This window comes from Ectopseudomonas guguanensis (genome assembly GCF_900104265.1).
GTDB lineage: Bacteria > Pseudomonadota > Gammaproteobacteria > Pseudomonadales > Pseudomonadaceae > Aquipseudomonas > Aquipseudomonas guguanensis.
Window position 1 is genome coordinate 1 of the sequence record NZ_FNJJ01000013.1, and the last position, 56,981, is coordinate 56,981.

Genomic DNA, 56,981 nt, shown 5'->3' on the forward strand with positions numbered 1-56,981 from the left:
AGACTACGACGTTGATAGGTGGGGTGTGTAAGCGCTGTGAGGCGTTGAGCTAACCCATACTAATTGCCCGTGAGGCTTGACCATATAACACCCAAACAATCTGCCCTCACAGCAGAGGGTGTCGATGGTGAAGTCGACAGAAAGCCGAAAATTTGCAAGAACTACAAAGCCTCTATCACGTATCCAAGGGATAGCGCCTAACCGCGACATCCCAACCGAATTGCTTGACGACCATAGAGCGTTGGAACCACCTGATCCCATCCCGAACTCAGAAGTGAAACGACGCATCGCCGATGGTAGTGTGGTGCTTCACCATGTGAGAGTAGGTCATCGTCAAGCTCCTATACGAGCGCCCTGATCAGGTAACTGGTCAGGGCGTTCTTCTATGTGCGAAAAGTGTGGCGGTGAGAGTCCCGGGGCGCCGGCCACCGGAATGCCGGCCGGATCATCGTCAAGCTCCTATACGAAACCCCAGATCTCGAAAGAGGTCTGGGGTTTCTTCTTTGCGCGCGGGAAAATAGTGCGCGTAGGGTGCGCTGCGCGCACCGCTGATGATGCAGACATGCTGGTGCGCACGGCGCACCCTACGGTGATCGCTGACGCTTCGCGAGCAGAGCTCGCTCCTGCCCGTTCAGCGTCGATCGCTGGCGGCGGCCCCGCCGCGAAACTGGTCGGTGCGGTTAGGGGACAGGCATCAACAAAAAGGCCACCTTGAAGGTGGCCTTGGATGTTTCTGGGGCTGATCAATCACCGCGGTATTCGCAACCGCTGGTGCAGGTTTCATGGATGCGTACGCGTGACAGTTCCGGCAGCAAGGGTTTGACCTGTTGCCAGATCCACTTGGCCAGTACTTCGCTGGTTGGGTTTTCCAGGCCGGGGATGTCGTTCAGGTAGTTGTGGTCGAGCTGCTCGTAGATCGGTTTGAAGATCGCCTTGATCTCGGAGAAGTCGCGAATCCAGCCGGTATAGGGGTCGACTTCACCTTCGATATAGATGGCAACTCGGAAGGAATGCCCATGCAGGCGGCCGCATTTGTGGCCTTCCGGTACATGAGGCAGGCGGTGGGCCGCCTCGAAGATGAACTCTTTGAACAATTCCACTGAACAGCGCTCGCGTAGAAGATTGCGCCTGACTGGCGTGAGTTGCGCAGTTTATCAGGTCTGGCGTCAATAGCCGCCTTATCACCCGCTCTGAGCCCATCAAAGGGGTTGCAGGCGCTCGACCAGGCGGCCGCTTTCGACCAGCTCGAGAAACTCGTCGCCTAGTCGTGCACTCTCGGCCATGGCCTGACGCCAATAACGCTCGCGCCCCTCATCATTGCCCAGATAACGCTTGAAGTCGGTGCGATCCGGCAGTTTTCCGTGTGGCAGGCGCGCTAGATACTCCCGCGACGGCGCAACCAGCAGCGCATTTTGCAGACGCGTACGGTCGCCACGGCGCCAGGGCATGCTCTTGTCGAACCAGCCCGGTATCACTCGATCGGTGAAGTGCGGGTAGAGGACGATATCGTCGCCGTCGTAGGGCAGGTCGAGGTGGTAGTCGAGCAGGCCGCCATCACGATAGGCGCCTGGCTCCAGCCCCGGGATTTCGCGAATCGCTTCCATCACCATGGGAATCGAGCCTGATGCCAGCAGCGCGTGGCGCAGGTTTTCCGCGGTCAGGGAGTGAAAATGCGAGCGAAAGTCGCTGAGCTGCGCCAAAGGTGGCGTCTGCCGCGCATCATGCAGAATGACGCGGTCGAAGTGACGCCCCAGGCGTTGGCGTGCGAGCAAGTTGTTGCCGATCACCGACGACAGGCCAAGGCTCAGTTTGCCGCGATGATCGTGCTGCAGCAGGCCATGGCTTTTGACCACGACGATATGCAGGCGATAGTGCGGGTTGGCGATGATGGCGGCGTCCTGATCGGCGAGCAGCTCGTTGAGCATCATTCGGCAACTGCTCGATACCTCGGCCATGCTTACGCCCTTGGCGAAGCGCTGAGAAGTGTACAACTCGCCGAGTCGCCTGATGCCGGCAGCCGGATCGGGCAGACAGGCGCTGGCGAAGCGCCAGGAGCCGATGGAGGCGCCAATCAGCGCGCGTTCACGCGGAGCACGCGGTAGCCAGTCGCCAAACAGCGCCAGATCCAGTCCCTGGATGCCGATGCCCTTGGGCCCACCAGCCGCGCCGGGCAGGATGCCGACATCTGCCGGGCTCAGGCCGTTCTGGCGGATGCGCGCCAAGGCCCTGGGGCCGGCCTTCAGGGTAAGGGCAGGGGATTTGATATGGATCGCGCTCATCGATGCCTCCTTTCGAACAGGCGATTATAGAGCGCCGACTGAGCAGGCCAAGCCACTTCATGCGGTGAATGACTCAGGTGAATTCAGCTTGAGTTAAGTGCCTGGCCCTAGAGTGGCAGTCACTGATCCATTGCGGGAGAACCCCATGAAACGATTGCTCAGCCTCGCGACACTTGCCACCCTGATCAGCGCCGCTACCATTGCCCAGGCCCGTGATCTCGGCCCGGACGAGGCTCTGCGTCTGCGCGATGCCGGGACCATCAAATCCTTCGAGCAACTCAATGACGCGGCGCTGGCTCAACACCCGGGCGGACGCATCGAGGAGACCGAGCTGGAAGACGAATACGGCCGCTATATCTATAAGATCGAGCTGCGCGACGCCCAAAACGTGCAGTGGGACCTGGAGCTGGACGCCAGCACCGGGGAAATTCTCAAGAACCACCAGGACGATTGATGAAGTTTCGACGTATCACCGCGCTGTTGCTGGTTCTGGTCTGCGGTATCGCCAGCGCGCCGGGTATTGCGCGCGATCTTGATCAGGACGAAGCCCTGCGTCTGCGTCGCGAGGGTGTCATCATGCCGTTCGAGCAACTGATGCAGCACGTCGGCAAGGCTTATCCCGGCTCCACGCTGCTCGAGGCAGAGCTGGAAGAAGAGGATGGCGTGCTGGTCTATGAGGTGGAGATCCTGACCACCTCGGGCGTGGTACGTGAGCTCGAACTGGATGCCCGTAACGGCAATATTCTGAAGGATGAGGAAGACGACTGATGCGCCTGTTGCTGGTGGAGGATCATGTACCCCTGGCCGATGAGCTGATCGCCAGTCTGACCCGCCAAGGGTACGCCGTGGACTGGCTGGCCGATGGTCGCGATGCAGCCTATCAGGGGGCTAGCGAGCCTTATGACCTGATCATTCTCGACCTCGGTCTGCCGGGCAAGCCGGGGCTGGAAGTGCTGCAGGAGTGGCGCGCAGGCGGCCTGGTGACGCCGGTGCTGGTGCTGACCGCACGTGGCTCTTGGGCCGAGCGCATCGAAGGTCTCAAGGCCGGCGCCGACGACTACCTGACCAAACCCTTCCACCCCGAAGAACTGGCGCTGCGCATCCAGGCGCTGTTGCGTCGTGCCCATGGCCTGGCCAATCAGCCGCAACTGGAGGCGGCCGGCCTGCAACTGGACGAGAGCCGTCAGTGCGTGACCTCAGGCGGCGAGGCCGTTGACCTGACCGCCGCCGAATTTCGCCTGCTGCGTTATTTCATGCTGCATCCGGGGCAGATTCTGTCCAAGAGTCATCTCGCTGACCACCTCTACGACGGCGAAACCGAGCGTGACTCCAATGTCATCGAAGTGCATGTCAACCGCCTGCGTGGCAAGCTCGGGCGCAACGTGATCGAGACGCGGCGCGGGCAGGGTTATCGCTTCACCGGAGAGCAGGGTTGAGGTCCATTCAGCGTCGGCTCGGTATCGGGCTGGCTGCGACGCTTTTGCTGGTCGGACTGGTTCTGGCGCAGGCCAGCCTCTGGGTATTCGACCGTGGCCTGCGCGCATACCTGGAGGAGGACCTGCGCGACGAGGCCCAGGGCTTGCTGGCTGCACTGGTACGGGGACCGTCCGGTCTGCAGCTGGACGAGCGACGTCTCGATCCCTCGTTTCAGCGGCAATTCTCCGGGCATTATTTTCGTATCGATTTTTCCGACCGCAGCTGGCGTTCGCGCTCACTGTGGGACCGCGAGCTGCTCAAGCCCGAGGGCACCGGCATGCAGGCCGAGCTGGGCGATGGCCCGCAAGGCCAGCGCCTGCTGGTCTACCGCGCCGATTACCGCCGCTATGGGGAGAACCTGTCGATCAGCGTGGCGCAGGATTATCAGCCAATCCTGCAGAGCTTCCGCCGCATGCAGTGGGTCGGCCTGGGCCTGGGCGGTGCTGCGCTGCTGCTGATCCTGATTGCCCAGCGCTATACCGTGCGCCGCGCGTTGCGCCCACTGGAGCAGGTGCGCCAGCAGATCGCACAGTTGCAGCAGGGGCGACGCAGCGACCTGGATGCCGAGGTGCCCGAGGAGCTGGAATCGCTGGTGGCGCAGATCAACCACCTGTTGGCACATACTGAAGACACGCTCAAGCGCTCGCGCAATGCCCTGGGTAACCTCGGGCATGCGCTCAAGACTCCATTGGCCGTGCTGATCAGCCTGGCCGGCCGTGAGGAGCTGGCTGCCCACCCGGCGTTGCGCGCGAGCATGCGCGAGCAGCTGGAGCAGATCGAGCAGCGCCTCAGTCGCGAGCTGGGCCGTGCGCGCCTGGCCGGCGAAGTGCTGCCGGGCGCGCGCTTCGATTGCGCGCAGGAGTTGCCGGGGCTGTTCGAAACCCTGTCGATGATTCATGACCGCGGTCTGAGCCTGGACTGGCAGGCGCCTGCCGGCCTGGTCCTGCCGCGTGACCGCGAGGATTTGCTGGAGCTGCTCGGCAATCTGCTGGACAACGCCTGCAAGTGGGCGCAGCAGCGCGTGCAACTGACGGTGGAGGAGAGCGCCGAGGGTTATCGCCTATGTGTCGATGATGACGGCCCCGGCATCGACGCCGAGCGCCGGGAAGCCGTGCTCGGCCGCGGCACCCGCCTGGACGAACAGGTGGCGGGCCACGGCCTGGGGCTGGGTATCGTGCGCGATATCATCGAGGCCTGGAACGGCCGTATCGAACTGCAGGACAGTCCGCTGGGCGGGTTGCGAGTGCTGGTCAGCCTGCCACGGCGCTGAGCTGAGGCCGAGTTCATGGCCTTGTGCCGGGCGAGCCATCGCTGGTGGGTTACGCGGCGCGATAAGTCCGCTGGCGTCTGCAAGCGCAGTGTTCAGCGCCGCTAACCCACCCTACGGGACGTGCAAGACGATCCCTTACATACCGTTGGCGAAAGCCGGATTGTCGAAACTGATCGCTGCGCGTACCGGCTGCAGGGCGTGGGCATAACGCACCAGCACGTCGAGTGCATAGTCGATGCGCGCGCGGATGCGCTCGTCGGCTTCGTCCACGGGTTGCGGACCGTTCAGAACCTTCTCGACCTGCCGCACGATCAGGTGCTCCGGGAGGTAGCAGAGGCGGCAGTTCTTGTAGCTGGAGGCGCGCAGCTCTCCGATGGGATAGGCGCCGCCGATGCCGGAGGAAACGCCCACCAGCAGACCCGGCTTGTGCGCGAGCTCGGCCTTGCTGGCGTAGATGAAGAAATTCTTGATCGCCGGACAGGCCATGCCGTTCCACTCCGGTGCGATGATCACCACCGCATCGGCAGCCGCCAGTTGCTGCTGATACAGGGCCCAGGGGCCGGCATCTTCGGCCGGCCAGAGCGGCAGCGGGGCCAGGCCCAGATCGATGATGCTGCTGGCGTCCTGAGTGGTTTGCCCCATCTCGATCAGGCGCTGGCGCAATACACGAGCGACCTTTCCCGATTGGCTGTTGTTGCGGCTGGAGCCGGCGACCAAGGCGATATTGAGCATGCTGCTTCCCCGAAAAAGAACGCAGGCTAGGCGATTGCCTGCCTGCACTGCAAGGGAGGCGCCGCCAGATCAAGGATGATTTGGCGTCATGCGCGAGGCTGACCAATCGGTGGTGCGCACGGCGCACCCTGCTGGTTTCAGACGCGGAACTGGTCCATCAGGCTCTGCTGGTGATTGGCCAGGCGATTAAGGTTCTGGCTCACCTGCGCCGACTCGTCGGCCTGCGCTGTGATGGCTTCGGTGACGTCGCGGATCGAGGCGACGTTGCGGTTGATCTCCTCGGCCACCGAACTCTGCTCCTCCGCGGCGCTGGCGATCTGCAGGTTCATGTCGGTAATGGTGCTGACTGCCTGGCTGATGCGTTGCAGGGCGGCCACGGCCTGCTGCACCTGTTCGACACTGCCCTGGGCCTGGCGATGGCTGCTGTGCATGGTGCTGACCACCTCGCGGGTGCCGCTCTGCAGGCCCTCGATCACCTGGCGAATTTCCTCGACCGAATCCTGGGTGCGTTTGGCCAGGTTGCGTACCTCGTCGGCGACCACGGCAAAACCGCGACCGGCTTCCCCCGCACGTGCCGCCTCGATGGCTGCGTTGAGGGCCAGCAGGTTGGTCTGCTCGGCGATCGAGCGAATCACCTCGAGCACCGAGCCGATCTGCTCGCTGCTGCTGGCAAGGCCTTCGACTTCCTGCATGGCCACGTTCATCTCATTGGCCAGCAAGTCGATGGTGCTGGTGGTGCGGTCTATCACCTGCAGACCTTCGCGGCTGGCCAGGTCGGCGTTGCGTGCCGCCTCTGCCGCCTGCGCCGCGTTGTGCGCGACATCCTGTGCAGTGGCGCTCATTTCCTGGAAGGCGGTGGCGACCTGATCGACCTCGCGGTATTGCTGCTGCATGCCGGCACTGGTCTGGCTGGCGATGGCCGCGGATTTGTCGGCGGTGCCGCGCGCATCGATCACGCTGCTTTTCACGTCGGCGATGATCGGCTGCAGCTTGTCGAGGAAGCGGTTGAACCAGCCGGCCAGCTCGCCCAGCTCGTCCTGCCTGGCGTACTGCAGGCGGCGGGTCAGGTCGCCTTCGCCACTGGCGATGTCCTTGAGCATGGCGGCCACACCAAGAATCGGTCGCGTCACGCCACGTGCGGTCAGCCACATCAGCAGCAGGCCCGCAATCACCGCGACGAGGCCCACCAGCAGGGCGAACAGGCTGTCACTGGCACGATTGGCGTCGAGCTGTGCGCCCAGTGCGATGGCGCGCTCGAGCAGCACCTGTTGGGGCACTTCGAGCAGCACCGACCAGGGCTTGGCCTCGGGAATGGGCGTGAAGGGGCTGACCTCGCGCAGCATGTCGCCGTGATTCAGCTCGGCATCGCTGCCCGCCTGGATCAGGCGGCGCAGCTCGCCTGCGTGATCGCCGTAGGCGCGCTCCACGGGTTGCGCGAGCAGGTTGCCGTCGCGGCTGTGGCCGGCAAGCAAGGCGCCGGGGCTGAAGATACTGATGTGCCCCTGGCCGCCATACAGCTCGCGATTGGCCTCCTGGCTGATCTGTTGCAGGCTGGCCAGGCTGATATCCACGCCCATCACGCCAATGATCTTGCCGTCGAGCTCCAGCGGGAAGGCGATGCTGGTCATCAGTGTCTTTTCACCGCCGACTTCGTCGTAGTAGGGCTCCAGCACGCAGGCGCGACGCGTTTCACGCGGGCAGGTGTACCAGGCGTTGTAGGCGACGCCGTTGGCCCCGGGCGTGGTGTCGCCGAGCAGCTCCTCGGTCATCGATTCGGATTCGAGCTGGCCCGGAGTGGGCTGCGCCCAGTACAGCGAGAAGCGCCCGGCATCGTTGCTGCCCAGCTCGGCCTGGTCGGCGAACAGTTCGTCCTTGCCGTCCAGCGCATTGGGTTCGAAGACCAGGTACAAGCCAAGCAGGGTAGGGTTGGCTTCCAGGCTGCTGCGCACCTGGCGGGTCAGGTCTTCGCGCAGGTCGAAGGCATCGAGAAAGCGTTTCTCCGCTTGATCGCGCAGAAAGAGAATCTGCCGGGAAAATCCCTTGCCGTACTGGTAGGCATCCATGAAGTAGCGCTGGATACGGATCGCCTGCAGTTCGCCGCGTGCCTTCAGTCGCAGCTTGGCGCTTTCCTCCAGCATGCCGGAGCTGGCCTCGCGTACCATGCTGGCGCTGCGGCTGGCCTGATACTGCGAGGCGCTCACCAGCAGGGTGACGATGGCCAGCAGGCAAAGTCCGGCGAGCAGGGTGATCTTCCATTGAATCGAAAGACGGCTGAACAGCATGGTGCGTTCCTTTCTACATGGATCAATACGGTTATCGGTACGCGGCGCGCATTCTTGATCGCGAGTTTTATGCTCGGGATTATGCACGTTTAGCTTGAAATTCTGAACATTTGCCCGTTTTGACAGGATAGTCCGCATGCGGCAGAGTACGCGGCTTTTTGCGTTGTGCAGGTGGAGTGCTTATGAACGCTGTAATCGCTGCGGTCGGCATCATGCTGGTCCTCAGTCTCTGTCGCGTACACGTGGTCGTGGCACTGATCATCGGTGCGCTGGCCGGTGGTCTGCTGGGTGGGCTGGGCGTTGAGGGCACGCTGAAGGCCTTCAACCAGGGGCTGGGGGGCGGGGCGACCGTCGCGCTGTCCTACGCGCTGCTCGGCGCCTTCGCCGTGGCCATCGCCAAGTCCGGCCTGGCGCATGCCCTGGCGGACCGCGCCCTGGCGCTGGTCGACAGGCAGCAGGCAGATGCGGGCGGCGCGCTGAAATGGCTGCTGATCGCCTTGCTGCTGGCAGTGGCGATCTCCTCGCAGAACCTGCTGCCGATTCATATCGCCTTCATTCCGTTGCTGGTGCCGCCGCTGCTCTACGTGCTGAGCAAGCTGCAGCTCGATCGCCGGCTGATCGCCTGCGTACTGACCTTCGGCCTGATCACGCCGTACATGTTCCTGCCGGTTGGTTTTGGCGGCATCTTCCTCAACGAGATCCTGCTGGCCAACGTGGCCAAGTCCGGTGTCGACGTCACGGGTATTAGCATCACCCAGGCCATGGCCATCCCGGCGCTGGGCATGCTGGTCGGCCTGCTGGTGGCGGTACTGTTCAGTTATCGCGGCAAGCGCGTGTATGACCTGGAAAAGGTCGCGCAAGCCGAGCGCGTGGACGTGCAGTACAACCCGTTGAGCCTGCTGGTGGCGGGGCTGGCGATCGCTGCGGCGTTCGTCGTGCAGTTGTGGCTGGACTCGATGATCATCGGCGCGCTGGTCGGTTTCGTGATCTTCTCGGTGTCCGGCGTGGTGCGCTGGAAAGAGGCGGACGGGCTGTTCACCGAAGGCATGAAGATGATGGCCATGATCGGCTTCATCATGATCGCTGCCGCCGGCTTCGCCGAAGTGATGAAGACCACCGGCGAGGTGAAGACGCTGGTCGACAGCTCGGCCGCGCTGATCGGTCACAACAAGGCGGTCGGTGCACTGCTGATGCTGCTGGTCGGCTTGCTGGTGACCATGGGCATCGGTTCTTCCTTTTCCACCATCCCGATCATCGCGGCGATCTTCGTGCCGCTCGGTGTGCAGCTGGGCTTCAGCCCGCTGGCGATCGTCTGCATCGTCGGTACCGCGGGCGCGCTGGGCGATGCCGGTTCACCGGCATCGGACTCCACCCTCGGGCCGACTTCCGGGCTCAACGCCGATGGGCAGCACAACCACATCTGGGACAGCGTGGTGCCCACCTTCCTGCACTACAACCTGCCGCTGCTGGCGTTCGGTTGGGCGGCCGCTATGCTGCTGTAAGGGCACATGCATGCGCCCAGCTGAGTCTCGGCGCCTTGGTTCGCTCAATTCCTTAACGGGGCTGCCGACATATCGGTAGCCCCGTATAACAAGGACAACAAGAATGCGCCTCACATTGAAAGCCAAGGTCATCCTGCTTGCGCTGGTTCCCGTCATCCTCTTCGCACTGGTGCTCAGCGGCACTGCGGCGCGGGTGTTGCAAAGTCTGGCAGCCGAAGAGGTGGCCGAGACGCGCGAACGCCTGCTGCAGGAAAAGCGCAGCGAGCTCGAGCACTACATTCAGATCGCTCTGGGTTCCGTGAAAGGGCTTTATGACGGCGCCGCGCAAGGTGACATGGCCAGCCGCGAGCAGGCCATCGCCATCCTTTCCAAGATCAAGTACGGCGCCGACGGCTATTTCTTCGGCCACGATTCCAACGTGGTGCGCCTGTTCCGCGGCGACAGCCCGGTCGACGTCGGCAAGAGCCTGGCCGACCGCCGCGACCCGAATGGCGTGTACATCAACCGCGAGCTGGTCAACGTGGCGAAGAACAACACCTACTTCGTCAACTATTCCTCGCCGCTGCCGGGCAACGAGTCGGTGCTGGTACCCAAGCTCGCCTACAGCTATTACCTGCCCAAGTGGGACATGGCGCTTGGCACGGCGCTGAACCTCGACGGCATCGAGGCGCGCATCGCTGAAGTGCAGGCGGAGATCGACCGGCGCATCGGCACCATCATCACCAGCATCGTGGTGGTCGCTGCAGTGCTGCTACTGGTATTCGGCGTGATCGGCGTGTGGCTGGGCAACGCCTTCCTGCGGCCGCTGCAGCAGATCAAGGCCAACCTCGATGACATCGCCGCAGGCGAGGGCGACCTGACCCGCCGCTTGCCGGTCACCAGCAATGACGAGCTGGGCCAGTTGGCCGGCTCGTTCAACCGCTTCGTCGAGAAGGTGCATGGTCTGGTGCGGCAGATCGTCGAGATGACCGGGCAACTCACCGAGCTGGTCAACCAGGTTTCCGACCAGGCGCAGCGTTCGGAGCAGGCCATGGCGCAGCAACGTCACGAAACCGACCAGGTGGCCACGGCGATCAACCAAATGTCGGCCGCCGCTCATGAGGTGGCCAAGAGCGCGCAGAACGCCGCCGAAGCCGCGCAGCAGACCGACCGCGAAGGGCAGGCGGCGAAGACTGTGGTGGACGGCAGCATCCAGCGTATCCACTCGCTGGTCGAGGACATCCGCAGCAGCGGCGTATCGCTCGACAGCCTGCAGCAGGACGTACAGTCCATCGTCAGCGTGCTCGACGTGATCCGCTCCATCGCCGAGCAGACCAACCTGCTGGCGCTCAACGCGGCCATCGAGGCGGCACGTGCCGGTGAGGCAGGGCGTGGGTTCGCCGTGGTCGCCGACGAGGTGCGGGCCCTGGCCAGCCGGACCCAGCAGAGCACCCAGGAAATCCAGGGCATGATCGACCGCCTGCAGCAGGGCACGCAGCAGTCGGTGACTTCGATGCGCCGCTCCAGCGATGCCGGCGAGCTGACCAGCGAGCAGGCCAACAAGGCCGGCGAGTCGCTCGATGCCATTGCCCAGCTGATCGCAACCATCAATGCCATGAACGCGCAGATCGCCAGTGCCGCCGAGGAGCAGACGGCTGTGGCCGAAGAGATCAACCGCAGCGTGCACCAGATCGCGGTGGCCGTTGACAGCGTCGCCGACGAAACCGAGCGCGGCGCACAGACGGCTCGCAGCCTGGCCGGCCTCGGCGAACGCCTGGGGGCGTTGGTGCGTCAGTTCCGCATCTGACGATTGTCCAGTGGTGCGCTGCTCTTGGCAGCAAAACAAAGCCCGCTTTCGCGTAATGCTGTTCACATAAGAAACGGTCGAACGCGATCAGTCCCCTCGCCCCTCCGGGGAGAGGGTTAGGGCGGGCCGCGTTCGGAGAGGGGGAAACTGGCAGTTTTGCAGTGTTTTCAGCCCTCTCCCCCAGCCCCTCTCCCATAAACGGGAGAGGGGAGCCAAGCGCGAGTACCTTAAGTGAACAGCCTTCCCGCTTTCGCGGGCTTTGTCATGTCAACGGCAGGCCTCAGACGATGATGCCCTGGCTGCGCAGGTAATCGTCGTAGGTGCCGGAGAAGTCGGTCACGCCGTTGTCCGACAGCTCGATGATGCGCGTGGCCAGGGAGCTGACGAACTCGCGGTCGTGGCTGACGAAGATCAGCGTGCCCGGGTAGTTCTCCAGCGCCAGGTTGAGCGCCTCGATCGATTCCATGTCCAGGTGGTTGGTCGGTTCGTCCATCACCAGCACGTTGGGCTTCTGGCAGGCCAGCTTGCCGAACAGCATGCGGCCCTGCTCACCACCGGAGAGCACCTTCACCGATTTCTGGATTTCGTCGGAGGAGAACAGCATGCGCCCCAGCGCGGCGCGGATGTTCTGCTCGCCGCTGGTCCACTGGCCCATCCACTCGAACAGGGTTTCGTCGGCTTCGAAGTCGTGGGCGTGGTCCTGGGCGTAGTAGCCCACCTCGGCGCTGTCGGTCCACTTCACGCTGCCGGCGTCCGGCTGCATTTCCCCGACCAGGGTGCGCAGCAGGGTGGTCTTGCCGATGCCGTTGGGGCCGATGATGGCCACGCGCTCACCGGCCTCGACGGTGAAGCTGAAGTTCTTGAACAGCACCTTGTCGTCGAAGGCCTTGGACAGCTTCTCGATGGTTACTGCCTGGCGGTGCAGCTTCTTGTTCTGGTCGAAGCGGATGAACGGGCTGACGCGGCTCGACGGCTTGACCTCGGCCAACTGGATCTTGTCGATCTGCTTGGCGCGGCTGGTGGCCTGTTTGGCCTTGGAGGCGTTGGCCGAGAAACGGCTGACGAAGGTCTGCAGCTCGGCGATCTGCGCCTTCTTCTTGGCGTTGTCGGCCAACAGTTGCTCACGGGCCTGGGTGGAGGCCGTCATGTACTCATCGTAGTTGCCGGGGAACAGGCGCAGCTCGCCGTAATCCAGGTCGGCCATGTGGGTGCAGACCGCATTGAGAAAGTGACGGTCGTGGGAAATGATGATCATGGTGCTGTTACGCGCCGTGAGAATCGATTCCAGCCAGCGGATGGTGTTGATGTCCAGGTGGTTGGTCGGCTCGTCGAGCAGCAGCACGTCCGGGTCGGCGAACAGCGCCTGGGCCAGCAGCACACGCAGCTTCCAGCCGGGGGCGACTTCGCTCATCGGGCCGAAGTGCTGCTCCAGCGGAATACCCAGGCCCAGCAGCAGCTCGCCCGCGCGGGATTCGGCGGTGTAGCCGTCCATCTCGGCGAACTCGCCTTCCAGCTCGCCCACCTTCATGCCGTCCTCTTCGCTCATTTCCGGCAGCGAATAGATGCGGTCGCGCTCGGCCTTGACCTTCCACAGCTCCTCGTGACCCATGATCACGGTGTCGATCACGTTGAATTCTTCGTAGGCGAACTGATCCTGGCGCAGTTTGCCCAGGCGCACGTTCGGCTCGAGCATCACCTGGCCAGCCGACGGCTCCAGATCGCCGCCGAGAATCTTCATGAAGGTCGACTTGCCGCAGCCGTTGGCGCCGATCAGACCGTAGCGGTTGCCGTTGTTGAACTTGACGGACACGTTCTCGAACAGCGGCTTGGCGCCGAACTGCATGGTGATGTTAGCGGTGGAGATCAAAGGACTTACCTATCAGTAACTTGAGGTGCGCTGTTTAAAGGGTGATACCGTTTTCGAGCCTTTCGGGCGGCTGGAAACGAGGAAGACGAACCTGCGCACAAGAGTGAACGTCACGGCCCTGCCGGCAGGCTAGCGGGCATGGGTGGGCGTGTCGGCATCGTGACGCCGGTGCCTGATGGTGCTCAGGGCGGCGTCGAGGCGCGCAATGGTATCACCTGGCACCTGCAACTTCAGCCATCGCGGCGATGGGCAGCGCCGTGGTGCGTGCGTCCACGTCAAGCTTGTGCTCCAGGTTCGCCTGGCCATGGCGGTCGTATGGGCGTTCAACAGCGGCCAGCCGTTCAGATGCGTGGCCGCAGTTTCAGTTCGGGGGTGGGTTTGGGCGCCTCCCTGGCCGGGTGGCTGTCGGGGTGCTGTTCGATCATCTGGGCGATTGTCCGCAACTGCTCGAGCATGGCCTTGGCCAGTCCGGCCTGGGTGCGGTAGCGGCCGGTATCCGGGTCCTGTTCCAGGTCGCTGAGGCCCTTGAAGGGGTAGCTGTGGCGCCGGGCTTCGGGGGTGAAGAAGCGCTGGTAGTCATGCTCGGTGCCATGCAGTTCGCTGCAGGCGCGTTCCAGACTCTGCAGCTGTTCGGCGACGCTCGCCAGTAGCAGGCGCAAGCGAATGATCTGGTGATTTTTCCAGTTCATCGGCGAGGCCTTGGCGCCTGGCGGCCAGCATGCCGGGTCGCCGAAGCGCAGCACGAACTGCTGGCCGGCCTCGCGTCCGTAACGGGTCAGGCGTTCGATGCGCTCGGTAGGCATGGTCAGGTTGAGACCGCCTTCCTCGCGTGTCAGCTGAATCAGGCCGATGCGGTCGCGAAAGCCCGGCATCAGCGACAGGGTTTCATGGTTCCAGTCCTTGGCTACGTTGCTGAGCTGGGCGAGAAAGCCGCGCAGCGCCGGCAGGCCGCTCTGCGGGAAGCGCCGCCAGTAGGCGAGGCGCGCGTCGCCGTTGTTGCGCGGGAAGCGCACGCGCTGTTCGTCTGCGCCGTCGGTCGGTCCGAGGTCCAGGCCGAAAGTGGGACGCCGGGGCAGGGCGGCATCGAAGAAGTGAATGGGGAAGTTGGAGCTTATACCGCCGTCGGTGAACCAGCAGCGTTCCAGTTTCTTCTCGCGCTTGCGGTAATCCACGGCGTGCAGCGGTACCGCGCTGAGCAGCAGCGGGAAGCTCAGGCTCATGCGCACCGCGACGATCACCGGCAGATCATCCGGCATGGGCATGCGCAGATAGCCGTCGTGGCGTTCGTCCTCGCCGGGGCGCTGGTGCGCGCGCATCCAGACCACTACGCGACGGGGGAACAGGCGGGCGAATTCATCCTCGCGAAAATGGAACTGGTTGTTTTCACGCACCTGATCGTCATCGCGAAAGGGCAGGCGAAAGGGCCGCGCCATGCTCAGGCAGGTGGTCATGACCTGCAGGTCGATGCCGTGCGCACGCAGGTCGCCGAAGGTCAGTGGCTTCTCGCATTCGACAGCGCCTGCCTGCTGCGCGCAGAACGCCTGCTGTCCGCTGAGCCGGTCGAGGTAGTGGGTCAGCCAGTTGGTCAGGGCTTCGTCCGGGGCCTCGTCATCGGCCCCAGGCAGACCGGTGCACAGGCCGAAACCATTCTGCGGCAGCTCCCGTAGCGCGGGCAGCAGCAGGCGGCAGGCAGCGGCGAACACACCGCCAAGCGCCGCGAACGACAGCACCCAAAGCCATAGCAGCGGATTGCTGCTGGCCATGGCGCTGCCCCATAGCGGCCCGCCCGCGGCGAGCGCGCCGAGCAGCGCGGCGATCTTGTGTCGCGTCAGCATCACCTTGAGTGGCGCCAGCAGGCGCGCTCGCGGCCCCTTGCCCTTGGCTTCGAGCGTGGCGATAAAGGTATCGAATAGCGGTCGCAGCGCAGGAATGGGCTTGAACAAGGCCTGCAGCTTGGTGCCATGGCCGTCTGCTGCGGGAGTACAGAGGTGCTCAGGCAGGCGCTCGATCTCGGCGAAGCCGGCCGGATCGCTGCTCAGTTGCCCGCTCTGGAAACGCTGGCGACCGAGCTCGGCGGCTGCCGCTGCCGCAGCGGCGATGGCCCCGGCGCTGGTGCCGCCGATGCTGCGCAGACGAAAGGCCTTGGCGATCTCGGTGATGGCCAGCGGATAGACGATGCCGCTGGTGATGCCGCCTTTCATGATCAGGTCGCATTCCCTGGCGAATGCCGCCTGGCGCGAATCGTTCATCTACTGCTCCTTGTCGTCGTGCCGAACGCAGGCGCAGGCATGATAGCGCGGCTTTGCTGTCGTTGTGCCGGCAGCTTGGTGATGACGCGGCAAGGAAAGGAAAACAGGATAGATCTATTGCTGCTCATGCAGTCCGATCTCAGACTACAGGCAGCCTGTACCAGCGACCTTCATTCGATATGGGTAACGAAGCGTGTCTCGATCTCCGCGTATGCTGGTGGCGGCTTGTTGATCAACACGGCGCCATTGTCGCCCTGGTTGAGGAAGATCAGAAAGTCGCCAGTCTCGAAGGTGATTCTGAAGCCGGTGAGCCGAGGTTGCTGCTCCTTGAGAGTGTCGATAATGCCTTCGACCTCGCAGATAGTTGCGTTCACAAGGTGGGTTGCCGACAGGCCTTCCAGCAGGTTTGCCCGTTGCCAGGCGCAGGTCACGTTAGGCTCTATTTCAAAGGAAATCGGCTCCTTGAGCGGTAACGCGTCAGCCCCGACGCTCTTGCCGTCGTTAAGGAGATACATGGAAAGAACCTCCTGTTCGCCGAAATGCCACTCCAGGTCGCCTACATTTTCCCGGCTCTTTTCGCCATTGAAGTAGTACTGGTCATGCAGCAGCCCGCTGAGTCGTTTCCCCAGCAGCGCCCGGGCATTTTGCAGGTCTTGAGCTGCTCTTGCCGGGCACCGGAGACGGCGGTCATACATTGGGCACCTCTTCACATGAAATGAGCGCCAGATATTACACAAGCGTCATCTGAGTCTGCCCGTCACCTTGAGGGCCATCTGACGCTGCAGGGCAGTCCCCTGCTGTTGGCAATCAAGCAGATCGTGGCAGAGCAAACTCAGGCGAAGCGGTCGAGCAGGAACTTGCTGAGAAACTGTCGCGTGCGTTCGTGCTGCGGGGCGCTGAACAGGGTCTTGGCCGGACCCTGTTCGACGATGCGTCCCTGGTCGATGAAGATCGCCCGATCCGCCACGTCGCGGGCGAAGGCCATTTCGTGGGTGACGATGACCATGGTGCGCTTTTCTTCGGCCAGGTCACGGATGGTGGTCAGCACTTCGCCTACCAGCTCCGGGTCGAGCGCCGAGGTGGGCTCGTCGAAGAGGATCACCTGTGGGCGCATGGCCAGGGCACGGGCGATGGCCACGCGCTGTTGCTGGCCGCCGGACAGACGCTTGGGGTAGGCGTCTTCCTTGCCGCCCAAGCCCACCTTGGCGAGCAGGGCGCGGGCGTGGGCGAGGGCTTCTTCGCGGGGCTCCTTCTTCACCTGCACCGGGCCTTCGATGACGTTTTCCAGCGCCGTGCGGTGGGGGAACAGGTTGAAGTTCTGGAACACGAAGCCAGCCTGCTGACGCAGCTGGCGGATCAGTTTCTGCTGGCCCTTGAGCGGGCGGTCGGCGTCGATATGGACAGCACCCACGGTGATCTGCCCGCCGCTGGGCTGTTCCAGCAGGTTGAGGCAGCGCAGCAGGGTGGTCTTGCCCGAGCCGCTGGGCCCGATGATGGCCACCACCTCGCCGGCGGCGACGTCGAGATCGATGCCCTTGAGCACCTCGGTGCCATTGAAGGCCTTGCGTAGATTGCGCACGGAAATCATCAGGTGTCCTGCTCGTGCCGGTTGACCCTGGCCTCCAGGCGCGCCTGGAAGTGCGCCAGGATGCTGGCCAGCGCCCAGTAGATCAGCGCGGCCGCCAGGTACATGGTGAAAATCTCGAAGGTGCGCGCGGTGATCAGCTGCGCCTGGCGGAACAGTTCCGGCACCTGGATGGTGGCGGCCAGGGCGGTGTCCTTGACCAGGGAAATGAAGCTGTTGCCCAGTGGCGGCAGGGCGGTGCGCGCGGCCTGCGGCAGGATCGCGCGATACAGCGTTTGCGTCTTGCTCATCCCGATGCTGGCGGCCGCTTCCCACTGGCCGCGGTCGATGGAGGCGATGGCGGCGCGGAGAATCTCCGAGGTGTAGGCGGCCATGTTCAGCGAGAAGCCGATCAGCGCCGCCGGCAGCGGATCGAGCTGGATGCCCAGCTGTGGCAGGCCGTAGTAGATCAGAAACAGCTGTACCAGCAGCGGCGTGCCGCGGAAGAAGGAGACGTACAGGCGGGTGAGCCAGCGCAGCGGCGCTGGCCCGTACAGGCGTCCGACGGCGAGGGCGAAGCCCAGCAGCAGGCCGAAGAACATGCCGCCCAGGCTGAGTATGACCGTGTAGTAGGCGCCCTTGAGGAGAAAGGGCGCAGACTCCAGAGCCAGCTGCAGGGCGGACTCGATCATCGGGTGACGTCAGCCTTGAACCATTTTTCGGAAAGTTGCTTGAGGGTGCCGTTGGCACTCAGTTTGGCCAGCGCCTCGTCGATGGCGGCGAGCAGCGCGGGGTTGCCCTTGCGCAGGGCGATGCCGGCTTCCTGGCGGGAGAAGGCATCGCCGGCCACGGCCAGGCGACCACCGGTTTTCTCGACCATCTCGAAGGCAGCCAGACGATCCACCAGGATCGCGTCGATGCGACCGACATTGAGGTCCTGGAACTTGGTCGGGTCGTCGTCGTAGGTGCGGATGTCGGCTTGCGGCACGTTGTCCTTCAGCCACTGTTCGTAGTTGGTGCCCAGGCCTACGCCGACCTTCTTGCCGGCCAGATCCTGCGCGCTCTTGATGCTGTCGCCGTCGGCCTTGCGGGTCAGCGCCTGGATGCCGGAGACGGTGTAGGGCGTGGAGAAATCGTATTTCTTCTTGCGCTCCTCGGAGATGGTCACCTGGTTGATCACCACGTCCAGGCGCTTGGACTCCAGCGCGGCGAGGATGCCGTCCCACTTGGTCGGCTGGAATTCGGCCTTGACGCCCAGCTCCTTGGCCAGCGCTTCGGCCAGCTCCACTTCGAAGCCGGTCAGCTTGCCGTTCTCGTCCTGGTAGTTGAAGGGCGGGTAGGTGCCCTCCAAACCGACCTTGATGGCGCCACGCGCCTTGATCTCGTCGAGCAGGTCAGCGGCAAAGCTTGCTGTGCTGAAACTGGCGCCCAGAGCGAGGGCCAGACTACCGAAGAGGAAATGGCGACGCAGGGTGGAAAATGTCATGGTGACCTCGTGTCAGTGGGAAGGTGGCGCCACTCTAGGTGGAAATGTTTATTCCGTTAAATAATTAAAAATTATCTATATATTCACTTTGGTTTGTAGGCGAAGAGGGCGGGTGAGCCACCCGTGTGCAGGAACAACAGCGGGCCATTGCCAGGGAAGGCGCCTCGCCTGAGCCCATCGAGCAGCCCTGCGAAGGCTTTGCCAGTGTAGACCGGGTCGAGCAGGATCGCCTCCAGGCGCGCCAGCAGGCTGATAGCCTCGAGGCAGGCGGCATTGGCTTCGCCATAGCGCGGTGCGAAATAGCCGTCCCATAGCTCCAGGTTCAGTCCGCGCGGCACGTCAACCTCCAGCAGTTCAGCCGTGCGCTGCAGTAGACCTTCGACCTTGGGCTTTTGTGCCGCCTCGCTGCGTGAAACGGTGACGCCGATCACGCGCGTGCCGGGGCGTGAGCCTTCCAGCGCCAGGGCCAGCCCGGCATGCGTGCCGGCGCTGCCGGAGGCCAGCACCACAGCAGCGAAGTCCTGGCCGCTGGCGGCAATCTGCTCGGCCAGTTCCAGCCCACCGCGGACGTAGCCGAGTGCGCCCAGGGCATTGGAGCCGCCGATCGGCACGGCATAGGGGCGCCGCCCGGCTGCACTGAGGCGCTGGCAGGCGGCCTCCAGCAGTTGATCGGCGTTGTCCAGGTTGGCGACGTTTTCCACCTCGGCGCCGAACAGGTCGAGCAGCAGGCGATTGCCATTGCCCAGGTAGTCGTCGCTGTGGCTGTCGATGGGGTTTTCCAGCAGGGCCAGGCAGCCCAGGCCCAGCTGCGCAGCGACCGCCGCGGTCTGGCGCACGTGGTTGGACTGGATGGCGCCGGCAGTGACCAGCACGTCGGCACCCTTGGCCTGGGCGTCGGCGGCGAGGTATTCCAGCTTGCGCGCCTTGTTGCCCCCGAGCGCCAGCGGGGTGAGGTCGTCTCGCTTGATCCAGATTTCCCGACCCAGGTGCCGGGACAGGCGCGGCAGTGGGTGCAGGGCAGTGGCCTGGGGAATCAGTGGCAGGCGCGGGAAGCGGGCAAGGACGGCTGTGAGCATGGGAGCCTCCTGAAAACGAAGGCCGACCACTCTAGGGGCAGGAGGGCCAAGGCGACAAGCGAAAACGTTATAGTGATTTTGAGTATAAGAAAATAATAAATAAGTATTTTATGGAATAAATATTTCTTCGTACCGTCGCGCTCAGCCCGTCACATCCGCCGGGCATCTGCCAAACGCGCCGGACTGTCGATCCAGCCGGTGCCCCAGACCGAGAACAAGGAAACCATGAAGAAGACCCTGCTGTTGACCGCCCTGGCCGCTGCCCTGACCGCCTCCCTGGCCCACGCTGGCGAAAAGCTCAGCGTTGCCGCTACACCGGTGCCGCACGCCGAAATCCTCGAGCTGATCAAACCCGAGCTGGCCAAGCAGGGTGTGGATCTGGATATCAAGGTCTTCACCGACTACGTACAACCGAACCTGCAGGTGAGCCAGAAGAATCTGGATGCCAACTACTTCCAGACCAAACCCTACCTGGACACCTTCAATGCACAGCGCGGCACCGAACTGGTGATCGTGCAGGGCGTGCATGTCGAGCCCTTCGGTGCCTATTCGAGCAAGTACAAGTCCCTCGACGAGCTGCCGAACGGCGCCACCATCGCCATTCCCAACGAAGTCAGCACCAGCGGTCGTGCGCTGCTCCTGCTGCAGAAGGCCGGCCTGCTGACCCTCAAGGACCCCAACAGTGCCCAGGCGCTGCCGCGCGACATCGCCGATAACCCGCGCAACTTCAAGTTCCGCGAGCTGGAAGCGGCCACTGTGCCGCGCGTGCTGAATCAGGTCGACCTGGCGCTCATCAACACCAACTACGCGCTGGAAGCCAAACTCAATCCCAAGCGCGATGCGCTGGTGATCGAAGGTAGCGACTCGCCTTACGTCAACTACCTGGTGGCCCGCCCGGACAACCAGGACAGCGAGGCGCTGAAGAAATTGTCCGCCGCGCTGACCAGCCCGCAGGTGAAGGCATTCATCGAGAAGCGTTATGAGGGCGCGGTGCTGCCGGCCTTCTGATCGAAACTGTAAGGCGGCTCTTTTTGTGTCTTGGCTGCCCACCGTTGAACACGGTAGTAAACCTGTACAAACGGGTTTGCGTTTACGCCGAGCCGGCCTTGCCGACTCGGCGTTTTTTTATGGCTCTTCGCATTCTCGCGGGGAAGATACGCTTGACACCGGACTGGCAATTACGTGTTAGCTGTCGATGACTTGGCACTATCCCTTAGCGTGTCGTCTGATCTGATGGGTTTCGCCCCTTACGGGCGACTCACTTTCTTTGCTTGTGCAAAGAAAGTAAGCAAAGAAACACACCCCTGCATGCGGCCCCGGCTGCGCCGGGGTTCCCTCGCTCCATCACCGCTCCAGGGGTACGCTGCGAAGGGCCATCCCTGGCCCATCGCAGCTCTCGCGACATCCATGTCGCTCAACCCCTTCCACGGTGATTCCACTCGGCCTCCTGAAGGGGACTTGGGCGTCGTCTGTTCCATCGCAGTTGAAGAGCACAGGCAAAAGCCAGACGCCGCCAATTTCAACTTCGCAAAGATTATGCAAGCTCGCGCCTCGGTCCCGTCAGGAGGCCGAAACGTAGCGCAGCGGAGTAACAGCCGCAGGCTGTCCCAAAGGGTGAGTGCAGCGAATCAAGGTGTGGCGCCCGTAAGGGGGCGCAACACAAACGCTCAGTACACGCGGTAATGAATAGTGCTAAGTCAGCAAGCGATACGCACACAAACTTGCCAGTCCGCTGTCAACCGCATTTTCCCAAAAATATGCGAAGAACCTTTTTTATCGTCGGCAGGGCCTTCTTGGGGTGAGCTTCAGGTTTTCGCCGTACGCTTGCCGCACTTCGGCTGCAGGGTGAAGGTGCGCGACGCGTCCACGGCGCCCAGATGTTCCAGGGTGCGGCGCCCGATCAGCACCGGGTAGAGCATCCTGTCGCGGTCGTTGAGCGAGAACTGCTCGTCGTAGACCTGATCGCCGATGCACATGCGCATCGACACCACGGGGCGTCGCTCGGCGCCGCCCGCTCCACGTACCCGGACGTTGCGCTCGACCCGGCGTTCGAAGGGAAGGCTCACCTGCTTGCCGGTTTTGCTGTCCTTGAGCTCGACCTTGAAGCGCACCCACTTCTCGCCATCGCGCTCGAACGCTTCCAGGTCCCTGGCGTCCAGGGACGAGGTGAGGGCACCGGTATCCAGCTTGATCTTGACCGATACCTGCTCGGGCAGGAGCAGGCCTTCTTCCACCCAGCCCAGAATCCTGGGCGTCTTGTCGGCAGCTGTCGCTCCGAAGGAAACGGCCAGGAGTATGAGAAGCAGCGCGGCGATGCGTTGAAATATCCAACAGGTCATGGTGGTGCTCTCTGGCAATGGCGGCGTGAGCGTTGCGCGGCGAGCGTCCAAGGCCTGCCAAGGCACCAGAATGGCGGCTGGCTTGACGCTTGCTGCACAATCACTCAGGCAAGCGGATCGCGACTTCGTTCGGCTGATGTCGTGATCTGGCTGGCCCTGGCTGCTGCGCTCGGTCACGCCCTCGTCCTTCATGGGCGCGGGTAGCCACGAGCCAGGCAGGCGTGACAGGCCCGCACGGCTTGACCAATAATCCCGGCCTCTCTTGTCCCGCCGCCCGAGATCGCCATGAGCGCCACCCTGCCGCCCCTCGTCCTGTCCATTCAGTCGCACGTCGCCTGGGGCCACGTCGGCAATGCAGCAGCGGTCTTCCCCCTGCAGCGCCTGGGCTTCGAGGTGCTGCCGATTCACACCGTGCAGTTCTCCAACCACACCGGCTACGGCCAGTTTCGCGGCCAGGTGTTCGGTGCCGAGCACGTGCGCGAGGTGTTGCTCGGGCTGCGTGAGCGCGGCGTGCTGCCGCGGCTGGCAGCCGTGCTGTCCGGTTATCTGGGGGATGCCGATAGCGGGCGGGTGATTCTCGAGGCGGTCGGCGAGATTCGCCAGCACAACCCGGCAGTGCGCTACCTGTGCGACCCGGTGATGGGCGACGTCGGCCGCGGCGTGTTCGTCAATCCGGCGATTCCCGACTTCCTGCGTGACCAGGCCATCCCCTTCGCCAACATCATCACGCCCAACCAGTTCGAGTTCGAACTGCTCACCGGCTCGCAACCGACCAGCCTGCGCGAGGCGGTGAAGATCGCCAGGCAACTGCGTGGCCGGGGGCCGGACGTGGTGATCGTGACCAGCCTGGCGACCCCGGATATTGCCGACCATGAGCTGGGTACGCTGGCGGTGAACGGTGACGGCGCCTGGCTGGTGACTACGCCGCGCCTGGCGCTGCACCCCTTGCCCAACGGCATGGGCGATGTGTTCTCGGCTGTGCTGCTGGGGCGCCTGCTGGCCGGTCAGGCACTGCCGCAAGCGCTGGAGCTGGCCACGGCCACGCTCTATGCGCTGGTCGAGCAGACCGAGGACGGCGCCCGCGACCTGCCGCTGGTGGCTGCTCAGGAGCAGATCATGGCCCCGGCCGCGCGCTTCGTCGCGCGCCGGATCGGCGCTGACTGAGGTAGGGCAGGGCCGATGGCCCTGGCGGGGCTTGCACGGCCGCAGCGGTAAGCACTCGGGGTTGGCCCTGCCTGCGCGTGGGATTTTCTTTTTTTCATTGAAACTGCTGCTGCCGATGAGCGCTTTTTTCATGCCGCGGCCTGCTTCAGACTAGCGCCCATTTCGCTCCATCCATTCGATCAGGAGGTTGTCCATGAGCCCCGTTTCCTTCGCGCGTCAGCGCTACACCACCAAGGCCTACGATGCCAGCCGCCAGGTGGACCAGACGATCATCGACGAGTTGCTCGAGCTGCTGCGCCTGTCGCCGTCGTCGGTCAACTCGCAGCCCTGGCATTTCGTCGTGGCCAGCACCGCCGAGGGCAAGGCGCGTCTGGCCAAGGGCGCACAGGGCGGCTTCGCCTACAACCAGCCGAAGATTCTCGATGCCTCGCACGTGATTCTGATCTGCGCCCGCCGCGACCTCGACGAAGCCTACCTGGCCGAGGTGCTGCAGCAGGAAGCCGAGGACGGCCGCTTCCGCGATGACGCGGCGCGCACCACCCAGCACAACACCCGCAGCAGCTATGTCGAGCTGCATCGCGGCCTTGGCGACATGCAGCACTGGACCGAGAAACAGGCCTATCTGGCGCTCGGCACCCTGCTGCTGGGCGCGGCCGCCAAGGGCATCGACGCCACGCCGATGGAAGGCATCGACCGCCAGGCGCTGGACGAGGAACTGGGGTTGGCCGCTCAGGGCCTGAGCAGCGTGGTGGCCGTGGCGCTGGGCTATCGTAGCGACAGCGATTTCAATGCCGCACTGCCGAAGTCGCGCCTGCCGGCCGAGCGGGTATTGACCCGCCTCTGAGCGCGGCGCCGGCCAGCGCTTCTCCGCACGCGGCTCAAGACGTGCCCTGGCCGAGCAGTTCGTCCAGGATGTCCAGGCGGAACTGGCGCTGCAGGGTGACGGCGAAGAACTGTTCGGCGATCTCCGGAATCTCGGCGTAGAGCTGCAGCACGCCGGATTGCAGTTCGTCCTGCACCACCACCGCCGGCAGCAGCGCCATGTCGCCGGAGTCGCGGGCCAGCAGGCGCAGCATGGCCATGTCCTCGACCTCGGCGCAGATGTCCGGGCGCAGGCCCTGGCTGTCGCAGAACAGTTCGAACTGGCTGCGGATGTCGCTGCTGCGGCCCGGCACGATCAGCCGCGCCCGCTGCAGGTCGCGGTGCAGATCGAAACTGCCGCTGCGCGGCGGGCCAACCAGGCACACGCTCTGCCGGTCCAGCAGGCGGCAGCGCCAGGAGCGCTGCGCATCGCTGCTCACCGCCTGGTTGGTCAGCACCACGTCGAGCTTGTGCAGGGCCAGGCGCTCCAGCAACTCGCCCAGGCTGCCGGATTCCAGGGTGATGCGCAGCTCCTTGCGGCCCAGGAAGCGCCGCAGCAGGTTCTCCTGGAAGTTGCGCGACAGCGTGGCCACTGCGCCGATACGCAGCTGGCGGTTGGCCTGCAATGCGCCCTGCAGGGTCATCTGCAGCTCGCTGCCGAGGGCGAAGATGCTGTCGGCGTAATCCAGCACCAGTTGCCCGGCTTCGGTCAGCAGCAGGTTGCGGCCGGAGCGGATGAACAGGGGGTGGCCAAGCTGTTCCTCGAGCGCGCGGATCTGCGTCGACAGCGCCGACTGGGCGACGTGCAGCGATTGCGCGGCGCGGGTCAGGTTGCCTTCCTTGGCCACGGCCCAGAAGTAGTGCAGGTGATGGAAATTGAGGCGGCGCACGGATAGTTCTCTAAAGAAGAATGTTTGATTCTTATCAATCTATTTTAAATAAATAAAGCACTCCCCGAGACTAGCGTCATCGCTCATCTCCTGGAGATCGCTCATGCTCCCTCTATCCGCTGAACTGGTCACCTGGTTGCCCTGGCTGTATGCCGCGGCAGCGGTGCCCGTGGCGCTGTGGCCGACGCGCCTGGCTGCCAGCCTCTGGTTCCCCGGGCGCCTCGCCGCGATGGCGGGCCTGGCTCTGCTAGTGGCGGCGCTGCTGCAAGCCGGGCTGGACGACCAGCCTGCTGACCGCCTGGGGCTGGCCATGGCCAGCCTGATCAGCCTGCTGGCGCTGGTGATCGTCGAGTTCTCCGCGCGCTACCTGCAGGGTGAGCCTGGCCAGCGCCGCTACCTGCTGGCACTGCTCGGCACCCTGGCGGCGGTGGCGCTGGTGGTGGTCAGCGCCGATCTGTACTGGCTGGTGGCGGCGTGGATCGCTTCCAGCCTGTGCCTGCACCAGTTGCTGACCTTCTATCGCGACCGCCCCATGGCGCTGGTGGTGGCGCACAAGAAGTTCCTTGCCAGCCGCCTGGCCGATGTCTGCCTGATCCTGGCCAGCGTACTGCTGGCGCGCGCCGCCGGCGGTAGCGAGCTGGCGCAGATACTCGATCAGGTAACGTTGCGCCTGGAGGCTGGGGCGCTCGGCTGGGACCTGCACCTGGCGGCCGTACTGCTGGTGCTGGCGGTGATTCTCAAGTCCGCGCAGCTGCCGGTGCACGGCTGGCTGATTCAGGTGATGGAGGCGCCGACGCCGGTATCGGCGCTGCTGCATGCGGGGCTGGTCAACCTCGGCGGCTTCGTCCTGCTGCGCTTTGCGCCCCTGCTGTCGGCCGCGCCGCTGGCGCAGACGCTGCTGGTGGTGGTCGGCGGCCTGACTGCCGTGCTCGCGGCGCTGGTGATGATGACGCGCATCAGCATCAAGGTACGCCTGGCCTGGTCGACCTGCGCGCAGATGGGCTTCATGCTGCTCGAATGCGGCCTCGGTCTCTACGAGCTGGCGCTGGTGCACCTGCTGGCCCACTCGCTGTACAAGGCCCATGCCTTTCTCACGTCCGGGGAGACGGTGCTGCAGGTGCGCCATCAGGCCTTGCAGCCGCAGCGGCCGGCGCCGGGGTTGCTCTCGCTGCTGCTGGGCCTGGCGCTTGCGGGGCTGGTCATGGCACTGCTCGACCAGGCCTGGCACTACGCCGTACCGGCGCATGCACTGCCGCTGGAGGCCCTGGCCATCCTCGCGGTGGGGTTGGCGCCCTGGTGCCTGCGCCGCAGCCAGCCGGTATACGCCGCGCTGATGCTGGTGGCGCTGCTTGGCCTGTATCTGCTGTGGCACCTGGCGGCAAGCTGGATTCTCGCCCCGGGGGGCGCCTCTGCTGCGGCGCCGCTGCATCTCAGCCTGTTGGCCCTGGCGCTGTTCCTGGTGCTCTACCTGCTGCAGGCCTGGATAGTCGCGCGGCCGCACAGCGCGCTGGCGCGACGTCTGTATCCGGCGGCGTTCGCCGGGTTCTTCCTCGATGAACATTTCACTCGCCTGACCTTCCGCCTGTGGCCGGTACGTCCGCCGCAGGGCAACGTCGCCGCCACCGGAGAGCGCCCATGACCGCCATCGAATACTTCGTCGCCATTGACCGCGATGTCCTGCACGGCGCCGCCGCGCGTGCCTGTGAACGTATCGCGCCGACCTGGCCGCTGGATCGTCTGATCGCCGTCAGCCCGCTGTGGGAGCGGCGCCAGCAGCGCTGGTCCGAGGTCGCCGAGCAGCTCTGGCGGCGCGCCGGCAGCCGGCTCACCCTGGCGGCCGAGGACTATCGCCAGGCCTGGGCGCAGGGGCAGATCGGCGAGCACCACTTGCACCAGGTGCTGATCGACAACCCGCATGGCTGGACGGTGGCGGATCTGCTGCAGGCGCTGCAGGCGGCAGACGAGGAGGGCCGTGGCCTGCCGCTGCTGGAGGACATGGCCGATGCCGAGATCGCGCTGCCAGGCTGGCCGACCCTGATCACCCAGCAGATCGGCCAGTGCTGCGCCGCCTGGTTCGACGAGGCGCAAGCCGACTGGCATGTCGAACGCCAGGGCGGCCTGTATCAGGCCTGGCGCAAGGCCATGCAGGACGACCGCGGCCTCAGCGTGCTCAGCGCCTGTCGCGACCTGAGTGGACGTATCGCCGAGCTGCCGTTGCAGCCGCAGGCGGCGCTGGAGGTAGCGGTGCAGCGTCTGGGGGTGACGGTCGACGAGCTGGACGAATGGTTCGACTGCCTGTTGTTGCGCAGCCTGGGCTGGGCCTCCTGGTGCGCCTATCGGCGCTGGCAGGCGCGCCAGGAGGGTGGCGACGACGCCACGCTGCTCGAACTGCTGGCCATCCGCGCAGCCTGGGAATGGCTGGTGGACGACCGTCGGCGTGGTCCCGGCAGTCGTTGGAGCGCCTGGCGCGAGGCCTGGCAGGCCGGCCGCAGCCGCCAGCCGTCGCATGCCTGGCAGGCGCTACAGCTGTGGCAGCGCGCCGAGGAGCTGGCCTGGCAGGAGCACCTGCAGCGTCTGCTGCGCCCGCGCTCGGCGCAGCCCATGGTGACGGAGCAGGTGCTGGCCAGGGTCTATTTCTGCATCGATGTGCGCTCCGAGCCGCTGCGCCGTGCCCTGGAGGAGGTTGGCCCGCAGCTGCAGACCGGTGGTTTCGCCGGCTTCTTCGGTCTGCCGATCGCCTATACGCCACTCGGTACCGCAGCCACCCGGCCGCAGCTGCCGGGACTACTGGCGCCGCAGCTGAGCGTCGGCGACAGCTGCGGTGACGTGGCCTGCGACGCCCAGCTGGCCGGGCGGCGCCAGGCGCGACTGGCGCGTCAGGGGCGCTGGCGCCTGTTCGAGCGTCTGCCGGCCTCGGGTTTCACCCTGGTCGAGTCCCTCGGCCTGGGGTACGCCGCAGCACTGCTCGGGCGCACCGGGGGCTGGCTGCGCGGCCCGGCGCCGGCCGAGCGTGGCGGCCTGAAGGCCGCCGAGTGGCAGCGGCTCAGCCCGGTGCTGGCGCCGCTGGCCGCGGATGAGCGGGTGCAACTGGCTGCGCGCATTCTGCGGGCGATGGGGCTGACGCGGGATTTCCCGCCGCTGGTCCTGTTGCTCGGTCACGGCAGCCAGAGCGCCAACAACCCGCAGGCAGCCGGACTGGATTGCGGCGCCTGCTGCGGGCAGAGCGGCGAGGTCAATGCGCGGGCGCTGGCCGAGTTGCTCAATGACCCGCTGGTACGGCAGGGGCTGGCCGGGCAGGGAATCTCCATGCCGGCCGACTGCCAGGTGCTGTCGGGCCTGCACAACACCACCACCGACGAGGTGCAGGTGTTCGCCAGCCAGGCGCTGCCAGCGGCCCTCGCGCCGACCTGGCAGTGGCTGCGCCAGGCGCTGGATAGCGCCGGGCACAGGGTACGCCAGGCACGGGCGGCGCGCCTGGGCCTCGGTCATCTCGATGAGCGACCTGAGCGCCTGCTGGCTGCGCTGCGCCGGCGCGGCCATGACTGGGCGCAGACGCGACCCGAATGGGGCCTGGCCGGCAACGCCGCCTTCATCGCGGCGCCGCGGGCGCGCAGCCGCGGCCTCGACCTTCAGGGGCGCGCCTTCCTGCACGACTACGACTGGCGGCTGGACGAGGGCGGCAAGGTGCTGGAGCTGATCATGACGGCGCCGATGGTGGTGGCGCACTGGATCAACCTGCAGTACCTCACCTCGACCACCGACAATCAACGCTTCGGCAGTGGCAACAAGGTGCTGCACAACGTGGTGGGCGGCAATATCGGGGTATTCGAGGGCAATGGTGGCGACCTGCGCATCGGCCTGGCGCGGCAGTCGCTGCATGATGGCGAGCGCTGGCTGCATCGGCCGTTGCGCCTGAGCGTGATCATCGCCGCGCCGCGCTCGATGATCGATCAGGTGATCGCCAGCCATCAGGTGGTGCGTGAGCTGGTCGAGCACGGCTGGCTGCACCTGCTACGCCTGGATGACTGCTCCGAAATCCCGCTGCAGCGTCGCGATGAGCGGGGCTGGCAGCCACTGCTGAGGTACTGAGGCGTCTGCCTGCCGCGGTTGCCCTGCGTTGCGGGGCAGCCGCGGTGCGGCTCAATCCGGCAGCCTGGCGATCACCTTGATCTCGAAGTCGAAGCCGGCCAGCCAGGTCACGCCAATGGCCGTCACCGTCGGATAGGGCGCTTCGCCCCAGTAGTCGGCTGCCACCTCCCAGAGGGTTTCGAACCTGGTGTGCGGGTCGACCATGAAGATGGTGGTGTCGACCACGTCCGCGAAGCTGCACCCAGCCTCGGCGAGGATCGCGTCGAGATTGGCGAAGGTGCGCCGCACCTGGTCTTTCAGGTCCGGTTCCGGTGAGCCGTCCATGCGGCTGCCGACCTGGCCGGAGACGAACAGGAAGCCGTTGGAGCGAATCGCCGGCGAGTAGCGATGACGTTCGTACAGGGCGTGGCGTTCGGCCGGGAACACCGCATCACGTTTGTTGCTCATTGTTGCCTCCGTGGGGCCTGCGTGGCCCGCTGTTGTCGATGGCGCCACTTTAGGAGCCCGGCGGGAGTGGATAAACGAGCAACTCTGGTCATGACTGTTTGTAGAATCCAAACAATCTACGGCTGAGAGAGACGAGCAATGGACCGTTTCGATGCGATGCAGGCCTTCGCCCGGGTGGTGGAAACCGGCAGTTTCACCAAGGCGGCTGCGACCCTGCACATGAGCAGGACCAGCGTGACCCAGCTGGTGCAGCAACTGGAGGCGCGGCTGCGCGTGCGCCTGCTCAACCGCACCACGCGCAAGGTCAACGTCACGGCCGATGGCGCCGCCTACTACGAGCGCGTGGTGCGTCTGCTGGCGGATGTCGACGATGCCGAGACCAGCCTGTCCAGCGCCTCACTGACCCCGCGTGGCCGCCTGCGCGTGGACGTGCCCAGCCCCTTCGCGCGCATGCTGCTGATCCCGGCACTGCCGGCCTTCTACGCACACTATCCGGAAATCCAGCTGACCCTGGGCGTGAGCGACCGCCTCGTCGACATCATCGGCGAGAACGTCGACTGCGTGGTGCGCGGTGGCGAGATTACCGATCAGTCGCTGATCGCACGACATATCGGTGATTTGCAACTTGGTATCTATGCCACGCCGGGCTACCTGCAGCGAGCGGGAGTGCCGGCGCATCCGCGCGAACTGGAAGACAGCGGCCACAGTACCGTGGGGTTTCTCTGGTCACGCACCGGCAGGGCCTTGCCCTATGCCATGCACCGTGGCGAGGAGCGTATCGAGGCGCAGGGCCGTCCGCTGCTGATCGTCGACGACGGCAACGCCTACCTGGCTGCCGGGCTGGCGGGCCTCGGCATGCTCTGGCTGCCGCATTACATGGCCAGACCGCATCTTGCCAGTGGCGAACTGCTGCGCCTGTTCGACGACTGGCAGATGACGCCGATGCCGATGTACCTGGCCTTTCCGCCGAACCGCCATGTCAGCGCCAAGCTGCGGGTGTTCATCGACTGGGTGGTGCAACTGATGGCCGAACATGCGCCGCTGCAGGGGCATTGAGCGCGACCCTGTGGCGTGTTCGGCAGGGCGCCCGGCTGCGCCTCAGTCGCGAAAGAACACCTGGATCAGGTGATAGCCGAACTGCGTCTTCACCGGGCCGTGCACTTCCCGCAGGGGCTTCTTGAAGATCACCTGATCGACCGCCCGCACCATCTGCCCGGGACGCACTTCGCCGAGGTCGCCGCCTTTCTTGCCGGAAGGGCAGGTGGAGTGCTTGCGCGCCAGCACGTCGAAGGCTTCGCCGGCAGCGATGCGCTTTTTCAGGGCGGCCGCTTCCGCTTCGGTCTTGACCAGGATGTGGCGGGCCATTGCCTTTGCCATTGATGGGGTCCTCAATTCTGTCAGGGCGCTATTGTGCCAGCATTCGTCGCGCCAGCAGAATGGCGTCAATTTTATGGGTCGTGCCTGATCCGCGACGCGGGCGAAACATGGCCTATGGTATTTCAATCGTGCCTTACGGAAAGCGCCGCCATGGATCTCCACGCAATGCTGAAAATCCTCTCCACTCAGGATGGCTCCGATCTGTACCTGTCCACCGGTGCGCCGCCCTGCGCCAAGTTCAATGGCGTGCTCAAGGCGCTCAGTCAGGAGCCGATGAAGGCGGGCGACGTGGCGGCCATCGCCGATTCGATCATGGATAGCGCGCAGCGCGAGGAGTTCGAGCGCGAGCTGGAGATGAACCTGGCCATCTCGCTGGCCGGCGTGGGGCGCTTTCGCATCAACATCTTCAAGCAGCGCAACGAGGTGTCCATCGTCGCGCGCAACATCAAGCTGGACATCCCGCGCTTCGAAGACCTCAAGCTGCCCGAAGTGCTGCTCAGCACGGTGATGGAAAAGCGCGGCCTGGTGCTGTTCGTCGGCGGCACCGGCTCGGGCAAGTCGACCTCCCTGGCGGCGCTGATCGACTACCGCAACCGCAACAGCGGCGGGCATATCATCACCATCGAAGACCCGGTGGAGTACGTGCATCGGCACAAGAAGTCGATCATCAATCAGCGCGAGGTGGGCGTGGACACCCGCAGCTTTCATGCGGCGCTGAAGAACACCCTGCGCCAGGCGCCGGACGTGATCCTGATCGGCGAGATCCGCGACCGGGAAACCATGGAGCACGCCCTGGCCTTCGCCGACACAGGGCACCTGGCAATCTCCACGCTGCATGCCAACAACGCCAACCAGGCGCTGGACCGCATCATCAACTTCTTCCCCGAAGACCGCCGTCCGCAGTTGCTCAACGACCTGGGCAACAACCTCAAGGCGTTCGTCTCCCAGCGTCTGGTCAAGACCGTCGACGGCAAGCGCCGGGCGGCGGTTGAGGTGATGCTGGGTACGCCGACGGTGCGCGACCTGATCAAGCGCAACGAGTTTTCCGAGCTCAAGGAAATCATGGAGAAATCCAAGAACCTGGGCATGCAGACCTTCGACCAGGCGCTGATCGACCTGGTACACGAGGGCGCCATCGACGAAGAGGAGGCGGTGAAGAACGCCGATTCGGCGAACAACGTGCGCCTGAAGCTCAAGCTCTATCGCGACAACCCGGCCAATGCCAGGCCGGCACCGGCCGCGGCAGCACCGGTGGCAGCGCCCGTTGCGGCGCCCAAGGCCGCCTCGGCAGGCGATTGGGGGCTGGAGCTGAAACTCGAGGATATCGAAGAGGAGCTCCCACCGGAGGACCCGGGGCGGCAGGGCATCTAGTCGCCGGGCTGGGGTTTGGGCAGGTAGGCCTGCTGCAGGCGCTGGCTGATGCCCTCCAGCTCCAGTTCTTCGATCGCCCTGCGCAGCTGTTCGACCAGCTGCTCATCGCATTCCCTGGAGCAACCCAGGTACAGGCCGGTGCTGGCCAGCGACGGACTTCTGCGCAGGTTCCGCTCGCGGTAGGGGGAGTTACCCCAGATGTACAGTGCCTCCGGCACGCCGGTGAACCAGGCGTCGATACGTCCCAGCACGAGCAGGTGGGTCGGGTTTTCGCCCAGCTTGAGCTGCACGATCTGCTCGTCGCTGAAACCTTCGCGCTGCAGGATGCCCACCTGCGCGGTGCCCATGCCCACCCCGATGCGGCGATAACGCGCGCGGGCCCGGGCAAAATCCGCGACGGGCTCGTCGAGGCTGAAGAACGCGCGCTCGAGCTCCATGATCGGGGCGATCCAGGTGTAGAGCTGCTCTCGCTCGGGTGTGCGCGACAGGGGAATGATCAGCATGTCCTTGCCCTTGCTCACGTTGGCCTGGGCACGCGGCCAGGGCTCCGCGACGATGCGGGTGAGCTTGCCGATGCGCGCCAGCGCCGCCAGCGTCACGTCCCCCACCATGCCGTGGCCGCCGGCGTATTGGTTCATCGCCAGCGGCGGCGCCTCCGGTATGTAGAGCCTGATAGGCTCATCGGCTGATGCAGCTCCGGCAACCAGCAAGACAAAGAGCAGGCAGAGGTGGTTGGGCACTACGAACACCCTGTTGTCACGAGTGGCAGAAGTATAGAAGGCATTCGCGCAGGGTGTTCCGGCCCTGCCTGCCACGCGCTACTCGTACCGGACGCTGCGATTCCTTCCCTGGGCTTTCGCGGTGTAGAGGGCTTTGTCGGCTGCCGCCAGCAGGTGCTGCAGATACTCTGCGCATGGTTGCAGGCTGGCGATGCCGATGCTCACCGTGACCGATTCGTCGGCGACCTCCAGCGACCTGATCTGATCGTGCACGCGCTCGGCAATATCGCTGGCCTCATCGAGATCGGCGTCGGGCAGCCAGATCGCGAACTCTTCGCCACCGTAGCGCACCACGCCGTCGCCGCTGCGTACGCTGGCCAGAAGGCGCTGCGCCATGTCCACCAGGACGCGATCTCCCTCGGCGTGACCGAAGCGATCATTGATCTGTTTGAAATGATCGATATCGATCAGCAGGAGGCTGGCGCAAGCATGATCGCTGACGCTGCCGATCCATTGCTCGACATGCAATGAAAGCGCTCTGCGATTGCCCAGTGCAGTCAGTGGATCGGTATGGCTCAGTTGCGCGAGTTGCTCGGCCTCGCTCTTGATTTCCACCGCGTAGTCGGCCAACTGGGCATATGCGCCCTGCAGTGCCAGGTTGACCTTGGCCAGTTGCGCAGCGCTTTCCTGTGCCTGCTGGCGCGCCTTGAGCAGTTCCGCCTCGAAACGCTGACGGTCCTCGGCGACGAAGAACAGCCAGATCACTTCCGCGCCTCCATCGACCTCGCTGATGCGCGCGTTGGTCATGACGGGTATGGACTGACCGCTCGCTGCTCGCAACTGCAGGTAGATCTCGCTGAACTCGCCGTTGCGCAGGAGCAACGGCCAGGCGTGAGTTTGCAGGAAGATACGGCTGGCTGGCGGAAAGAACTGATCCATTTCGGCGGCCGAGGCCGCGCCCGCCAGGCGCCTGAAGTCGCTGTTGGCGTGCTTGATCCGGCCATTGCAATCGGTCACCAGCACCGGGCCAGGCAGGCGATCAAGGTAGAACACGTGCGCGTGCTCCCTTCAGGTAGCGATGCATGGCGGCACTCACCAGCTCGGGATGGCTCATGTGCGCGCAATGGCCGCTGACGTCCAGCGTGTTCAGGGTACTGTCCGCCAGCGCGGCATGCAGGTAGTCGGCGACTGCCATGGGTACCAGGGCATCGCGCTGGTGGTGCAGGATCAGGCTGGGCACCGGGCACTGCTGCAGCGCTGGACGAATGTCGGAGAAGAAGGTGGCCTGAGCGAACAGTCGGGCCATGACGGGGTCGGTCGAACAGAAACTGTCGGAGAGTTGCGTGGTGACGGCCGCATCCTCGTCGGCGGCCACCAGCGGGGCAAACTGTTGGGCCCAGCCCAGGTAGTTGTGGGCCATCAGATCCAGCAGTCCCTCCAGGTCGCTGCGTTCGAACCCACCGTGATAGTCGGGCTGCTCGTTGAGAAAACAGGGCGAGGGGCCGAGGAGAATCAGCCGAGAGAACAGCCTGGGGCGTCTGATGGCCGCGAGAATGCCGATGCTGCAACTGATCGAGTGACCCACGAAGGTCAGATCGCCCGACAGTTCGAGGGCGTCGCAAACTTCCAGAAGGTCCTCTACGTATCCGTCCAGCTGGGCATAGCGGGCAGGCTGGAAGGCACTGGCATCGGAGCGCCCACTGCCGACATAGTCAAACAGCACCTGATGCTCGTGCTGGGTGAAGGCAGGTGTGACCTTGCTCCACATTTCCTGGCTGCAACCGAAGCCGTGGCCGTAGATGAGCGTTGGCGCGTCGGCCGCTTTCGCTCGCAAGCATTGAACGTTGTTGCGCTGGATGATGTTCATGCAGCCACCTCGCCATTGCCGAGTCTGCCTTTGTGAGAACTCGGCTGCCATGTAGACGAAAAAATGGCGTCAGTATAGTGATTTTTCCGACGGGTGGCTTTTGCTTGCAGTCAGCTCTGCAACTGCGCCAGGTCGCGATACAACTCCAGCGCCTGCGGGTTGGCCAGGGCGTCGGTGTTCTTCACCGGGCGGCCATGCACGACGTTGCGCACCGCCAGTTCGACGATCTTGCCGCTGATGGTGCGCGGGATGTCGGCGACCTGGACGATGCGCGCCGGCACGTGGCGCGGCGTGGTGTTGGCGCGGATGATCCGGCAGATTTCGTCGCGCAAGGCATCGTCCAGCGTCACGCCCTCGCGCAGCCGCACGAACAGCACCACGCGCACGTCGCCTTGCCAGTCCTGGCCGATGGCGACGGATTCCAGCACCTGCGGCACCTTTTCCACCTGGCGGTAGATTTCCGCGGTGCCGATGCGTACACCGCCCGGATTCAGCACCGCGTCGGAGCGGCCATGTATGACCAGGCCGCCGTGCTCGGTTTCTTCGGCATAGTCGCCGTGAGCCCAAACGCCGGGGAATGTATCGAAATAGGCTGCGCGGAATTTCTCGCCGCCTGCGTCGTTCCAGAACCCAACCGGCATCGAGGGGAAGTGCCGAGTACAGACCAGCTCGCCCTTGCCGCCTTGCAGCGGCTGGCCCTGCTCGTCCCACACCTGCACGTCCATGCCCAGGCCCTTGCACTGCAGCTCGCCTGGCCAGACCGGCAGGGTCGGGTTGCCCAGGGCGAAGCAGGAAACGATATCGGTGCCACCGGAGATGGACGACAGGCACAGATCGCGTTTCACCTCGCGGTAGATGTACTCGAAGCTTTCATGGGCCAGCGGAGAGCCGGTGGAGAGAATGGCCTTGAGGCTGGGCAGTTTATGGCTTTCGCGAGGCTTGACGTCGGCTTTCTCCAGCGCGGCGATGAATTTGGCGCTGGTGCCGAAGATGGAGATGTCCTCGGCGTCGATCAGGTCAATCAGGCGCGTGGGTTCGGGGTGGAAGGGCGAGCCGTCGTAGAGCACCAGGGTGGCGCCCAGGGCCAGACCGGACACGAGCCAGTTCCACATCATCCAGCCGCAGGTGGTGTAGTAGAACAGGGTGTCGTCGGCCCCCAGGTCTGTGTGCAGGCCCAGCTCCTTGACGTGTTGGAGCAGGGTGCCGCCGGTGCCGTGGACGATGCATTTGGGCACGCCGGTAGTGCCGCTGGAGTAGAGGATATACAGCGGCTGGTCGAAGGGTACCGGCGTGAACTGCGGCGCGCCGCCGGGCTGGTAGAAGTCCTGCCAGAGGGTCGTCAGAGCAACTGACTTGTAATCAGTAGGGCTGGCCTCGTCGCGTGAGTAGGGCACGATAACCAGCCGCTCCAGGCTGGGCAGTTGCGGGAGGATTTCGTTCAGCTTGTCGGTCAGGTCGATTCGCTTGCCGGCATAGCGATAACCAGCAGCAGCGATCAGCACCTTGGGTTCGATCTGGCCGAAGCGGTCGATCACCCCCTGAGTGCCGAAATCCGGCGAGCAGCTCGACCAGGTCGCGCCCAGGCTAGCACTGGCAAGCATACCCACCACGGTTTGCCAGGTATTGGGCATGAACGCGGCGACTCGGTCGCCGATGCCTACGCCTGCGTTACGCAGCGCCCGCTGCAGACCGGCGACATGCGCGGCCAGCTGTGCGTAGCTGAGCTGCTCGCGGCTGCCGTCCTCGGCAATGGCCACCAGCGCCGGATGGCCATCGCGGCGGCGCAGCAGGTGCTCGGCGAAATTCAGCGTGGCACCCGGGAACCACTGCGCATCGGGCATCGCCGGGCCTTCGCGCAGCACGCATTGGGCGGGGCTATGAAAACGAATCTCGAAGAAGTCGACGATGGCCTGCCAGAAGGCCTCGCGCTGCGCGACGCTCCAGGCATGCAGGGCAGGGTAGTCGGCCAGTTGCAAACCGTAGCGCTGATTGGCGAAACGGCGGAAGGCATCCATTCGGCTGGCGGCGATACGCTCGGCGGAAGGCGTCCACTGAGGTTGCTGCATGGTCAGTCCTCGTCGTTCTTATCCCTTGGCTTCAGCTTAGTGCGTTCGGGGCATTTGACCTTTAACTCAGACGACCTTCGCTGCTATCGCACCGACCTTCTCATGGTTCCGAAACTCTGGATAAAACGACGGGGCGATACGCTGCAGTCCCTTGTAGGAGCGGCTTTAGCCGCGAAGATCGCGAATGAATCCGCCCCTACAGCCTGTAGGGTGGATCACCCTTCACCGATCCCCCCCACGGCGCCTTATCGACTCAGGCGGGCACGCGCGACCCGCGAGCCATTGGCCTTGCCCAGCACCTCGCAGATGCGCTGACCGGCGGCGATCAGCTTGTCCATGTCGATGCCGGTGTCGATGCCCAGGCCCTGCAGCAGATAGAGCACATCCTCGGTAGCGACGTTACCGGTGGCGCCCTGGGCATAGGGGCAGCCGCCCAGACCTGCGACCGAACTGTCGAACACGCTGATGCCTTCGAGCAGGCTGGCGTAGATATTGGCCAGCGCCTGGCCGTAGGTGTCATGGAAATGCCCGGCCAACAGGTGGCGTGGCACCTGACGGGCGACCGTTTCGATCAAATGCCGGGTCTTGCCGGCGGTGCCGGTGCCGATGGTGTCGCCCAGCGACACCTCGTAGCAGCCCATGGCATGCAGCTCGCGAGCGACGCTGGCAACTTGCTCCGGATCGATTTCACCGTCGTAGGGGCAGCCGAGCACGCAGGACACGTAGCCGCGTACACGCACGCTCGCGGCTTTGGCCGCCTCCATCAGCGGCACGAAACGCTGCAGGCTTTCGGCGATGGAGCAGTTGATGTTCTTCTGCGAAAAGGCCTCGCTGGCAGCGGCGAACACCGCCACTTCCTCTACCCTGGCCTCGAGCGCGGCCTCGAAGCCTTTCAGGTTGGGCGTCAGTGCCGCGTAGGTGATGCCCGGCTGACGCTGGATGCCGGCGAATACCTCGGCGGAGCCGGCCATCTGCGGCACCCACTTGGGCGAGACGAAGCTGCCAACCTCGATATAGCGCAGGCCGGCGGCGCTCAGCTCATCGACCAGGTGCACCTTGTCGGCGACGCTGATCGGCTGTTTCTCGTTCTGCAGGCCGTCGCGCGGGCCGACTTCCACCAGGCGTACGGATTTGGGCAGGTTCATCGGGTGTCCTCGTGTTTATCCTGGGGGCGCCGTGCGCACCGTATGCGGCAAGGCTGAGCTAAAACGGTGGGCTGAAGCTCACCCTACAAGGTGAAATGGATCGCCGCCCGGCCCACCCTACGAAGATCGGCGGCGTAGGGTGGACATCGCTTTTCATGTCCACCTTATCCAGCGCGAAGGCGGTGGATCGATAAAGCGTGATCCACCCTACGGTGCCAGCTCCACCAGCAGCGTGCCTTCACTGACCATTTCCCCTTCGCGGCAATACAGCGCCTTGACCGTCCCGGCTTCGGGCGCGCGGATGCTGTGCTCCATCTTCATCGCCTCCAGCACCACCAGCGCGGTGCCGGCCTCGACCGCCTGGCCGGGCTCGACCAGCACACGGACGATGCTGCCGTTCATGGGGGCGCTGAGGCCGCCGTGCTGGGCATGGCTGGCCTCGGCGGCGGCGATGGGGTCGAAGCGCGTGACGGCATGCAGTTCGCCTTGCCACTGCAAGTAAAGCGTGTCGCCACGGCGAATGGCGCGCAGACGCTGGCGCGTACCTTCTATCTCCGCCAGCAACTCTTCGCCTTGCAAGCAGGCTGTGTCAGCCGCGCGCACCTTGCGGCTTTCACCCTGGCAGCTCAGGTGAAGCTCGATCTCTGCCTTACCACCGGCACGCCAGCCTTTGCGGCTTGCCCAGGGCGAATGCGGGTCGTCGTCGCGCTTTAGCGGCGTCTCGCTCTGCACCCAGGCATCGGCGGCCAGTTGCCAGAAGGTATCCGGCAACTCGCCTGGGGCAGGTAGCAGTTGCGGCTGATGGCGCGGGATAAAGCCCGTATCCAGCTCGCACGCGGCGAACGCCGGGTGGGCGAGGATGCGGCGCAGGAACGCCAGGTTGGTCTTCACGCCACCGACCAGGGTGTCGTCGAGCATGGCCAGCAGGCGCAGGCGTGCCTGCTCGCGGTTCTCGCCCCAGGCGATCAGCTTGCCCAGCATCGGGTCGTAGAAGGGCGAGACGCTGTCGCCCTCGGCCACGCCGCTGTCGATACGCCGCCCGTCGCCATTGCCGGCTTCGCGGTACAGCGCCAGGGTGCCGGTAGCGGGAAGGAAGTCATGATCCGGGTCTTCGGCGTACAGCCGCACCTCGATGGCGTGGCCGTTGAGCGGCACCTGCTGTTGGGTCAGCGGCAGCGGCTCGCCACGGGCGACGCGAATCTGCCAGGCCACGAGGTCGAGCCCGGTGATGGCCTCGGTAACCGGGTGCTCCACCTGCAGACGGGTGTTCATTTCCATGAAGAAGAAGTCGCCACGCTCGTCCAGCAGGAATTCCACGGTGCCGGCGCCGACATAGCCGATGGCCTGCGCCGCCTTGACCGCCGCCTCGCCCATGGCGCGTCGCAGCTCGGGGCTCAGGCCCGGTGCCGGTGCTTCTTCGACCACCTTCTGGTGGCGACGCTGGATGGAGCAATCGCGCTCGTTGAGGTACAGGCAATTGCCGTGCTGGTCGGCGAACACCTGGATCTCCACGTGGCGCGGCTTGAGCACGTATTTTTCCACCAGCATGCGCGAGTCGCCGAAGGCCGATTGCGCTTCGCGCTGCGCGGATTCCAGGGTCTCGGCGAGTTGCGCTTCGGACTCGGCCACCTTCATGCCCTTGCCGCCACCGCCGGCGGCGGCCTTGAGCAGCACCGGGTAGCCGATGCGCTCGGCGGCCTGGCGGAAGGTGTCGATATCCTGCGCTTCGCCGTGATAGCCGGGTACCAGCGGCACGCCGGCGGCCTCCATCAGCGCCTTGGCCGCCGACTTGCTGCCCATGGCTTCGATGGCCGATGCGGGCGGGCCGAGAAAGATCAGCCCGGCTTCTTCACAGGCGCGGGCGAAGCCGGCGTTCTCCGAGAGAAAACCGTAGCCGGGGTGGATGGCCTGGGCGCCGCTGGCCTTGGCGGCGGCAATGATCCTGTCGATCAGCAGGTAGCTTTCGCTGGGTTTGGCGCCGCCCAGGTTAACCGCCATGTCGGCTTCACGCACATGCCGTGCGCCGGCATCGATGGCGCTGTGCACGGCGACAGTGCGAATGCCCATGGCCTTGGCCGTGCGCATCACGCGGCAGGCGATTTCGCCACGGTTGGCGACCAGCAGGGTGTCGATCATGGTCATTGCTCCTGCCAGGAAGGTTGGCGTTTTTCAAGGAAGGCGCGCAGGCCTTCCTGGCCCTCGGCGCTGACGCGCAGACGGGCGATGGCGTTCTCGGTATAGCGGCGCAGGGCGGGGGTCAGCTCGCCGCTGCCGACTTCGCGCAGCAGGTCCTTGCTGGCGCGCATCGCTTGTGGGCTGTTTTGCAGCAGGTTGGCGACCCAGGCCTCGACCTGGCTTTCCAGGTCAGCGGCTGGGTAGCATTCGGCGAGCAGACCCAGTTCGCGGGCACGCTTGCCGTCAAAACGCTCGGCGGTGAGCGCGTAGCGTTTGGCGGCGCGTTCGCCGATGGCCTGCACGACAAAGGGGCTGATCACCGCAGGAGCCAGGCCGATGCGCACTTCGGATAGGGAAAACAGCGCGTCCTCGGCGCCGATGGCCATGTCGCAGCAACTGGCCAGGCCCACCGCACCACCGAAGGCTGCGCCCTGGACGACGGCCAGGGTGGGGATCTTCAGGCCGTGCAGGTTGTACATCAGCTCCGCCAGCTCGCGGGCATCACTCAAGTTGGCGTTGTAATCCAGGGTGGCCGCGTGCTGCATCCAGGCCAGATCGGCGCCGGCGGAGAAGTGCTTGCCACGCCCGCGCAGCAGGAGGAAACGCAGGCTCTTGTCCTCACCCACGGCATCGAGGGCGAGGATCAGCTCGCGGATCATCTCGGCGTTGAAGGCGTTGTTCTTTTCAGCGCGGTTCAGCCATAGGGTGGCGAAGCCGCGCGGGTCTTTCTCAAGCTGTACGGTGGTGAAGTTGGTCATGGTCGATCCTGTAGGGTGCGCTGTGCGCACCAATTGCCGAGGTTGTGGTGCGCACGGCGCACCCTACGGCGCGTTTTACATACGGAACACCCCGAAACGGGTCGGCTCGATGGGGGCGTTGAGGCTGGCGGACAGGGCCAGGGCCAGCACGTCGCGGGTCTGCGCCGGGTCGATCACGCCGTCGTCCCACAGCCGGGCGCTGGAGTAGAAGGCGTGTGCCTGCTGCTCGTACTGCTCGACGATGGGCTGCTTGAGGCGCTGTTCGTCCTCGTCCGAATAGTGCTGACCGGCGCGTTCGGCCTGTTCGCGCTTGACCTGCACCAGCACCCCCGCGGCCTGCTGCGCGCCCATCACGCCGATGCGCGCGTTGGGCCACATCCACAGAAAGCGTGGGTCGTAGGCGCGGCCGCACATACCGTAGTTGCCGGCGCCAAAGCTGCCGCCGATGATCACGGTGAACTTCGGCACCTGGGCGCAGGCCACGGCGGTGACCAGCTTGGCGCCGTGCTTGGCGATGCCGCCCTCTTCATATTTTTTTCCGACCATAAAGCCGGTGATGTTCTGCAAGAACAGCAGCGGAATGCCGCGCTGGCAGGCCAGTTCGACGAAGTGCGCGCCTTTCTGCGCTGATTCCGCAAACAGGATGCCGTTATTCGCCAGGATCGCCACCGGGTAGCCATTGATGCGGGCGAAGCCGCACACCAGGGTGGTGCCGAACAGCGCCTTGAATTCATCCAGTTGCGAGTCATCGACGATGCGCGCGATCACCTCGCGTACGTCGAACGGCTGCTTGGCATCGGCCGGGATCACCCCGTACAGCTCCTCGGCCGGGTAGCGCGGGGCGATGGGCGCGCGGCAGTCGAGCTGGCCGAGCTTGCGCCGGTTCAAATTGCTGATGCAGCGCCGGGCCAGGGCCAGGGCATGTTCGTCGTCCTCGGCGTAGTGGTCGGCCACGCCGCTGGTCTTGCAGTGCACCTCGGCGCCGCCCAGTTCTTCAGCTGTCACCACTTCGCCGGTAGCCGCCTTCACCAGCGGTGGGCCGGCAAGGAAGATGGTGGCCTGTTCGCGCACCATGATGGTTTCGTCACTCATGGCTGGCACATAGGCGCCACCGGCGGTGCAGGATCCCATCACCACGGCGATCTGCGGGATGCCCATGGCGCTCATATTGGCCTGGTTGAAGAAGATCCGGCCGAAGTGCTCGCGATCCGGGAACACCTCGTCCTGACGCGGCAGGTTGGCGCCGCCGGAGTCCACCAGGTAGATGCACGGCAGGCGGTTTTCGCGGGCGATGGCTTGGGCACGCAGGTGCTTCTTCACCGTCAGCGGGTAGTAGCTGCCACCTTTTACTGTGGCGTCGTTGGCCACGATCATGCACTCGACACCTTCCACGCGACCGATACCGGCGATCACTCCGGCGGCCGGTACGTCCTCGCCGTACACCTCATGGGCGGCGAGCTGGCCGATCTCGAGAAAGGGCGAGCCGGCATCGAGCAGGCGGTTGATGCGTTCGCGCGGCAGCAGCTTGCCACGCGAGGTGTGGCGCTCCTGCGCCTTGGCGCCACCGCCTTCATGGACGCGGGCGAGCAGGGCGCGCAGCTCGTCCACCTGGGCAAGCATGGCCGCCTGGTTGGCGGCGAACTCAGGGGAGCGGGTGTTGATCTGGGTATGCAGGATGGTCATGGTCGCTTCCTGTAGGGTGCGCCGTGCGCACCATGCCGTTGTCTGCGGTGCGCACGGCGCACCCTACGGTGTTATTTCGTCTCGTTGAACAGCTCGCGGCCGATCAGCATGCGGCGGATTTCGCTGGTGCCGGCGCCGATCTCGTAGAGCTTGGCGTCACGCAGCAGGCGCCCGGCCGGGTACTCGTTGGTGTAGCCGTTGCCGCCGAGCAGCTGGATGGTATCCAGGGCCATCCTGGTGGCCATCTCGGCGGTGTAGAGGATCACCGCGGCGGCGTCCTTGCGCGATTCCTCGCCGCGGTCGCAGGCGCGGGCGACGTTGTACAGGTAGGACTTGGAGGCGTTCATGCCGGCGTACATGTCGGCCAGCTTGCCCTGCACCAGCTGGAATTCGCCGATGGACTGCTTGAACTGCTGGCGCTCGTGTACGTAGGGCAGCACCACGTCCATGCAGGCGCTCATGATCCCGGTCGGGCCGCCGGAGAGCACGGTGCGCTCGTAGTCCAGGCCGCTCATCAGCACGCGCACGCCGCCACCCTCGATGCCGAGGATATTCTCCTCGGGCACTTCGCAGTCCTCGAACAGCAGCTCGCAGGTGTTGGAGCCGCGCATGCCCAGCTTGTCCAGCTTCTGGTGGCGGGAGAAACCCTTGAAGTCGCGCTCGACGATAAAGGCGGTCATGCCGCGCGAGCCGGCGTTGATGTCGGTCTTGGCATAGATCACGTAGGTATGGGCATCCGGGCCGTTGGTGATCCACATCTTGTTGCCGTTGAGCACGTAGCGGTCGCCGCGTTTTTCTGCGCGCAGCTTCATCGACACCACGTCGGAGCCGGCATTGGGCTCGCTCATGGCCAGGGCACCGATATGTTCGCCGGAGCACAGCTTGGGCAGGTACCTGTGCTTCTGCGCCTCGCTGCCGTTCTTGTGGATCTGGTTGACGCACAGGTTGGAGTGGGCGCCGTAGGACAGGCCCACCGAGGCCGAGGCGCGGCTGATTTCCTCCATGGCCAGCACATGGGCCAGATAGCCCATGTCGGTGCCGCCGTACTCTTCCTTGACCGTCATGCCGAGCAGGCCCATGTCGCCGAACTTGCGCCACATGTCCATGGGGAATTCGTTGTCACGGTCGATCTGTGCGGCGCGCGGCGCCAGCTCGGCCTGAGCGAACTGGTGCACCGAGTCGCGCAGCATGTCGAGGGTTTCGCCGAGGCCGAAGTTGAGGGTGGGGTAGCTCATGGGGTCACCTGCGATTGTTCTTGTAGTGGGGGCGATTAGGCGGTCGTTTCAGCCAAGGCTGCCAGGCAGCGCTCCTCGGCGGTATCCAGTTCCAGTTGCATCTGTTCGATGTCCAGCAGCTGCTGTTCGAGCTGGGCGCGGCGTGCGGCGATCTTGTCCATGAAGGTTTCCAGCTGCTTGCGATTGCCACTGCTGGGGTCGTAGAGATCGATCAGCTCCTTGCATTCGGCCAGGGAGAAGCCGATGCGCTTGCCGCGCAGGATGAGCTTCAGCGTCACCTTGTCCTTGGCGCTGTAGATGCGTTCCTGGCCGCGCCGTTCGGGGGCGAGCATGCCTTGCTCCTCGTAGAAGCGGATGGCGCGTGGTGTCACATCCAGTTCGCGGGCCAGGTCGGATATGGAGTAGGTCGTCATGGTCATTGCTCGTTTACCTTTACGTTAACGTAAACCTGTGCAAATCTGGCTGTCAATCTCACCCAACAACAATCACAGAGGTTGAGCATGCGCATCGACGAATCGGTATTCCTCATCAGTGGCGGCGCCTCGGGCCTGGGGTTGGCCACGGCCCGTGAACTGGTCGGACAGGGCGGCAAGGTCGTGCTGCTGGATATCAACGAGCAGGCCGGTCAGCAGGCCATTGCCGAGCTGGGCGATGCCGCGCGCTTCGTGCGCGCCGATATCACTCGCGAAGAGGATGGCCAGGCAGCCGTGGCGCAGGCGCTGGAGGCCTTCGGTTCCCTGCACGGGCTGGTCAATTGCGCCGGTATCGCGCCGGCCGAGAAGGTGCTCGGGCGCAACGGCGCACATGGCCTGGACAGCTTCCGCCGTACGGTCGAGGTCAACCTGATCGGCAGCTTCAACCTGCTGCGCCTGGCCGCCGAGGCCATGGCGCGCAACGCGCCGAATGCCGAAGGTGAGCGCGGGGTCATCATCAACACCGCCTCGGTGGCGGCGTTCGACGGGCAGATGGGGCAGGTGGCCTATGCTGCCTCCAAGGGCGGCATCGCCGCGCTGACGCTTCCGGCAGCGCGCGATCTGGCGCGCTCCGGCATCCGCGTGATGTGCGTCGCCCCAGGCGTGTTCGAGACGCCGATGATGGCCGGCATGCCGCAGGAGGTGCGCGACTCGCTGGCGGCCAATGTGCCGTTCCCGCCGCGCCTGGGGCGACCCGACGAGTACGCAGCGCTGGTGCGGCATATCGTCGAGAACCCGATGCTCAATGGCGAGGTGATTCGTCTCGATGGCGCGCTGCGTATGGCGGCGAAATAGCGAGTTTTAGCTTTTGTAGGAGCGGTTGGGCGGCATTCCGCTTTAGCCGCGAAATAAATGACGCTGCCTTCGCGGCTGAAGCCGCTCCTACGGTCAGGACATGGCCCGGATGCGCTCCGGGAATAATGCAGATCAAAAGGTGAAAACCATGAACCAACATCTCGACCCCGTCGTCATCGTCAGCGCAGTGCGCACGCCCATGGGCGGCTTTCTCGGCGATCTCGCCGGCTTTAGCGCTGCAGAACTGGGCGCTGCGGCCATTCGCTCAAGCCTGGAGCGTGCCGGTCTTGCCGCCGAGGCGGTGGATACGGTGCTGATGGGCTGTGTGCTGCAGGCTGGCCAGGGGCAGGCCCCGGCGCGTCAGGCTGCGCTGGGCGCGGGCCTTAGCCAGGCAGCGCAGTGCACCACGCTGAACAAGATGTGCGGCTCGGGCATGCAGGCGCTGATGCTCGGCCATGACCAGTTGCTCGCCGGTAGCGCCGATGTGCTGGTGGCCGGCGGCATGGAGAGCATGTCCAACGCGCCGTACCTGCTGGCACGTGCGCGCGGCGGCTACCGCATGGGCCATGGTCAGGTGCTCGACCATATGTTCCTCGACGGCCTGGAGGACGCCTACGAGCGTGGCCGGCTGATGGGCACTTTCGCCGAGGACTGCGCGCAGCAGTATCGCTTCAGCCGCGAGGAGCAGGATGCCTACGCACTGGAGTCGCTGCGCCGCGCCCAGCAGGCGATCGAGCAGGGCAGTTTCGCCAGCGAGATCGTCGCCGTGGAGGCGTCACAGGGGCGTGAGCGGCGCCTGGTGGCTACCGACGAGCAGCCGCCCAAGGCCCGTCCGGACAAGATTCCAGGCCTGAAACCGGCATTCCGTGAGGGTGGCACGGTGACGGCGGCCAATGCCAGTTCCATTTCCGATGGCGCTGCCGCGCTGTTGCTGATGCGTTTGTCCGAGGCGCAGGAACGCGGCCTGAAACCGCTGGCGCGCATCGTCGGGCATGCCGGCCACGCGCAGGCGCCGAACCTGTTCACCACCGCGCCGGTGGCGGCGATCCAGCGTTTGCTGGCGCGCATCGAGTGGACCTTGGAAACGGTCGATCTGTTCGAGATCAACGAGGCGTTCGCCGTGGTACCGATGGTGGCGATGCGCGAACTGGGCATCGCTCACGACAAGCTCAACGTGCACGGTGGCGCCTGCGCCCTGGGGCATCCCATCGGCGCGTCCGGTGCGCGCATTCTGGTGACGCTGCTGGCGGCGCTGCAGCAGCGCGGCCTAAAGCGTGGAATGGCCTCCGTGTGCATCGGCGGTGGCGAAGCTACTGCCGTGGCCATCGAGTTGTATTGAATCGACCTGCAGGGTGCCCTGTGCGCACCGAGTGTTTCCGCCAACCAGTGGTGCGCACGGCGCACCCTACGCCTTGACCTGTGGGAGGGGCTTCAGCCGCGACTGTCGCCGCTGAAGCGCCTCCCACGGTGATTAACCCGTTACCGGAGTCAGCCATGCTGCCCACTGAAGAAGAAATCCTTATCCGCGACATGGCTCGCCAGTTCGCTCAGGAGCGGTTGAAACCCTTTGCCGCCGACTGGGATCGTGAGCATCGTTTCCCCGCCGAGGCCATCGCCGAGATGGGCCAGCTGGGCTTTATGGGCATGCTGGTGCCCGAGGCGTGGGGTGGCGCCGATACCGGTCATCTGGCTTATGCCATGGCTCTGGAGGAGATCGCCGCCGGCGACGGCGCCTGCTCCACCATCATGAGCGTGCACAACTCGGTGGGCTGCATGCCCATCCTCAAATACGGCAGCGAAGAGCAGAAACAGCGCTTTCTCCGCCCATTGGCCAGTGGCGAGATGCTCGGTGCCTTCGCCCTGACCGAGCCGCAGGCCGGCTCCGACGCCAGCGACCTGCGCACCCGCGCGCGGCGTGACGGCGAGCATTACGTGCTCGATGGCGCCAAGCAGTTCATCACCTCTGGCAGCCACGCCGGCATGGTCATCGTCTTTGCCGTCACCGACCCGCAGGCAGGCAAGAAGGGCATCAGCGCCTTTATCGTGCCCACCGATACGCCCGGTTTCTCGGTGGTACGGGTGGAGGACAAGCTGGGTCAGCATGCCTCCGATACCTGCCAGATTCAGCTCGATGCGCTGCGCATCCCGGCCAACCTGCGCCTGGGCGAGGAGGGCGAGGGCTATCGCATCGCCCTGGCCAACCTCGAAGGCGGGCGCATCGGTATCGCCGCGCAATCCGTAGGCATGGCGCGCGCCGCGTTCGAGGCGGCGCGTGATTACGCCCACGAGCGGGTGACCTTCGGCAAACCGATCATCGAGCACCAGGCGGTGGCGTTTCGGCTGGCCGACATGGCCACGCAGATCGCCGTCGCCCGGCAGATGGTGCATCACGCCGCCAACCTGCGCGAGGCGGGCCAGCCATGCCTGACCGAGGCGTCGATGGCCAAGCTGTTCGCCTCGGAGATGGCCGAGCGGGTGTGCTCGGCGGCGATCCAGACATTGGGTGGCTACGGCTACCTCAAGGACTTTCCGGTCGAGCGCATCTACCGTGACGTGCGCGTGTGCCAGATCTACGAAGGCACCAGCGATGTGCAGCGGATGGTGATCGCACGCGGCTTGTAGGCGCCGGCTACCGTAGGGTGCGCCGTACGCACCAGGGGGCTTAGGCTGGTGGCCAAGCGAACCTATCTTCTCCCACAAGCGGGAGAGGGGAGCGGATTTGCGTCGTGTTCAAGTCTTGACGCTAGCCCAGGCGGTGCGCGCAGCGCACCCTACGGGCGTCAATCGAACTGATACTGCACGCCCGCGCCGACGTACCAGGCGCGTTCAGGGCCGGGTTCGTAATAGCGGCCGTTGCCATCGCCGACGATCACCGAGCCGATGTATTCACGATCCAGCAGGTTGTCGATCCGCAGTACCTGGTTGAAGGTCATTGCACCGACTTTCTGCTCGAAGCGTGCCTGCCAGTTGAACAGTGCGTAGCTGGGCGCCGCCTTGGCGGTGTTGCTGTCCTCGAGATACAGCTCGCTGCGATAAAGACCTTCGATCGCAGTGCTGAACCCGTCCAGCGGCTGCCAGGCCAGTTCGCCATACAAGGTGCGCGCCGGAATGCCCGGCAGACGATTGCCCGAATCGATCAGCCGGCCATTGCTGGTGAAGTCCTTGCTGTAGGTGGCATCGATCTGGGTATAGGCGAGGCTGCTACGCAGGGTATCGCTCAGCTGGCTTTCCAGGGCCAGCTCAGCGCCGCGGCGGCGGGTTTGCGCAGCGTTCTGGAAGCGTGAACGACCGCCACTGGCCGATTCGACCACCAGCTCGTCGTCGGTATCGATCTGGAATAGAGCCAGTTGCAGACTGGTCGCATCGGCCAGGCGCGCCTTGAGGCCCACTTCGATCTGTTCGCTGGTGGCCGGTTTCAGGTCGAAGCCGAAGCTGTTGTCGGGGCCTGAATAGGACAGCTCGTTGAGCGTCGGTGTCTCCAGGCCCTTGCCCCAGCTGGCGTAGAGGTTCAGGTCGGGCAACAGCGCATAGCTGGCACCCAGGGTCGGCGTCAGCTCGCGGTAGGTCACCGAGCCGCTGTCGTCGCCATTGCTCAGAAAACGGTCGTCCACATCGAATGCCACCTGGCTGTGGCGCAGGCCGGCCTGCAGGTCGAGTTTGCCCAATTGCCAGGCGGCCTGGACGTAGGGCGACAGGCTGGTGACCTCGTTACGTTCGTCGCGGCGCAGATTGCCTTTCACTCCCAGGGTGTCGCCGACGAAGTTCTCGTAACCCTGCCGATCATCACGCGAATGGTCATAGTCCAGGCCGGTGGTGAGGGTCAGCAGGCTGCTGACGAGGTCGAAGGATTGAATCCAGCGGTTGCCGATGCCGTGGAAGCTACGTTCGAAATCGATCACGCCACCGGACTGCGAAGCCGGTATTTGCGCGGCGACCGGAATCGACTGGTACTGAATCACCCGCCGCGTGCCGCTGTACAAGGTGCTTTGCCAGGTGCCGGCGGTAAAGCTGCGTTCGTAGTTGAGGGCGAACTGGCGGTGATCCACGGTCTTGCGGGTATCGAACTGCAGCGCGCTGGGAGCGGCGGCGCGGCGATCACTCTGCACCTGAGCCCAGGTCAGGCCCTGCGGGTCCTGGGTGTCGTTCTGATCCAGCTCGCTGAAGCTCAGGCTGAGCTTGCTGACATCGTCCGGGTACAGCGTCAGCTTGGCGAAGGTCTTGTCGAGGATGGCGCCACTGTGGTCACGGTAGCCGTTGGTTTCGAAGTGCGAGCGGTTGACGATGAAACCGGCCTTGTCGTTGCCGCCTTCGGCCGCGACGCGGGTACGGCTGCTGCCGTAGGCGGCCTGCGAGGTATCGAGCGAGACTTTGGGCGCGCCTTCGCCATCGCGCGAGAACAGCTGAATCACCCCGCCGGAGTTGCTGCCGTAGACGCTGGCGAAGGGGCCGCGCAGCACTTCGATACGCTCCAGGGTGTCGAGGTCGAAGGTCGCTGCCTGGCCCTGGCCGTCGGGGTTGGACAGCGGCACGCCATCGACCAGCAGCTTGATGCCGCGAATGCCGAAGGCCGAACGCGCGCCGAAGCCGCGTGAGGAAATCTGCAGGTCCTGCGCATAGTTCTGCCGGTTCTGCACCACCAGGCCGGGCACGCTGCCGAGCGCTTCGGACAGGTTGACGCCCGGTTTGCCCAACGTGGCCTGCTCGGCATCGACGCGGTTGACCGAGAAGGGCAGTCGCCAGCCGCTGGCCTGATAACGGCTGCCGGTAACCACCAGCGGCTCAGCCTGGTACGTGGCGTTCTCGGCCTGTGCGGCCAGTGGCAGGAACAGCGTAGGCAGCCAGACGCAGCGTCTCAGCCGTTGCATAAGCGAAATGTCTCCCTTGTGGCAGGTAGGCGATCTTGACCGTGTCACGCGTTCAGGAACCAGTACCGGCTGCAGATCATCAGGAGAAATGCTCTACCAAATGTTGCCGGGAGAGGGTTGTCGAACGTTTTGGATAGCGCTAACATCCGGCTCAAACAATGAGCGGCCCACACGATGGTGCCCATGGAGTTCCCATGCAACAGCAGCCTTCCGCATTGCCTGCCCGTACCACGCTCGTGGTGATGGGAGTCAGTGGTTCCGGCAAGAGCGATATCAGTCAGGCGGTTGCAGCTGCACTGGGCTGGCGCCATATCGAAGCCGATCATTTCCATCCTGCCGAAAACGTCGAGCGCATGCGTGCGGGTATCCCGCTGAGCGACGAGGATCGTCGCCACTGGCTCGATGCGCTATGCGAGCAGATGCTGGCAGCGCAGGCCGCCGGCGAGTGTTTCGTGCTGGCCTGTTCGGCGCTCAAGCGTGCCTACCGTGAGCGCCTGCGTCAGGCGATTCCCGGCCTGCAGTTCGTTCACCTGAATATCGACCACGCCACTGCGGTGCAGCGTGTCGGTGCCCGGCCCGGACATTTCATGCCGATCTCCCTGGTCGATAGTCAGTTCGCCACTCTCGAAAGCCCGGCGGGTGAGCCGCATGTATGCGTCGTGGATGCGCAGCAGCCCCGGCAAGTCGTGGTGGCCGAAATCCAGGCCTGGGTGCGCCGCGATGCCACGGAGGCGGTTTCCAGCGAAGCTCAGGATGTTCTCGATAGCGAAATTGATAGCGCTAACCAAGCGGCCCGGCTGGGTGCCGAGCCAATCTATGAGGGCCGCATCGCGCGGCTGTTCGATCGTCTGACCGACGGCCTGATGGCGGTTCTGATGGCCTTCATGGTGGTGGCCGTGTTCGCCAATGTGGTGCTGCGTTACGTATTTGGCACCGGCTGGCCGGGCGCCGAGGAGCTATCGCGGCTGGCCTTCGTCTGGCTGGTGTTCGTCGGCGTGGCCTCCGGCATGCGCCGCGGCGAGCTGATGACCTTCCGCATGATTCGCGACCGCTTCCCGTTGCTGGCGCAACGTCTGGTGGATTCGCTGAGTTGGGTGCTGGTTGCCGGCGCCAGCCTGCTCTCGGCCTGGGGCGCCTGGAATCAGGTGCAGTTCGGCTGGGGCAACGTCAGTACGGTGGTCGGATACCCCGTGGTGCTGGCCATGCTGCCGGTGCTGGCCAGCATGCTGGTGCTGGCGATTCTGGCGGTGGTGCAGCTGGTCAACCTCTGGCGGCGTACGCCGCAGGTAACGCTGACCCAGGCTCACGTCGAATGATGCTGCCCCAACTCCAACAAGACGGGCACTGCCCACCGAGGACCTGCCGATGACTGTCGCGGTATTTCTTTCCTCCCTGCTGGGGTTCATGGCCTTTGGCATGCCCATCGCCTTCGCCCTGATCCTCACGGCGGCCGTGCTGATGTGGTACCTGGATTTCTGGGACGTGCAGCTGCTGGCGCAGAACCTGCTCGCTGGTGCCGACAGCTTCCCGCTGCTGGCGGTGCCTTTCTTCATCCTGGCCGGTGAGTTGATGAACGCCGGTGGTATTTCCCGACGCATCATCGCCATGGCCCAGGCTTATTTCGGCCACCTGCGTGGCGGTCTGGGCTACGTTGCCATCGCTGCCGCCGTGCTGTTGGCCAGCATGTCCGGCTCGGCCCTGGCCGATACCGCGGCGCTGGCCACCTTGCTGCTGCCGATGATGCGCCAGCGCGGTTACCCGGTGCATTCCTCGGCTGGCCTGGTGGCCGCAGGTGGCATCATCGCGCCGATCATTCCGCCGTCGATGCCTTTCGTGATCTATGGCGTAGTCACCAACACCTCCATCAGTCAGCTGTTCATGGCCGGCCTGGTACCGGGGCTGATCATGGGCGCGGGGCTGATCATTGCCTGGACCCTGATCGCCCGTGGCTTCACCGAGCCGACGCCAGCCAAGGCCAGTGCCGCCGAGCGGCGCCGGGTACTGATCGACGGTGCGGCGGCGCTGATGTTGCCGGTGATCATCGTCGGCGGCCTGCGCTTCGGCATCTTCACGCCCACCGAGGCAGCCGTGGTTGCAGCGGTCTATGCGCTGGCGGTGTCCACCTTGCTCTATCGCGAGCTGAGCTGGAGCGACCTTATGGAAACCCTGACCCGCGCCAGTCGCACCACGGCGTCGGTGATGTTCCTCTGCGCCGCTGCCACGGTATCGGCGTACATGATCACCCTGGCGCAGCTGCCGGACGAGATCGGCGCCATGCTCGGGCCGCTGGCCGAGCATCCGCGGCTGCTGGTGCTGGCGATCATGCTGCTGATGATCGCAGTGGGCATGGTGCTGGACCTGACCCCGACCATCCTGATCCTGGCCCCGGTGCTGGCGCCCATCGCGATCAAGGCCGGCGTCGATCCGGTGTACTTCGGCGTGATGTTCGTGCTGATCGGCTCCATCGGACTGATCACTCCGCCAGTCGGCACGGTGCTCAACGTCGTCGGCGGTATCGGCAGGTTGCGCATGGAAGTGCTGGTGCGCGGCGTCATGCCGTTCTTCCTGATCTATCTGGCCATCGTCGTCGCCCTGGTGGCTTTCCCGGCCATCGTTACCGTGCCGCTGGCCTGGTTGCGCTGAGTTGACCCACCGGCGCCTGCGCGCCGGCAACATTCACAACAATAAGAGGTAGACCCAATGAAACGTCCGCTGCTCGCCATCCTCACTGCTGCCATGCTGTGCAGCCCGCTCGCCAGTATCACCGCTCACGCCGATGAGGTGCGCTCGCGCATGATCCGCTTCGGTTACGGCCTCAACGAGAACAGCAACCAGGGCCGCGCGGCCAAGCTGTTCGCCGAGGAAGTGGCCAAGGCCTCAGACGGCAAACTCAAGGTGCGTACCTTCGGCGCCGCCAGCCTGGGTTCCGATGACCAGATGCAGAGCGCGCTGATCGGTGGCGCGCAGGAAATGATGGTCGGCTCCACCGCGACGCTCGTGGGCATCACCAAGGAAATGGCGGTGTGGGACACGCCGTTCCTGTTCAGCAGCGCCGAGCAGGCCGATGCGGTACTGGACGGCCCGGTCGGCCGCCAGGTGATGGACAAGTTGGAAGAGAAGGGGCTGGTCGGCCTGGTGTACTGGGAGAACGGCTTCCGCAACCTGACCAACAACACGCGGCCGATCAGCAAACTGGAGGACTTCTCCGGGGTCAAGCTGCGCGTGATGCCCAACCCGGTGTTTCTCGATACCTTCAAGCTGATGGGCGCCAACGCCGTGCCGCTACCTTTCTCCGAGCTGTTCACCGCGCTGGAAACCAAGGCGGTCGATGGTCAGGAAAACCCGTTCAACACCATCCTTTCCTCGAAGTTCTACGAAGTGCAGAAGTACCTGACCGTGACCAACCATGTGTACAGCCCGTGGATCGTCACGGTGTCCAAGCGCTGGTGGGATGGCCTGTCGCAGACCGAGCAGAACATTCTCATGGAGGCGGCCAAGAAGGCGCGTGACTTCGAGCGTCAGGACACCCGCGAGGAGGCCGCTCGCGCCCTGGCCGAGCTGAAGGACAAGGGCATGCAGATCAACGAAGTGGACCCGGCCGAAGTGCAGCGCATGCGCGAGCAGGCTGCGCCGGCGATCCAGAAGGTGGTCGATACGGTCGGCCAGCAGCTGTTCGATCAGGTGCAGGCCGAAGCCGAAAAGGCCGCCCTGTAAGAACCTGTTCACGATCTCGCGAGCTAGGGCCATACAACACCGATGGCGGCCCCGCAAAAACAGGCGAGGAACGGTCGGAGTCGCGCTCGACTTTACGAGCTGTAAATGAGCAGTCCGAGCCTGTTTTTAACGCAGTAGGGCCGACGCGCAGCAGATCGTGGATAGGTTCGCAGTTTCGCGGGGCACGCAGGTGGTAACGCTCCTTGCATGGTGGCGGTACCCCGGGCGGCGTGTCCCGCGCTTTATTCGCCAGCGGGGCTGGTAGAATCGCCCGCTGTCAAACAATGGAGGCGCTATGACTCAACGCCGTCGCCGGTCTGCCGAACGCGTCACCCTGTCCGATGTGGCCAAGGCCGCAGGCTGTTCGCTGATGTCCGCTTCGCGTGCGCTGTCGCAGCCGGGACGGGTCTCCGATGCGCTGCGCGAGCAGGTGATGCGCGCTGCGCAGGCGCTTGGCTACGTGCCCAACCCGGCGGCGCGGGCATTGGCCAGTTCGCGTTCCAATCTGGTGGCGGTGGTGATTCCTTCACTGTCGAACTCGGTGTTCGTCGATACCGTCGAGGCGATCCAGCGTGTGCTGATGCCGGCCGGTTTCGAGATGATGATCGGCGTCAGTCATTATCGGGTCGAGGAAGACGAGCGCCTGCTGCGCTCCTACCTGGCGCACCAGCCGGCGGGCCTGCTGGTCACGGGGTTCGAGCGTAGTGACGCAGCGCGGGAAATCCTCGGTGCCAGCACCTGCCCGCTGGTAACCCTGATGGAACTGAGCGAAGAACCTGAGGACTACTGCGTCGGCTTCTCGCAGGTCGAGGCCGGTGCCGCCATGACCCGAGCCCTGGTGCAGCGCGGTTATCGCCACATTGCCTTCGCCGCCGCCCAGCTCGACCCGCGCACCCTGCAGCGCGCCGAAGGCTACCGTCAGGTGATGCGTTACCTGGGGCGCCATGACCCGGCGCTGGAGTTGCTGACGCCGCAGCTGTCGTCCATCGGCCTGGGGGCCGAGTTGCTCGATCGTCTGCTGGCGCAGCAGCCGCAGATCGATGCGGTGTTCTTCAACAACGACGACCTGGCCATGGGCGCACTGTTTCGCGCCCGTCAGCTGGGGCTGGAGGTGCCGGGGCGACTGGCCATCGCCGGCTTCAACGACCTGCCGGCAGCGGCCTGGATGCATCCGGCGCTGAGCACGGTGCGCACCACCCGCGGCCGCATCGGCGAATTGGCAGCGAACATGCTGCTGGCGCTGATGCGCGGTGAAACGCCGGAGCAGCACTGCATCGACGTCGGCTTCGAACTGGTGATGCGCGACAGCGCGTGACGCTACGGCTTCTTGCTGGCGGCCGCCACTTGCTCGGCGGCATCCAGGCGCAGGCGCTCGCGCTCATCGAAGCGCTCGGTAGCCAGTGCCTCGATCGCCGCACGCTTGTCGCTGCTGCTGAGCCCCTCGGTCGCCTGAATCTTCGCCTTGGCGGCGAGGTAGTCCTCCAGGCGCTTCTGCCACTGTTCCCGCTGGCTATCCAGCGCCTCCAGGCGCGTGGTGGCTTCGGCACCGACCAGTTGCTGGCGCATCTGGCGGATCTGCGCCGCGCTGGCGCCTTCGGCCTGCAGCCGCGCCGTGTTGTGCCGCAGTTCCTGTTGCAGTTGCGGCAGGACCATGTCCTGCATTTCCTCGGGCAGGGATGCGCGCAGGCGATCGACGGCGACGCCTTTTTCGTCGGCGCTCATGCGGGCGTCGTGCTGAATGGCCAGGCGCTCCAGCGTGAAGCGGTTGTAGCCTTCCTCGCGGGCGAAAAAGGCCTGGTGCGTCTCGCTGTCGAATAGCCGGGCGCGCAGTGCCTGCACGGCGCTCTCGCGCTGGCGCAGGGCATCCAGATTGGCCATCTGGGGCAGGTCGCGCTCCAGCAGGATCAGTTCACGCTTGTAGCTCAGGTACTGCTCCAGCAGCGCCCGGGCACGGGCTCGCGCCGGCTCCTGAAGCTGGCTGTCGATATAACTGCGCAGCCGCGACACGCTGGCATCCAGACTTTCTTCGCCGATGCTGGCGAGGAAGTAATCGAAGATTCGCCGAATATCCTCGCTGACGATCAGATTGCCGGCAGCATCGACGCGAAAGCTGCCATCGACTTCGGTGCCGACGAAGGAGCTGGGCAGGGCAAGCTTGCCAGTCTGTTTCTGTGAGGCTTCGCTGGTCGACGTCAAGGTCTCTGCAACCGGCGCCGTGGGCTGCGTAGCCGTGGCAGTGACGGCGGGAGGCGCGAATGGGGGCCGTTGGTGTCCGGGTTGCAGGTAAAGCATCGACGCCAAGCCGGCAACGATCAGTAAAGGCAGGGCAAACAGGGCTTTGTTCACGGCAGCTTCCAGTAAGACGTCGGATCGGAATCGCGCGTAGGGCGCGCCGTGCGCACGGGATGCCGACGTTCCCGGCATCCGCTGCGCGTGGCGCACCCTGCGAAGCGTGGCGCTTATAGCCCGGCGTTCTTCAGGCGGTTGGCGTGCTGACGGTAGACGGTCACCGGATCGGTCTCGAACAGGCTGGTCAGGCCCAGGGTCTGGTTGACCTCGTCGAGGTGGTTCATCCGGTAGTTGTCGCGGATCACCTGGCCCATGCGCGAACTGCAGCGGCCGACCAGGCCGTCGTTGGCCTCGGAGCCGAAGGTCAGCGAGGAGGCACCCATCAGCAGGTCGCTGGGGTCGAGCACGTTGGTCAGCGGGCTGGTGCCGCTCCAGGAGTAATAGCGCACACCGTTCACGCTGTAGGCGCCTTCACCGCAGGCGCTGGTGGGGATGCCCTGCGGGAACTTGGCATTGAAGCGTGCGGCGCCTTCGCTGTTGAGCGACTCCAGCGAACCCAGGGCGTTCTGCGGGGTGGTGCTGGAACTGCCGGAGAGGAAGTTGATCAGCGTCCCCAGGCCGTTGACGATGCCCACCAGGATCGGCGTGGCCACCGGCCCGGCGGGGCCATCGCTGATGCCCTTGAGGAAGTCGGCGGTTGCCGAACCCTTGTGCGGTGCACCGACGCTGGTGACCGAGGCGACCAGGTCCGGACGCACGGCGGCGACGTAGCGGGTGGTGGGGCCGCCATGGCTGTGGCCGATCAGGTTGACCTTGCCCTTGCCGCTGATGGCGACGATGTCCTCGACCTGCTGCAGCAACTGCTCGCCGCGCGCTTCGGAGGTGTCCAACTGGCTGACCTCGGTGACGTAGACGCTGGCGCCATCACGGCGCAGGGCGGCCGGTATGCCGTACCAGTAGTCGACGCCAAGGATGCTGTCGAAGCCGAGCATGCCGTGGCCGAGGACGATGGGGTACTTGGTCTGGGTATAGCCGGAGGAGCCGAACCAGAACGCCTGGGTCTGGCCGCTGGCGAGCAGGCCGGCGCCGA

The 56,981-nt window shown here is 64.8% G+C and carries 48 protein-coding genes and 2 rRNA genes (1 of these 50 running past the window's edge); 22 read left to right on the top strand and 28 right to left on the bottom strand.

All coding sequences use genetic code 11. The features are described 5' to 3' along the window. A 23S ribosomal RNA gene (locus BLS61_RS18045) occupies positions 1-84 on the top strand; the annotation flags it as partial. A 139-nt stretch (positions 85-223) separates the two neighbouring features. Then, positions 224-339, top strand: a 5S ribosomal RNA gene (gene rrf, locus BLS61_RS18050). A 404-nt stretch (positions 340-743) separates the two neighbouring features. Here the strand turns inward: rrf and queD are convergent. Together queD and BLS61_RS18060 are read right to left on the bottom strand one after the other, a co-directional pair. Further along, positions 744-1,100, bottom strand: coding sequence for a 6-carboxytetrahydropterin synthase QueD (queD, locus tag BLS61_RS18055; protein ID WP_003461315.1), 357 nt, complete (start codon positions 1,098-1,100; stop codon positions 744-746). A gap of 99 nt (positions 1,101-1,199) precedes the next feature. After that, complete coding sequence (locus BLS61_RS18060) at positions 1,200-2,279, bottom strand: hypothetical protein (RefSeq protein WP_090433158.1); 1,080 nt, start codon at positions 2,277-2,279, stop codon at positions 1,200-1,202. A 145-nt stretch (positions 2,280-2,424) separates the two neighbouring features. Here BLS61_RS18060 and BLS61_RS18065 point away from each other — a divergent pair, with 145 nt between their 5' ends. From BLS61_RS18065 to BLS61_RS18080, 4 genes are read left to right on the top strand one after another with little or no spacing between them, the layout of a single operon-like run. Further along, the gene (locus tag BLS61_RS18065; protein ID WP_090433160.1) at positions 2,425-2,733 is read left to right on the top strand and encodes a PepSY domain-containing protein; all 309 of its coding nucleotides are present in this window, start codon (positions 2,425-2,427) and stop codon (positions 2,731-2,733) included. Then, positions 2,733-3,047, top strand: a complete 315-nt coding sequence (locus tag BLS61_RS18070) for a PepSY domain-containing protein (protein ID WP_090433162.1) — start codon at positions 2,733-2,735, stop codon at positions 3,045-3,047. The genes BLS61_RS18065 and BLS61_RS18070 overlap by 1 nt, the downstream gene beginning before the upstream one ends. Next, entirely contained in the window at positions 3,047-3,715 is a 669-nt protein-coding gene (locus BLS61_RS18075; protein WP_090433164.1) for a response regulator transcription factor, read from the top strand. Before BLS61_RS18070 ends, BLS61_RS18075 begins: the two co-directional genes overlap by 1 nt. Next, positions 3,712-5,025, top strand: coding sequence for an ATP-binding protein (locus tag BLS61_RS18080; RefSeq protein ID WP_090433166.1), 1,314 nt, complete (start codon positions 3,712-3,714; stop codon positions 5,023-5,025). Before BLS61_RS18075 ends, BLS61_RS18080 begins: the two co-directional genes overlap by 4 nt. 135 nt (positions 5,026-5,160) lie before the next feature. Here the strand turns inward: BLS61_RS18080 and BLS61_RS18085 are convergent, their stop codons facing one another. Continuing rightward, on the bottom strand, positions 5,161-5,757 hold the full coding sequence (locus BLS61_RS18085) for an NADPH-dependent FMN reductase (RefSeq protein WP_090433168.1): 597 nt from the start codon (positions 5,755-5,757) through the stop codon (positions 5,161-5,163). Positions 5,758-5,894: 137 nt separating this feature from the next. Then, entirely contained in the window at positions 5,895-8,039 is a 2,145-nt protein-coding gene (locus BLS61_RS18090) for a methyl-accepting chemotaxis protein (RefSeq protein WP_090433171.1), read from the bottom strand. Between the two features lie 182 nt (positions 8,040-8,221). On the opposite strand from BLS61_RS18090, the gene BLS61_RS18095 reads away from it, so the two are divergent. Further along, positions 8,222-9,541: a Na+/H+ antiporter family protein gene (locus BLS61_RS18095; RefSeq protein ID WP_090433173.1), complete on the top strand. Its 1,320-nt coding sequence runs from the start codon at positions 8,222-8,224 to the stop codon at positions 9,539-9,541. Between the two features lie 103 nt (positions 9,542-9,644). Next, on the top strand, positions 9,645-11,327 hold the full coding sequence (locus BLS61_RS18100) for a methyl-accepting chemotaxis protein (RefSeq protein WP_090433175.1): 1,683 nt from the start codon (positions 9,645-9,647) through the stop codon (positions 11,325-11,327). Between the two features lie 280 nt (positions 11,328-11,607). On the opposite strand, the gene BLS61_RS18105 is transcribed toward BLS61_RS18100, so the two are convergent. From BLS61_RS18105 to BLS61_RS18135, 7 genes are all read right to left on the bottom strand, one after another. Beyond that, positions 11,608-13,194, bottom strand: coding sequence for an ABC-F family ATPase (locus BLS61_RS18105; protein ID WP_090433177.1), 1,587 nt, complete (start codon positions 13,192-13,194; stop codon positions 11,608-11,610). 341 nt (positions 13,195-13,535) lie between these two features. Beyond that, a complete protein-coding gene (locus BLS61_RS18110; protein WP_090433179.1) occupies positions 13,536-15,443 on the bottom strand; it encodes a patatin-like phospholipase family protein in 1,908 nt (635 codons plus the stop codon). A gap of 170 nt (positions 15,444-15,613) precedes the next feature. Then, the gene (locus BLS61_RS18115; protein ID WP_090433181.1) at positions 15,614-16,138 is read right to left on the bottom strand and encodes a hypothetical protein; all 525 of its coding nucleotides are present in this window, start codon (positions 16,136-16,138) and stop codon (positions 15,614-15,616) included. Between the two features lie 137 nt (positions 16,139-16,275). Next, positions 16,276-17,031 carry an L-cystine ABC transporter ATP-binding protein TcyN gene (tcyN, locus tag BLS61_RS18120; protein WP_090433183.1) on the bottom strand — a complete coding sequence of 252 codons (756 nt, stop codon included), beginning with the start codon at positions 17,029-17,031 and terminating at the stop codon, positions 16,276-16,278. After that, positions 17,031-17,699: a cystine ABC transporter permease gene (gene tcyL / locus BLS61_RS18125; RefSeq protein ID WP_090433185.1), complete on the bottom strand. Its 669-nt coding sequence runs from the start codon at positions 17,697-17,699 to the stop codon at positions 17,031-17,033. Before tcyL ends, tcyN begins: the two co-directional genes overlap by 1 nt. Further along, entirely contained in the window at positions 17,696-18,493 is a 798-nt protein-coding gene (tcyJ, locus tag BLS61_RS18130) for a cystine ABC transporter substrate-binding protein (RefSeq protein WP_090433186.1), read from the bottom strand. The genes tcyL and tcyJ overlap by 4 nt, the downstream gene beginning before the upstream one ends. A gap of 83 nt (positions 18,494-18,576) precedes the next feature. Further along, positions 18,577-19,569, bottom strand: a complete 993-nt coding sequence (locus BLS61_RS18135; protein ID WP_090433188.1) for a D-cysteine desulfhydrase — start codon at positions 19,567-19,569, stop codon at positions 18,577-18,579. A 225-nt stretch (positions 19,570-19,794) separates the two neighbouring features. On the opposite strand from BLS61_RS18135, the gene BLS61_RS18140 reads away from it, so the two are divergent. After that, positions 19,795-20,577 carry a MetQ/NlpA family ABC transporter substrate-binding protein gene (locus BLS61_RS18140; RefSeq protein WP_090433469.1) on the top strand — a complete coding sequence of 261 codons (783 nt, stop codon included), beginning with the start codon at positions 19,795-19,797 and terminating at the stop codon, positions 20,575-20,577. 797 nt (positions 20,578-21,374) lie between these two features. Here the strand turns inward: BLS61_RS18140 and rloA3 are convergent. Continuing rightward, a complete protein-coding gene (gene rloA3 / locus BLS61_RS18150; protein ID WP_090433192.1) occupies positions 21,375-21,908 on the bottom strand; it encodes a retropepsin-like aspartic peptidase RloA3 in 534 nt (177 codons plus the stop codon). Between the two features lie 285 nt (positions 21,909-22,193). Between rloA3 and pdxY the strand changes: the two genes are divergently transcribed. Continuing rightward, positions 22,194-23,072 carry a pyridoxal kinase PdxY gene (gene pdxY, locus BLS61_RS18155; RefSeq protein ID WP_090433195.1) on the top strand — a complete coding sequence of 293 codons (879 nt, stop codon included), beginning with the start codon at positions 22,194-22,196 and terminating at the stop codon, positions 23,070-23,072. A gap of 193 nt (positions 23,073-23,265) precedes the next feature. Continuing rightward, the gene (gene nfsB / locus BLS61_RS18160) at positions 23,266-23,916 is read left to right on the top strand and encodes an oxygen-insensitive NAD(P)H nitroreductase (RefSeq protein WP_090433197.1); all 651 of its coding nucleotides are present in this window, start codon (positions 23,266-23,268) and stop codon (positions 23,914-23,916) included. A 34-nt stretch (positions 23,917-23,950) separates the two neighbouring features. Here the strand turns inward: nfsB and BLS61_RS18165 are convergent, their stop codons facing one another. Beyond that, the gene (locus BLS61_RS18165; RefSeq protein WP_090433199.1) at positions 23,951-24,823 is read right to left on the bottom strand and encodes a LysR family transcriptional regulator; all 873 of its coding nucleotides are present in this window, start codon (positions 24,821-24,823) and stop codon (positions 23,951-23,953) included. 103 nt (positions 24,824-24,926) lie between these two features. On the opposite strand from BLS61_RS18165, the gene BLS61_RS18170 reads away from it, so the two are divergent. Both BLS61_RS18170 and BLS61_RS18175 read left to right on the top strand, forming a co-directional pair. After that, positions 24,927-26,462: an NADH-quinone oxidoreductase subunit L gene (locus BLS61_RS18170; RefSeq protein WP_090433201.1), complete on the top strand. Its 1,536-nt coding sequence runs from the start codon at positions 24,927-24,929 to the stop codon at positions 26,460-26,462. After that, positions 26,459-28,912: a YbcC family protein gene (locus BLS61_RS18175; RefSeq protein WP_090433204.1), complete on the top strand. Its 2,454-nt coding sequence runs from the start codon at positions 26,459-26,461 to the stop codon at positions 28,910-28,912. Before BLS61_RS18170 ends, BLS61_RS18175 begins: the two co-directional genes overlap by 4 nt. A 51-nt stretch (positions 28,913-28,963) precedes the next feature. Here BLS61_RS18175 and BLS61_RS18180 read toward each other — a convergent pair whose 3' ends face one another. After that, entirely contained in the window at positions 28,964-29,359 is a 396-nt protein-coding gene (locus tag BLS61_RS18180) for a RidA family protein (protein ID WP_090433206.1), read from the bottom strand. Positions 29,360-29,497: 138 nt separating this feature from the next. Between BLS61_RS18180 and BLS61_RS18185 the strand changes: the two genes are divergently transcribed. After that, the gene (locus tag BLS61_RS18185) at positions 29,498-30,415 is read left to right on the top strand and encodes a LysR family transcriptional regulator (RefSeq protein WP_090433208.1); all 918 of its coding nucleotides are present in this window, start codon (positions 29,498-29,500) and stop codon (positions 30,413-30,415) included. A gap of 42 nt (positions 30,416-30,457) precedes the next feature. On the opposite strand, the gene BLS61_RS18190 is transcribed toward BLS61_RS18185, so the two are convergent. After that, on the bottom strand, positions 30,458-30,736 hold the full coding sequence (locus tag BLS61_RS18190; RefSeq protein ID WP_090433209.1) for a peptidylprolyl isomerase: 279 nt from the start codon (positions 30,734-30,736) through the stop codon (positions 30,458-30,460). A 150-nt stretch (positions 30,737-30,886) separates the two neighbouring features. Between BLS61_RS18190 and BLS61_RS18195 the strand changes: the two genes are divergently transcribed. Beyond that, positions 30,887-32,107, top strand: a complete 1,221-nt coding sequence (locus BLS61_RS18195) for a PilT/PilU family type 4a pilus ATPase (protein WP_208598821.1) — start codon at positions 30,887-30,889, stop codon at positions 32,105-32,107. Here BLS61_RS18195 and BLS61_RS18200 read toward each other — a convergent pair. From BLS61_RS18200 to BLS61_RS18245, 10 genes are all read right to left on the bottom strand, one after another. After that, positions 32,104-32,856: a substrate-binding periplasmic protein gene (locus BLS61_RS18200; protein WP_090433213.1), complete on the bottom strand. Its 753-nt coding sequence runs from the start codon at positions 32,854-32,856 to the stop codon at positions 32,104-32,106. The two genes, BLS61_RS18195 and BLS61_RS18200, sit on opposite strands and share 4 nt — an antisense overlap. Positions 32,857-32,925: 69 nt before the next feature. Next, positions 32,926-33,879 (bottom strand): GGDEF domain-containing protein, encoded by a 954-nt coding sequence (locus tag BLS61_RS18205; RefSeq protein ID WP_090433215.1) that lies wholly within the window; start codon positions 33,877-33,879, stop codon positions 32,926-32,928. After that, positions 33,866-34,693 (bottom strand): alpha/beta fold hydrolase, encoded by an 828-nt coding sequence (locus BLS61_RS18210; RefSeq protein WP_090433217.1) that lies wholly within the window; start codon positions 34,691-34,693, stop codon positions 33,866-33,868. Before BLS61_RS18210 ends, BLS61_RS18205 begins: the two co-directional genes overlap by 14 nt. A gap of 110 nt (positions 34,694-34,803) precedes the next feature. Further along, positions 34,804-36,759 carry an acetoacetate--CoA ligase gene (locus BLS61_RS18215; RefSeq protein ID WP_090433219.1) on the bottom strand — a complete coding sequence of 652 codons (1,956 nt, stop codon included), beginning with the start codon at positions 36,757-36,759 and terminating at the stop codon, positions 34,804-34,806. A 245-nt stretch (positions 36,760-37,004) separates the two neighbouring features. Next, the gene (locus tag BLS61_RS18220; protein WP_090433221.1) at positions 37,005-37,904 is read right to left on the bottom strand and encodes a hydroxymethylglutaryl-CoA lyase; all 900 of its coding nucleotides are present in this window, start codon (positions 37,902-37,904) and stop codon (positions 37,005-37,007) included. A gap of 207 nt (positions 37,905-38,111) precedes the next feature. Continuing rightward, on the bottom strand, positions 38,112-40,040 hold the full coding sequence (locus BLS61_RS18225) for an acetyl-CoA carboxylase biotin carboxylase subunit (protein WP_279615171.1): 1,929 nt from the start codon (positions 40,038-40,040) through the stop codon (positions 38,112-38,114). A 2-nt stretch (positions 40,041-40,042) separates the two neighbouring features. Beyond that, on the bottom strand, positions 40,043-40,837 hold the full coding sequence (locus tag BLS61_RS18230; protein WP_090433225.1) for a gamma-carboxygeranoyl-CoA hydratase: 795 nt from the start codon (positions 40,835-40,837) through the stop codon (positions 40,043-40,045). 75 nt (positions 40,838-40,912) lie between these two features. Then, positions 40,913-42,520, bottom strand: coding sequence for a carboxyl transferase domain-containing protein (locus BLS61_RS18235; protein ID WP_090433227.1), 1,608 nt, complete (start codon positions 42,518-42,520; stop codon positions 40,913-40,915). Between the two features lie 71 nt (positions 42,521-42,591). Continuing rightward, positions 42,592-43,755: an isovaleryl-CoA dehydrogenase gene (locus tag BLS61_RS18240; protein ID WP_090433231.1), complete on the bottom strand. Its 1,164-nt coding sequence runs from the start codon at positions 43,753-43,755 to the stop codon at positions 42,592-42,594. 35 nt (positions 43,756-43,790) lie between these two features. After that, positions 43,791-44,174: a MerR family transcriptional regulator gene (locus BLS61_RS18245; RefSeq protein WP_090433233.1), complete on the bottom strand. Its 384-nt coding sequence runs from the start codon at positions 44,172-44,174 to the stop codon at positions 43,791-43,793. Positions 44,175-44,255: 81 nt separating this feature from the next. Between BLS61_RS18245 and BLS61_RS18250 the strand changes: the two genes are divergently transcribed. The 3 genes from BLS61_RS18250 to BLS61_RS18260 all read left to right on the top strand — a co-directional run bounded on the left by BLS61_RS18250 (position 44,256) and on the right by BLS61_RS18260 (position 47,645). Beyond that, positions 44,256-45,023 carry a 3-hydroxyacyl-CoA dehydrogenase gene (locus tag BLS61_RS18250; RefSeq protein ID WP_090433235.1) on the top strand — a complete coding sequence of 256 codons (768 nt, stop codon included), beginning with the start codon at positions 44,256-44,258 and terminating at the stop codon, positions 45,021-45,023. Positions 45,024-45,171: 148 nt separating this feature from the next. Beyond that, a complete protein-coding gene (locus tag BLS61_RS18255; RefSeq protein ID WP_090433237.1) occupies positions 45,172-46,362 on the top strand; it encodes an acetyl-CoA C-acyltransferase in 1,191 nt (396 codons plus the stop codon). Between the two features lie 155 nt (positions 46,363-46,517). Then, positions 46,518-47,645 (top strand): acyl-CoA dehydrogenase family protein, encoded by a 1,128-nt coding sequence (locus tag BLS61_RS18260; RefSeq protein WP_090433239.1) that lies wholly within the window; start codon positions 46,518-46,520, stop codon positions 47,643-47,645. A 158-nt stretch (positions 47,646-47,803) separates the two neighbouring features. On the opposite strand, the gene BLS61_RS18265 is transcribed toward BLS61_RS18260, so the two are convergent. Continuing rightward, positions 47,804-49,888: a TonB-dependent receptor family protein gene (locus tag BLS61_RS18265; protein ID WP_090433241.1), complete on the bottom strand. Its 2,085-nt coding sequence runs from the start codon at positions 49,886-49,888 to the stop codon at positions 47,804-47,806. Positions 49,889-50,082: 194 nt separating this feature from the next. On the opposite strand from BLS61_RS18265, the gene BLS61_RS18270 reads away from it, so the two are divergent. The 4 genes from BLS61_RS18270 (at position 50,083) to gntR (ending at position 54,917) form a co-directional block, all read left to right on the top strand. After that, positions 50,083-51,204 carry a gluconokinase, GntK/IdnK-type gene (locus tag BLS61_RS18270; RefSeq protein ID WP_090433243.1) on the top strand — a complete coding sequence of 374 codons (1,122 nt, stop codon included), beginning with the start codon at positions 50,083-50,085 and terminating at the stop codon, positions 51,202-51,204. A gap of 49 nt (positions 51,205-51,253) precedes the next feature. Then, entirely contained in the window at positions 51,254-52,531 is a 1,278-nt protein-coding gene (locus BLS61_RS18275; RefSeq protein WP_024308424.1) for a TRAP transporter large permease, read from the top strand. A gap of 57 nt (positions 52,532-52,588) precedes the next feature. After that, a complete protein-coding gene (locus BLS61_RS18280) occupies positions 52,589-53,602 on the top strand; it encodes a TRAP transporter substrate-binding protein (RefSeq protein WP_090433245.1) in 1,014 nt (337 codons plus the stop codon). Between the two features lie 295 nt (positions 53,603-53,897). Beyond that, entirely contained in the window at positions 53,898-54,917 is a 1,020-nt protein-coding gene (gntR, locus tag BLS61_RS18285; protein WP_024308422.1) for an HTH-type transcriptional regulator GntR, read from the top strand. 2 nt (positions 54,918-54,919) lie between these two features. On the opposite strand, the gene BLS61_RS18290 is transcribed toward gntR, so the two are convergent. Beyond that, positions 54,920-55,948 carry a lipase secretion chaperone gene (locus BLS61_RS18290; protein ID WP_090433247.1) on the bottom strand — a complete coding sequence of 343 codons (1,029 nt, stop codon included), beginning with the start codon at positions 55,946-55,948 and terminating at the stop codon, positions 54,920-54,922. Positions 55,949-56,061: 113 nt separating this feature from the next. Then, positions 56,062-56,981, bottom strand: partial view of a triacylglycerol lipase gene (locus tag BLS61_RS18295; protein WP_090433249.1) — the 3' portion only. It continues 34 nt past the right edge of the window; 920 of the gene's 954 nt are visible here — the last part of the coding sequence; its start codon lies off the right edge, out of view; it ends in the stop codon at positions 56,062-56,064.

Coding starts and splice junctions, on each gene's coding strand:
- BLS61_RS18060 (WP_090433158.1), bottom strand. CDS start 2,279: ATGAGCGCGATCCATATCAAATCCCCTGCCCTTACCCTGAAGGCCGGC.
- BLS61_RS18065 (WP_090433160.1), top strand. CDS start 2,425: ATGAAACGATTGCTCAGCCTCGCGACACTTGCCACCCTGATCAGCGCC.
- BLS61_RS18070 (WP_090433162.1), top strand. CDS start 2,733: ATGAAGTTTCGACGTATCACCGCGCTGTTGCTGGTTCTGGTCTGCGGT.
- BLS61_RS18075 (WP_090433164.1), top strand. CDS start 3,047: ATGCGCCTGTTGCTGGTGGAGGATCATGTACCCCTGGCCGATGAGCTG.
- BLS61_RS18085 (WP_090433168.1), bottom strand. CDS start 5,757: ATGCTCAATATCGCCTTGGTCGCCGGCTCCAGCCGCAACAACAGCCAA.
- BLS61_RS18090 (WP_090433171.1), bottom strand. CDS start 8,039: ATGCTGTTCAGCCGTCTTTCGATTCAATGGAAGATCACCCTGCTCGCC.
- BLS61_RS18095 (WP_090433173.1), top strand. CDS start 8,222: ATGAACGCTGTAATCGCTGCGGTCGGCATCATGCTGGTCCTCAGTCTC.
- BLS61_RS18100 (WP_090433175.1), top strand. CDS start 9,645: ATGCGCCTCACATTGAAAGCCAAGGTCATCCTGCTTGCGCTGGTTCCC.
- BLS61_RS18110 (WP_090433179.1), bottom strand. CDS start 15,443: ATGAACGATTCGCGCCAGGCGGCATTCGCCAGGGAATGCGACCTGATC.
- BLS61_RS18115 (WP_090433181.1), bottom strand. CDS start 16,138: ATGTATGACCGCCGTCTCCGGTGCCCGGCAAGAGCAGCTCAAGACCTG.
- tcyN (WP_090433183.1), bottom strand. CDS start 17,031: ATGATTTCCGTGCGCAATCTACGCAAGGCCTTCAATGGCACCGAGGTG.
- tcyL (WP_090433185.1), bottom strand. CDS start 17,699: ATGATCGAGTCCGCCCTGCAGCTGGCTCTGGAGTCTGCGCCCTTTCTC.
- tcyJ (WP_090433186.1), bottom strand. CDS start 18,493: ATGACATTTTCCACCCTGCGTCGCCATTTCCTCTTCGGTAGTCTGGCC.
- BLS61_RS18135 (WP_090433188.1), bottom strand. CDS start 19,569: ATGCTCACAGCCGTCCTTGCCCGCTTCCCGCGCCTGCCACTGATTCCC.
- BLS61_RS18140 (WP_090433469.1), top strand. CDS start 19,795: ATGAAGAAGACCCTGCTGTTGACCGCCCTGGCCGCTGCCCTGACCGCC.
- rloA3 (WP_090433192.1), bottom strand. CDS start 21,908: ATGACCTGTTGGATATTTCAACGCATCGCCGCGCTGCTTCTCATACTC.
- pdxY (WP_090433195.1), top strand. CDS start 22,194: ATGAGCGCCACCCTGCCGCCCCTCGTCCTGTCCATTCAGTCGCACGTC.
- nfsB (WP_090433197.1), top strand. CDS start 23,266: ATGAGCCCCGTTTCCTTCGCGCGTCAGCGCTACACCACCAAGGCCTAC.
- BLS61_RS18170 (WP_090433201.1), top strand. CDS start 24,927: ATGCTCCCTCTATCCGCTGAACTGGTCACCTGGTTGCCCTGGCTGTAT.
- BLS61_RS18175 (WP_090433204.1), top strand. CDS start 26,459: ATGACCGCCATCGAATACTTCGTCGCCATTGACCGCGATGTCCTGCAC.
- BLS61_RS18180 (WP_090433206.1), bottom strand. CDS start 29,359: ATGAGCAACAAACGTGATGCGGTGTTCCCGGCCGAACGCCACGCCCTG.
- BLS61_RS18185 (WP_090433208.1), top strand. CDS start 29,498: ATGGACCGTTTCGATGCGATGCAGGCCTTCGCCCGGGTGGTGGAAACC.
- BLS61_RS18190 (WP_090433209.1), bottom strand. CDS start 30,736: ATGGCAAAGGCAATGGCCCGCCACATCCTGGTCAAGACCGAAGCGGAA.
- BLS61_RS18195 (WP_208598821.1), top strand. CDS start 30,887: ATGGATCTCCACGCAATGCTGAAAATCCTCTCCACTCAGGATGGCTCC.
- BLS61_RS18210 (WP_090433217.1), bottom strand. CDS start 34,693: ATGAACATCATCCAGCGCAACAACGTTCAATGCTTGCGAGCGAAAGCG.
- BLS61_RS18215 (WP_090433219.1), bottom strand. CDS start 36,759: ATGCAGCAACCTCAGTGGACGCCTTCCGCCGAGCGTATCGCCGCCAGC.
- BLS61_RS18220 (WP_090433221.1), bottom strand. CDS start 37,904: ATGAACCTGCCCAAATCCGTACGCCTGGTGGAAGTCGGCCCGCGCGAC.
- BLS61_RS18225 (WP_279615171.1), bottom strand. CDS start 40,040: ATGATCGACACCCTGCTGGTCGCCAACCGTGGCGAAATCGCCTGCCGC.
- BLS61_RS18230 (WP_090433225.1), bottom strand. CDS start 40,837: ATGACCAACTTCACCACCGTACAGCTTGAGAAAGACCCGCGCGGCTTC.
- BLS61_RS18235 (WP_090433227.1), bottom strand. CDS start 42,520: ATGACCATCCTGCATACCCAGATCAACACCCGCTCCCCTGAGTTCGCC.
- BLS61_RS18240 (WP_090433231.1), bottom strand. CDS start 43,755: ATGAGCTACCCCACCCTCAACTTCGGCCTCGGCGAAACCCTCGACATG.
- BLS61_RS18245 (WP_090433233.1), bottom strand. CDS start 44,174: ATGACCATGACGACCTACTCCATATCCGACCTGGCCCGCGAACTGGAT.
- BLS61_RS18250 (WP_090433235.1), top strand. CDS start 44,256: ATGCGCATCGACGAATCGGTATTCCTCATCAGTGGCGGCGCCTCGGGC.
- BLS61_RS18255 (WP_090433237.1), top strand. CDS start 45,172: ATGAACCAACATCTCGACCCCGTCGTCATCGTCAGCGCAGTGCGCACG.
- BLS61_RS18260 (WP_090433239.1), top strand. CDS start 46,518: ATGCTGCCCACTGAAGAAGAAATCCTTATCCGCGACATGGCTCGCCAG.
- BLS61_RS18265 (WP_090433241.1), bottom strand. CDS start 49,888: ATGCAACGGCTGAGACGCTGCGTCTGGCTGCCTACGCTGTTCCTGCCA.
- BLS61_RS18270 (WP_090433243.1), top strand. CDS start 50,083: ATGCAACAGCAGCCTTCCGCATTGCCTGCCCGTACCACGCTCGTGGTG.
- BLS61_RS18275 (WP_024308424.1), top strand. CDS start 51,254: ATGACTGTCGCGGTATTTCTTTCCTCCCTGCTGGGGTTCATGGCCTTT.
- BLS61_RS18280 (WP_090433245.1), top strand. CDS start 52,589: ATGAAACGTCCGCTGCTCGCCATCCTCACTGCTGCCATGCTGTGCAGC.
- gntR (WP_024308422.1), top strand. CDS start 53,898: ATGACTCAACGCCGTCGCCGGTCTGCCGAACGCGTCACCCTGTCCGAT.